The following is a 57,186-nucleotide window of genomic DNA, read 5'->3' as shown; positions in this document are numbered from 1 at the left end:
CGGGCGCCGTGCGGGCCAGGTCCCGGCGATCCACACCGGGATCCGCGGGCGCTGCGGGCTGACCGGCTGGAACGCCTGGTCCGCGACGGTGAACCAGCGGCCCTGGAACGTGAAGGGCCGGCCGGTCCACAGTCCGTCCAGGACCTGGAGGGCCTCGTCGAGCCGGTCGGCGCGCACCCGCGGATCCGGGTCCTCGCCCAGTGCCTCGAACTCCCGCGCGGAGGAGCCGAGACCGGCACCGAAGACCAGGCGGCCGCCGCTGAGCAGATCGAGGGCCACCGTCGCGCGCGCGACCTCGGCCGGGCGCTTCAGGGCGAGCACGCTGACCATGACGCCGAGGCGCAGCCGCGCCGTGTCGGCGGCGACCGCGGCCAGGGTGGTCCAGGCGTCGGTCACGTGCTCGCCGGGGTGTTCCGCGACCTGCCCGTCCCAGAGGAAGAACCCGTCCCAGCCGGACTGTTCGGCCAGTACCGCCAGTTCGCGCAGCAGCCGGGGGTCCGCGTACTCGCGCCGGTTGGGGAGTCCGACCGCGTACCGCAGGGGCGGCTGAGGGGTGGCGTCCATCGGGTGCCGCCTTCCTGGCGTCGGCGGGCGCTTCGGTGGGCGCTTCGACAGGTGTGCCGCCCTGCCCCCGCCGGAGGGGGTGACCCGGCGGTGTTCCGGGGCCGCACGGCCCCGCTCACCCGGGGTGGTCCACGCCCTCATGATGTCCGGCGCCCGACGGCGGGGCAACAGGGGCCGCGCGCCTCGTCGCGCACGGTGACGCGGCGTTCGAAGCGGTCGGTCCGACGTGCCGATGGCCGGACCCGCCGCTACGGTCGGATGGCGGGGTGCCTCCGCCGTAACCGGCTCCGGTGCCCTCGCTCAGGCGCCGCCTCCCACGACGCGGCGCACGTCCGGACGCGAGCGGCCGGCGCCCCCTGGCGGGCGTACGGCGCGAACCGGTGGCTGGCGCCTCGGAGCGCCTCCGGCCCCGCCGCGGGCCGTCGAACCCGCCGGGTGCGCGACCACCGTCCCGGGCGCCGGCCGAACCCCCGAGGTCCCGAGGAGTGGCGATGTCCGACAGCGGCTCGGCCCCGTCCCGGCTTCACCCGAACGGCCCGCCCGGCCTCGGCCCGCCCGGCGGTGAAGTCCTGGTGATCGGCGGCGGGTTCACCGGCCTGGCCGCCGCGCACGAACTCGCCCTGGCCGGCGTGGCCTGCCGGGTGCTGGAGAGCGAGCCCTTCGTCGGCGGCCTGGCCGGGTCGTTCGAGGTCGAGGGGGCCAGACTGGAACGCTTCTACCACCACTGGTTCTCCTCCGATCTGGAGATCCGGCGGCTCTGTGCCGAACTCGGCTGCGCCGAACTGCTGGAGCAGCACCGGACCCGGACCGGGGTGTACTACGCCAACACCGTGTACCGGCTGTCCAGCCCCTGGGACGTGCTGCGCTTCGCCCCGCTGCCGCTGCCCGACCGGGTCCGGCTGGGCTGGTCGGCGGTACGGGCCGGGCGGGTGCGGCACTGGCGGGAGCTGGAGGCGCTCACGGCCCGCGAGTGGCTGCTGGCGCTGAGCGGTCCGCGCGTCTACGAGACGGTCTGGAAACCGTTGCTGGAGGGCAAGTTCGGCCAGTACGCGCCGGAGGTCGGCGCCACCTGGATGTGGACCAAGCTCCATCTTCGCGGCGGCAGCCGGTCGCGTTCCGGCCGGGAGGTCCTCTACTACCTGCGCGGCGGCTGCGCCGCCCTGCTGGACGCCTGGGTCGCGCGCCTCACCGGCCTCGGTGTCCGGATCTCCACCGGCACACCGGTGCGGGAGGTGCTGACCGACGAGTCCGGCGTCCGCGGAGTCCGCACCGAGAGCGAAGTCCTGCCCGCCCGGCGGGTGCTGGCCACCACGGCGCCGGACCTGCTGGCCGGACTCCTCGCCCCGGGCGCCACCCCGGGCCGGGCGGCGGCCCACCCTTCGGTGCCCGCCGTCCGCCGGCAGCTGTCCGCGATCCCGTACCTGGCCAATCTCTGTCTGGTGCTGGAGAACGACCGGGCGCTGTCGGACACTTACTGGCTCAATGTCACCGACCCCTCGTTCCCCTACGTCGGCGTCATCGAGCACACCAACCTGGAGGCCTCCGACGCCTACGCCGGGCGCCACCTGGTCTACCTCTCCGCCTACCTGCCGACCGGCGCGGAGCTGTACCGGATGGACGACGAGGCCGTGTTCCGCGCCAGCCTGCCGCATCTGACCCGGATGTTCCCGGACTTCCACGAGGGGTGGGTACGGCGCCACCACGTCTGGCGCGCCGATCACGCCCAGCCGGTCATCACCCCGCACTACTCCGAGCGCGTCCCCGCGATGGAGACCGAGCTGCCCGGGCTCTACCTGGCCGGCATGGCCCAGGTCTTCCCGCAGGACCGGGGCACCAACTACGCGGTGCGGCAGGGCCGGCACGCCGGCCGGCTGATCGCCGACCGGATCCGCACCGCCCGGCCCGCCGCCCACCACCCAGCCACCGAAGCGCAGTTGACCGATCTCACGGGCACCGCGGGCCCGCGACCCGTACCGCAGGAGGGAACCGAATGAGCGCACTGATCAGTGCCGAGGAGTGCGAGCGGATGCCCATCACGCGGGTGCACGAGCTCTACCGGCGCCATGTCAGCCGCGGGCAGGTGACGCTGCTCGGGGCGTTCGGCTTCGGCCGCGACACCGTGGACAGCGCCTCGGGCTGCTGGATCACCCTGAGCGACGGCCGGCGCGTCCTGGACTTCACCGGCGGCATCGGCGTGCTGAACCACGGCCACAACCACCCCAGGATCCTGGCCGCCCGCCGCCGCTTCCAGGAACGGCGGCGCATGGAGGTGCACAAGAACTACCTCTCGCCCTATGTGGCCGCGCTCGGCCACAACCTGGCCCAACTGCTGCCCGGGGACCTGGACATCAGCTACTTCCCGAACTCGGGCGCGGAGGCCGTCGAGGGCGCCCTCAAGATGGCGTACAAGTACCACCGGGGGCACCGCGGCACCGTTCTGCACAGCGACATCGCCTTCCACGGCAAACTGCTCGGGGCCGGCAGCCTGACCGCCTCGCCCGAGGTGCACTTCGCCTTCCCCCGGATCCCCGGCACGGACCGCTTCGCCTACGACGACCTGGCCTCGTTGCGGCTGGCCCTGGAGCGGCACACCACCCCCGAGGGGACGAGCGACGTCTACGCGCTCGTCCTGGAGCCGTTCAGCGCCTCCAGCCTGCGCGAGTGCTCCGAGGAGTTCCTGCGCGAGGCGCGGCGGCTCTGCACCGAGCACGACATCGTCCTGATCTTCGACGAGGTCTACACCGCCTGGGGCCGGACCGGCTCGCTGTTCCACTTCATGCGCCACCGCGGCCTCGTCCCCGACGTGGTGACCACCTCCAAGTCCTTCGGCGGCGGCAAGGCCTCCATCTCCGGCTATGTGGCCCGGGAACCGGTGTTCCGCCGGGCCTACGACGCACTGCCCGACGCCACCCTGCACAGCACCACCTACTACGGTTTCGGGGAGGAGACCGCGACCGCGCTGGAGGCCGTGGCGATCGCCGTCGAGGACGACTACCCGGGCCGGGCCCGCCGCATCGGCGAGCGGCTGCGCGGGGGCCTCACCGCCCTCGCCCGCGCACACCCCCGGGCCGTCGCCGAGGTCCGGGGGAGCGGCGCCCTGCACGGTGTGGTGCTGCGGCCCGGCCCGAGCTCCCTCGACCACCTGCTGCGGCTGCTGCCGTCCGCGTTCGCCCGCGATCCGCAGGCCCAGGCCAAGCTGGCGACCGCCGCCGTGGTCGCCGCGCTCTACCGCGACCACGGCGTGCTCACCTACTACGGCTCCAGCCGGGACCTGCCACTGATCGCCGCGCCCCCGCTGATCGCCGGGGACGCCGAGATCGACCGTTTCCTCGACGGGCTGGACGCCGTCCTGGCGAAGGGGATGCCCCGGCTGCTGGCCGGCCTGGTCCGGGAGAAGGTCGCCTCGTGAACGGCCTGGTGAGGCGGCTGGTGACCGCCTTCGCGGCCGCCTTCGGGGCCGGCTTCGTGACGGGTCTCGTGAGCCGTCTGATGGGTCGCCCGGTGAACCGTCCGGTGGTTCGTCGCCCACCGCGGCCTTCCGTGGACGGTGACCGCCGCTGGGAGCGGCGGGTGCGGGGCGGCGGCCTCCCGCCGATCTGGGCGGCCCGCTACGCCGTCCTGGCCGAACCGTCCCGGCAGGCCGCGGCGGTGAGGCACACCGCCGCGACGTTGGCCGCGCTCCCCGGGCCGTACCGGACGGTGTTCGCCGCCCTGCTGCGGGTGTTCCCGGCGGCCGTCGCCCTCGCCGCCCTGCCGGCGATCCCGGGCCGCAGCCGGGACCGGGCCCGGCTGCGGCGCGCCGCCGACCGGCTCGCCGCGGTGCCGGGCTGCGCCGAACTGCTCAGGGTGAGCAGCGTGCTGGCCCTGCACGGAGCCCTGGACGGCGCTCTTGACGGCGGCCTGGTCGGCGGCCCGGTCGGACCGGGCGCCGCCGGGTCGCCGACCGCCGGTACGGCCTCCACCGGTGCGGCGGGCCCGGCCGGAGGCCCCCGATGACGGCCGCCGTGCCCGCCACCCACTGCGACGCGCTGGTGATCGGCTCGGGCGCCGGAGGCAGCGCCGCCGCGCTGGAGCTGGCCGGGGCCGGCCGGGAGGTCCTGGTGCTGGAGGAGGGCCCGCGCGTCGCACCGGAGCGGATCGCGCGGGCGTCCCCGGCGGAGAACCTGCGCCTGCTCTACCGCCAGGGCGGACTCGTGCCCATCCACGGCAGGCCCACCATCCCGTTCGGGGAGGGCCGTTGCGTCGGCGGCACCACCGTGGTCAACGGGGGGCTCTTCTGGCGGCCCCCCGACCGCCTGCTCGACCGCTGGGCGGCGGCCGGGGTCGACGGCTACCGGGCGCACCACCTCGCGCCCCAACTCGCCGACATGGAACGGCGGCTGGGCGTGACCGACCAGCCGCCCGGCGCGGGCAACCGCGACTCGCTGCTGCTGGCCCGGGCCGCCGACCGGCTCGGCTGGCACTGGGCCCCGGCCCGCCGGGTGGTGCGCGGCTGCGCGCACGCCAACCGGTGTGTCACCGGCTGTCCCACCGGAGCCAAACAGAGCATGCTGGTCAGCTACCTCCCCGCCGCGGAACGGCTCGCGGCGGTCGTCCAGCCGGACACCAGGGTCGTCCGGCTCGAACACGACGGCGCCCGGGTGACCGCCGTGCACGCCGTGCGGGACGGCCGGCGCCTGCGCTTCCTCCCCCGGACGGTGTTCCTGGCCGCCGGCCCGGTCGGCAGCGCGCTGCTGCTGCGCCGCAGCGGTATCGGTGGCCGGGGCCCGGGCCGGAGCATCGCCTTCCACGTCAACCTCCGGACGGTGGCCCGGTTCCGCGAGCCGGTCCTGGCCGTCGAGGGCACCATCTTCACCGCGCAGCTGCAGGAGTTCGCCGACCGGGGAGTCCTGGTGATGCCCGGGAACCTCACCCCGGGCTCGCTCGCGGCGGCGCTGGCCGCCCACCCGACGGGAACCGTGGACCGGATGCTGGCCCAGCTCGACCGGGTCGCGGTCTACACCACCCAGGTGCGCGTGCGGGCCGCGGCCCGGCTGACCGCCGTCCCCGGCCTCGGCGCCGTCCTGCGCCACCGGCTGGCCGACGAGGACGTCGGTCTGCTGCGGTTCGCGTTCCGCCGGACGGCCGAACTCCTGCTGGCGGCCGGCGCGGTCGAGCTCCTGCCACCCGCGCCCGTCACCCTCACCGGCGCCGGGCCGGCGGCCGACTTCGCCCGCCGGAGCCGGCCCGAGACCTGGGACCTGCTCTCCGTGCACGCCATGGCGTCCTGCCCGATGGGGCCGCCCGCCACGGGCGGGGTGTGCGACGCCGGCGGCCGGCCGTACGGCTTCACCAACCTGCGGCTCTGTGACGCGAGCGTGCTGCCCGGCGCGACCGGTGTCAGCCCGCAGGAGACCGTCATGGGCTTCGCCCACCTGATCGCCGCCCGCTATCTGGAGGGCCCCGCCGCGGGGTGACGGCGGCCTGGGGCGGTCGCGGCCGGTCCGGTCAGTGCCGGTTCTGCACCTGGGAGTCGGTGAATCCGACGGCGAACACCGTGCGCAGGGAGGTGATGGTGGTCGCGGTCCGGTCGGTGCAGACGCCGGTGTCGTCCGCGCCCGCCGTGAAGTGCGGGTGGCCCTTGGGGCGGCAGATGCCTTCGGTGAGGCCCCACAGTTCGTCGACCCGGGTGGTGCCCAGCACGGGCCAGTAGCTCAGGGCCTGGGGCGAACCGGCGCCCCAGTTGCCGGTCCGGGCGTCGCCCGAGCCACAGGTGGTGACGGGGCGGGTGTCGCCGGTCCAGGTGTGGGAGAAGACGGCCGGCTTGGTCCCGCACCCCTTGGAGAAGGCGAAGTTGAGCGCGCCCTGGTCGTCGGTCCAGGTCATGCCGCCCTGGAGGCCGCGGTAGCCGTCGGCGGTGAAGGCGTCCTGGACGACCGTCCGGCCGCCGGACGTCTTCAGCAGCCCCGGCCCGGTCGCCGCACTGGCCGGGTTGAGCTGGTAGCGGACCACCCGGGCACCGGAGGCCTGGCCGTACCACTCGCCGGTGACCAGCTTGAAGGTGGAGCCGCCGCCGGTCTTGTCGAGGGAGAGCCAGGAGAAGCAGAGGGACTGCGCGTCGATCGGCCCGGTGGCGGCGCACGAGGGCGCGGCCTTGGCCTGGAAGTAGCGGTGGACCTCCGGCAGGACGTACGGGTAGCCGCAGGCGCTGGACTTCCCGTTGCTGATGCCGACCGTCGAGACGTCGGACCCGTAGGTGTCCACCTTGGCCAGCTTGTTGATGTCGAAGACGCGGATGCCGTGGGCGGTGTCGGTGACGTAGATGTAGTTGGCGTACCACGCGATGCCGCCGCCGTGGCCCTTGACGAAGGTGAAGTCGGAGGCGGTGGCCGAGGTGCTGGTCGGCTCCGCCAGCAGGACGTGGCGGTACTTGCGGGTGGTGCGGTCGATGAAGGTGAGCTTCAGCAGGTTGTCGGTCTTGCAGCCGGCGGAGGTCTCGTCGCCGTACGCCTTGTAGTGCCAGCTGACGGCGGCGACGCTCTGCCCCTGGATGGCCCCGTCGCCGCCGTCGGCCGTGCCGGTGGTGCTGAGGCCCTGCGGGTACCAGTGCTCGGTGGTGTCGTCCGCGTACGCGCTCGACCAGCACCAGGCGGTCTTCTTCGCCACGTCGGCCGGCGGCAGGCCGGCGGTCTCGGTGCCCGCGCACGCCCCCATCTGCCGGAGGTTCAGCCAACCGTCCGTCCGGCCGGCCGAGTTGGTGGTGAAGTTCGTGCTGATGACGTCGCCCAGGCCGACGGGCTTCCCGAGGTGGTTCTTGAGGAGGCTGTCGGTGGCGGCGGCGTAGCTGGTGTCCGTCAGCTGGAACTGGCCGGCGGTCGGGGACAGCGGGTTCACCACGGGTGCGGCGGCCGGGGCGGTCGGCTCGTCCGCCGCCGCGGCGGACGGCGCCGGGCCCGCCAGGGCGGTCATCCAGACGGCGGCCAGGGCGGCGAGGGTGGACTTCCACCGTAATGTGCGGGACTGTCCCATGCGTCTCTCCTCGGTGCTTGGTGCAGGGTTGGACTGGGCGGATGATCGCAACAGGGTATGACATGTTCAGGATTGCTCCCAGGGGTCGCGGCGCACTCGCCCGGCCGTCCTCGGTGGCGAACCGCGGCGCCGGCCCGCCGGGCGGACCGTGATCTTGACGAGTTGTTAACACCCGGTCGCCGTGGGTAGCTTGTGCACTTCGCCGCCCGGGGGAAGTGGCGTCGGCGTGGCCCGGCGCGACCGCGGTGGCCGAGGAGCTTGTCCGGAAGGCGTGTGCCGTGGACCTGACCGAACTCGCCGAGCAGCTCGACGGCCGCGCCGCCGTGGCGGTGCGCCCGCACCTGTTCCGCGCCGCCGACGACGAGGCCCGCTGGGTCTGCTGGCTGTACGGCTACCGGATAGCGGAGGTCCGGCGCGCCGGACCCGACACCGAGCTGCTGGCCGTCGCCGACCCCGACCCGGGCGCCCGTGCCCGCGGCGCCTGGATGCGCCGGCCCGACCTGGACCCCGGCGGCGATCCGCCGGTGCCGTGGACCCGGGTGACCGCGGCCCGGCCGAACGGGGCCGGGGCGCCCCCGGTGTGGACGCCGCCGGGCTGGCCGCCCGGCCACGCCCCGGTCCGCCCGGCGCCCGGCCGGATGCCCGGGCCCACCCCCGGCCAGGCCGGCGCCGGCCCCGAGCCGTCGCTGCTGCTGCTCCTCGCCGCCCTCTTCGGGGTACTCGCGGCGCTGTTCGCCGCCACCCGCCCCGCCGGCGCCGTCCTCCTGCTGTTCTTCGCGGCCGGGAGCCTGGCCGCCTACCCGTTCGCGCGGCACCGCCGGGAGCGCCTGGTGCGGCGGGCGGTGGCGGAGTGGCCGCCGGGGGAGCGCGCCGGATAGCCGGCCGGTCCGACTTCACCGCCGGCCCCGGTGGCCGCCGGCCTGACGCCTTGCCAAGCCCCTGGGTGCCGTGTGCTGCTGGCGGACGCCGCGATGCTCTACAGTGCTGTAGAACTAAGGGTCGGCGGGGCCGCCGGCCGCGGTCCGGCGTGGGCGCGGGCGGCCGGGGAGGGCGGTGGGGGCCGCCCGCCACGCGGAGGCGGGCCGGGGGGAACCGTGGCCGGCCGGTGAACAGCGAACGGGGAAGACACCATGGACAGGCCGCTTCGACTGCCGCAGCAGGACCGGGCCGACTTCGAGACCGCCCTGAGCCGGGCGCTGGAACTCCCACAGGTCCGCGCCGCCCTCCAGCAGTCCGGCGACGGCGCGCACGGCGCCGAGCGGCTGCGGCGGCAGGCGCGTGAACACGCCGAGTACGTCCTCGCGGCGGCGTCCCCGGAGTACGAGCGGTACGCGGCCCTGCGGGCGGACGCCGACGCGCTGGCCCGCCTGCCCGTGGACGCCCCGGGGCGCGAGCGGCTGTCCGGCTGGCTCGGGGTGCTGGCGCTCATCGTGCCGATCGTCGCGGGCAGCGCCGCCGCCGTCTTCCTCCTCCTCGGCTACGGGCTCCGGCTCACGGACTCCCTGGAGGTGCTCGGCGAGGCGCTGAGCGGCGCCGGGTGGATCGCCGCCGCCGTCGCGCTGGCCAGCGCGCTGGCCGGTGGGCTGGGGCTGCTGAGGGCGGCCGCCCGGCCGCGCCCGGCCGAGAGCCCCGGCGGTGCCGGTGTGGTGGACGGCGGCCTGGAGGAGGCCAGGAGCGCCTGGCGGGCCGCGCTCACCGAGCGCGGCCTGGTGCCCTTCCTCGTCGCCCGGGCCGGAGCCGGGGACGGCGGCGGCGAGGCGGTGTCGGGCTTCCGCCCGCGCTACACCAGCCCGGACTTCGAGACCGACGTGTAGGCCGCGCTGTCCGGATCGCGGTGGGCGCGCGGCGGGGGTGCTGACGCTTCGGCAGGTGACTCCGCGCCACGGCGGGTTTGCCGGCCCTTTACACTTCGATGGGCGCCGAATTCCGGTCCGTACCCGCTCGTTCCGGTCCGTTCCGTCCGTTCCGTCCGTTCCGTCCTGCGGTGTCCCGCCAAGAACCGAACACGAAGGAGAGCACCCGATGGTGTTCAAACGGCTCCTCGGCGCCCTCGGCGTCGGCGGCCCCAGCGTCGACACGGTCCTGTCCACCCCGACCGTCCGCCCCGGCGGTCAGGTCCTCGGCCGGGTCGAGCTGGTCGGCGGCGGCCGTGACGCCGACATCGCCGGTATCACGCTGCACCTGGTGGCGCGGGTCGAGGTCGAGCACGACGACCAGGAGGGCACGGCCCTGGCCCCGTTCGCGACCGCGGTCGTGGCCGGCCCGCTGACGCTGCGGGCCGAGGAGCGGCGATCGGTCGAGTTCTCCCTGCCGGTGCCCTACGAGGCCCCCGTCACCGCCATCGCGGGGCAGCCGCTGCACGGCATGACGGTGGGCGTGCTCACCGAGGTCGACGTCGACGGCGGCCGCGACAAGAGCGACGCCGACGCGCTCACCATCGAGCCGCTGCCGCTCCAGCAGCAGGTGCTGGACGCGTTCACCGCCGCCGGGTTCCGGTTCAGGCGGGCCGACCTGGAGTCCGGGTACATCCGCGGCACCGGTCAGACCCTGCCGTTCTACCAGGAGATCGAGTTCGCCGCGGCCCCGCAGTACGCGCACGCCTGCAGCGAGGTCGAACTCACCTTCCTCAGCAAGCCGTTCCAGACCGAGGTGGTCCTGGAGGTCGACCGGCGGTCCGGCGGCTTCGGCCACGGCGGCGATGTGATCAACCGTCATGTGCTGGACGAGACGGCCGCCCGGAAGGACCTCGCCGCCACCGTCGACGAGTGGATGCGCCAGGCGCTCCAGCGCCACACCGCCCACGACGGCTCCCACCACTACGGCTCCCACCACCAGGACGGCGACCACCGGAGCGGCCCCGGCATGGGCGCCGTGGTCGGCGGAGCCGTCGCCGGTGCCGCGGTGGGCTTCGTCGGCGGCATGATCGTCGACGAGGTGGTGGACGAGGTCGTCGACGAGTTCTTCGACGACGAGGACTGACCCCCGCCCACGGGTCGGTGCGCGCCCGGTGCCCGGCCCGCGACCTCCCGGCGGGCCGGGCACCTCGGGGCCGGGCAGCTCAGGACGATCGCCGGCGCAGCCCCCAGGGGAGGGCGAACCACAGGACGGCGAACAGCATGGTGGTCGCGCCGGCGATCACGGCGGCCGCGGTGCGGTTGAGCACGACGTCCATCAGCAGCAGCACGGCCGCGTTGAGTGCCAGGGCGAGGAAGGCCAGCCCGATCTCGGTGAACCGGGCGGACAGCTCGACGATGCGGCGTTTGGCGCCGCGGTGGAACAGCGCCCGGTGCAGGGCGACGGGCGTGGACAGCACGGCGGCGGACACCACGGTGAGCAGGAACGTGGCGACGTAGAGGGTCTGCTGGGTGTTGTCCAGCGTGCCGAAGCGCTCGGTGAAGGCCATGCCGAGCAGGAACGCGAACAGGATCTGCACACCGGTCTGGACCACCCGCAGCTCCTGCAGGAGCTCGACGAGGTTGCGGTCGGCCCGCTGCTCCGGTGTCTCCGGGCGTGTCCACGCGGGCTCCGGCTCCGGCGGTGTGGGGGGTGTCGGCGGCGTCTGCATGCCCTTACTGTCCACCGGGCCGTCGGCCGCCCGACCGCGCCGCGCCGCCCGCCACCGCCGCTCCCGGCCGCGCCCCACCGGCGCACCCGCCGGCCGTGCCCCGCTGCCCGACGGGTGCGCCGACCGCCGGGTGGGGGCCACAGTGGTAGGGGAGACGGAGCACGATTGGTGGCGAGCCGGGACATGGGACTCACCGGTCACAGGCTGTTGGCACTGATGGTGCTGTTCGCGGTGCTGACGGTGCTCGGCACGCTGTGGGTCTGGCCGAAGCTGGCGGTCCGCAGCTGGCCGGCGATGTTCCTGCGGCTCGGCACCATCGCGCTGACCCAGACCGTGCTGCTCTGCACGCTCGGTCTGGTGGTCAACGACTATTTCGTGTTCTACAGCAGCTGGTCGGACCTGCTGGGCCACAACCGGGGCCAGGGCGTGATCCAGGGCGGCCCGGTGACGCCGGGCATGAGGGAACCGGGTACGAGGGCACCGGGCGCGGGGGCGCCGGCGCCCGGTGTGCAGGTGCTCGGCACGGCCGAGGTCACCGGCGCCGGGGGATTCGGCTCCGGCCCGGCCCGGGCCGGCCGGCTCGACCGGGTGCACATCCCCGGCCCGGCCACCGGCCTGTCCACCGACGGCTACGTCTACCTGCCGCCGCAGTACTTCCAGCCGTCCTTCCAGGACCGGAGATTTCCTGCCGTGATCGTCATGACGGGGTTCCCCGGAGAGGCCGAGAACCTGGTCACCAAGCTGAGGTACCCGGCCACCGAGCTGAAACTGCTCAGGAACGGGACGATGCGGCCCACCGTCCTGATGCTGATGCGGCCCTCCCCGTCGATGCCCCGGGACAGCGAGTGCGAGGACATCCCGAACGGCCCGCAGGCGCAGACGTACTTCACCGCCGACGTGCCGCAGGACCTCAGGGCCTCGTACCGGGTGCTGCCCGGGCCGGGCGGCCTGGGGGTGATGGGCGACTCCACCGGCGGCTACTGCGCGGTCAAGCTCGGCATGGAGCATCCGCAGGTCTTCTCCGCCGCGGTCTCGCTGTCCGGCTACCTCAAGGCGGCGGAGGACATCACCACGGGTGATCTCTTCGGCGGCAGTCAGCAGCGCCGCGACCAGGCCGACCTCGACTGGCGGCTCGCCCACCTGCCCGCCCCCGCGCTGGCGGTGCTGCTCGCCGACAGCAAGGAGGACGGCCGGACCTACGCCGACTCCCGGGCCTTCGCCGCCGCCGCCCATGCCCCGATGACCGTCACCCAGGCCACCGTCGACTCCGGCGGCCACAACTTCACCACCTGGATCCGGCTGCTCCCGCCCTCCCTCGGCTGGCTGAGCACCCACCTCGCCGACCCCGCCTGACGGCCGGCGGACGGGGCCGGCGAGTGGTCACACCGCCGGGGTGGCGACGGCCGGGGCCGCGCCCGCCCGGGCGGTGAGGGCCCGGCCGTAGCGGCGGAGCAGCAGGACCGCGGTGGTGGCGAGGCCGATGAGGAGGCCGAACCAGAGGCCGCGGGTGTCGCCGCCGAGCGGGTAGGCGAGGAGCCAGGCGGCGGGCAGACCGACGAGCCAGTAGCCGACGAGGGTGATGCGGAAGCCGCTCCCGGTGTCGTCGAGGCCGCGCAGCAGCCCGACGCCGATGTTCTGGGCGCAGTCGAAGAACTGCAGCACGGCGACGACGGCGAGCAGTCCGGTGGCGATCTCCAGGCCCTGCCGGTCGGCCGCCGAGCCGGGGTCGAAGTAGGGCCGCAGCACGAGGTCCGGCAGGGTCAGGTAGACCGTGCCGACCACCGCCATCACCACCGCGCCGCAGGCGAGCGCGGTGTTGCGGATGCGGCGCGCGGCGGCGTACGCGCCGAGCGCGAGTTCCCGGCTGACGTTGATGGACGCGGCGTGCGAGAGGCCGACGGCGACCTGGAAGACGATGTAGATCAGCTGGTTGACGGCGGTGTGCGCGGCGAGCGCGGCCGCGCCGAAGCTGCCGGCCAGCAGGGCGGTGACGGAGAAGAAGCCGGCCTCGGAGCCGTAGGTCGCGGCGATCGGCGTGCCGAGGCCCAGCAGCCGTCGCACGGTCGCCGCGTCGGCCCGCCAGAAGTCCAGGCCGAGCAGCGGGGCGAGCTGCGGGTCGCGGCGGGCGGAGCCGTACAGGGCGAGGAAGGAGAGCAGGTGGACACAGCTGGTGGCGACGCCGATGCCGGTGAGGCCGAGTGTCGGCATGCCCCAGGTGCCGTGGATGAACGCCCAGTTGAGCGCCGCGTTGACGGCGACCGAGACGATGGTGATCCGCAGCAGGGCCTGCGGGCGGCGCATGCCGACGGTGAACTGGCGGATCGCCTGGAACCAGAGGCAGGGGAGCAGCCCGGGGGCGAGTGCGAGGAGCATGCCCTGGGCGCGGTCGGCGACGGTGGCGTCCTGGCCGAGGAGGGTGGCGGCCTGGCCGATCAGGACCATCAGGGCGGCTCCGGCGACGCCGGCGAGGGTGGCGACGGCCATCGCCGCGCGGACCAGGCCGCGGACCTCGTCGCCCGGCCCGGCAGCGGTCGCGGCCTCGGTACCGGCCTCGGCAGTGGTCGCGGTGTCGGCACCGGCCTCGGCGTCGGGATTCCCGGTGGACCGTTCGGCCCGGGCGGCGGCCGCCGCGACCTGGTTGCCGACGGAGGTGACCAGACCGACCCCCATGGTGCGGAGCTGGTTGAAGATGACCAGGGCGAGGCCGCCGGCCGCGAGCGCCTCGGTGCCCAGCACGCCCATCATGATGGTGTCGGTGGTGGTGAGGGCGACCTGGGCGAGCTGGGTCAGCGCGAGCGGGACGGCGAGCGCGGCGAGCGCCCGGCCGTCGCGGACCAGCGTGGTCAACTGCTGCATGGTGGTGGTCACGTGTTCCTGCTGTCAGGGCCTGCGGAGCTTGGTCAGGACCTCGTCGATCTCGGCCTCGACGGCGTGGTCGACGAGTTTGCGGGCGTTCATCCAGTCGTCGTCGAAGACGGTGTCCAGGTACTTCTCGCCGCCGTCGTTGACGAATGCGACCATAACGGCGTCCGGCGGGAGGGCGGGCAGCCGGGTCAGGGCCTCGTGGACGACGCCGCCGGCGGAGCCGCCGATCAGAAGCCCGGTGCGGCGGGCGACGACGCGGGCGGTGGCGAAGGCCTCGACGTCGCCGACCTTCACCCCTTCGTCGATGAGGTCGAAGTCGACCAGCAGGCCGATGGTGGCGCCCTCGGGGGTGCCGGTGCCGGACTGGTAGTAGTCGTGGGCGGGCGGCCCGAAGGCGATGGAGCCCTTGGGCTCGACGCCGATGACGGTGAGGCCGGGGACGGCCTTCTTCAGCTCCCGGGCGGTGCCGCAGAGCCCGCCGCCGGTGCCGACGGCGCCGATCAGGACGTCCACCCGGTTGTCGAGGGCCTGGGCGATCTCGCGGCCCACGGCGTAGTAGCCGACCGCGTTGCCGGGGTTGTTGTGCTGCTCGGTGAAGAAGGTGTTGTCCTTCCCCCGGGCGAGCTCCTCGGCGAACTCCTCGCGGGCGGCGGTGTTGAGCTCCTCGCCGCCGTCCTCGGCGACGTAGACCAGCTCGGTGCCCATGGCCCGCATGCCGCGGAGCTTGTCGACGGCGGCGTGGTTGTCGACGACGGCGGTGAAGCGGTAGCCGCGTTCGGCGGCGACGACCGCGAGGCCCAGGCCGGTGTTGCCGGAGGTGGACTCGACGACGTGGCCGCCGGGGCGCAGGTCGCCGCGCTCCTCGGCGTCGAGGATCATCTGACGGGCCATCCGGATCTTCGCGCTGCCGGTGGGGTTGTACATCTCCAGCTTGAGCAGCAGCCGGGCGCCGTGGTCGGCGCGGGCCAGCTCGAACAGCGGGGTGTATCCGATGAGGTCGGAGATCCGGCTGACCACCGGGGGTCGGTGGAGGGCGTCGGTCATGGCAGGGGCTCCTCGGGGCAGAGCGGTGGGGGCGGGTCGGCCGGGTCAGACGGCCGGGCGCTGGTCGAGCCGCCAGCGCAGCCGGCCGCCCCGGCCGTGCAGGACGACCTTGGGCGGGAGCGGCAGGTCGTGGAACGGGGACTCGTTGGAGTCCATCTGGTAGCCGGCGGTGTTGGGGTAGACGAGCAGGTCGCCGATCCGGGGCCGGCGGGGGAAGGCGATCTTGCGCCAGCTGAGCAGATCGGAGTCCAGGCAGCTGGCGCCGCCGACGCAGGCCCGGTAGGGCCCGTCGTCGGCGGTGGGCGGCCCGGTCGGTCCGGCCGGGCTTTCGCCGTCGGCCGGTTCGGCCGGCAGCAGCGCCGGGTCGGGCAGGTACTCGCTGTTGAACCACTGCTCGGACAGGCTCAGGCTGGTGCCGTCCACGGTGACGATGCCGTACCCGGCACGGTCCTTGACGCCCTGGACGCGGAACACCGAGGAGCCGGCCCGGTCCAGCAGGGCGCGGCCGGGCTCCAGCAGGAGCGCCACCCCGGCCTCGCGCAGCCGCTCGGCCAGGGTGGCGCCGGCCCCGCCCGGGCGGGCGGCGAGGACGGCGCGCAGCGCGTCGGCGCCGGCGACGGGGGAGTGGTACGGGTAGAAGTCACCGGGCGTGAAGGACCTGTCGGCGTGGTAGTGGCCGGGGCCCTGTTCGGCGAGGAAGGCGGCCCAGTGTCCGGCGGCGGTGTAGTCCACGGCGAAGCCGCCGCCGATGCTGATCCGGTCGGCCCGCAGACCGAGGGCGCGGGCCCGGCGGCAGAGGTCGACCAGCTCGCCCGCGAGGTCGGCACGCGGCCGCACCTCGTACCCGGAGAGGTGGAAGCTGAAGCCCTCCATCCGGAGCCGGTCCCCGGCCGCCGCGCAGCGCAGCAGGGCCGCGTCCAGTTGTTCGCCGTCCAGGCCGAAGCGGCTGCGGGGCTGGGCCGGCGGGTGGCGGCGCAGCAGGACGCGGACCGGCCGGGGCGCGTCGAGCTCCAGGACGCGCTCCAGTTCGTCGGGCGAGTCGACGGCGATCAGCGAGCCCTGCAGGGCGGCCGTGCGCAGCAGCCGGTCGGCCTTGGCCGGCCCGGTGACCACGAGGTCCTCGCCGCGGACGCCGTGGCCGAGGGCTTCGCGCAGTTCGCCGTGGCTGGCCACGTCCACCCCCGCGCCGGTGCCGGCGCAGCGCTCGGCGAACACGGCGGCCTTGTTGGCCTTCTTCGCGTAGTACACCCGCCCCTCCACCCCGGCCTCGGCGAGGGCGGCGCGGAAGGCGGCGAGGTTGGCGTCGAAGCGCTCGGGCAGCAGGTAGTGGAACGGTCCGCCGAAGGCGTACGAGAGGTCGTGCAGCAGGCCGTCGCGGTGGATGCGGCCGGCGAGCGGGTCGGGGTGGGGCGGGAGGGTCAGCGCCACAGGGCGACCTCGGTGCCGAGGCCCTGTGCGGCGGCGAGCTGGGCGAAGCGGTGGCCGAGGGCGATGTCGGTGACGACCAGTCCGCTGTTGTAGGCGAAGATCCGCTGCCCGGGCGCGGTCCGGCCGGGGGCGGCTCCGGAGAGGACGGCCGGCAGTTCGGCGTCGACGGCGGGCAGCGCGCCGTCGGCGTCCGCCAGGTCGGTGCCGGTGACCCGCATCTGGGCCTCGCTGGTGGCGATCACCCGGTCGGCCCGGTGGAGGGTGGAGGGGGCCAGTCCGTGGCCGACCAGGATGCCGAGCGCGCCGGGCCTGAGCCAGTCGGCCTCGACGGCCGCGGCGGTGTGACCGCCGGCGGTGGCCACGATCAGGTCGGCCTCGCCCGCGGCCCGGCGCAGGTCGGTGACCAACTCCGGTTCCCGGCCCGGGAAGTACCGGGTGAGCCGGGCGCGGACGGCGGCGATGCCGTCCGGGTGGGTGCCGGCGAGGAGCAGGCGCTCCAGCTTCGGCAGGGCGGTGAGCAGGAAGGGCAGGGCGAGGCGTCCCTGGGTGCCGGTGCCGATGACCAGCGCGGTGCGGGCGTCGGGGGAGGCGCACTCGCGGGCCAGCAGGGCGGAGACGGCCGGGGTGCGCAGCGAGCCGATCCGGCCGCAGTCCATCATCGCCACCGGCAGGCCGGTGACGTCGTCGTAGAGGGTGAGCGTCGTGTAGTAGTGCTGCCGGTCGCGGCTCTCGTGCAGGCCGTGCTTGTACGAGGTCTTGACCGCCACGACCTCGCGCACGCCGTCGCGGCCGAGCATGGCGTAGGAGACGGAGTGGCCGTCGGCGGGTTTGACGGTGAGTTTGCGCGGGTTGTCGGAGCGGCCGGCGGCGAGGGTGCGGTAGGCCTGCTCGACGGTGTCGAGGACGTCGGAGAGGCCGATGTCGATGCCGGCGAGGTCGCTGGTGCTCAGTACGCGCAGGGTGGTGTCGTCCCGGTGGTCCACGGGGGGTCCCTTCGATGGCGGAGGCGGGGCGGAGGGTTCAGACGGCCCAGGCGGTGACGGCGGCCTGGCCGTAGCCGTGTTCGTCGTGCTCGGCGAGCGGCCGGGTGGGGCGGCCCTCGACCCGGACCGAGGCGCGCTTGAGCCACCGGTCGGTGCCGTCGTAGCGGGCCCGGAACGGGACCCTGCCGTGGACGACGATGTCGTTGTCGACGACCAGCACGTCACCGGGTTCGAGGCGCACCGCGACCGAGACCCGGGCCAGTTCCTCCCCCAGCCGCCCGTACGCGGCCCGCCAGGGCCGGTCGGCGGTGTCGAGCGGGGTGTAGGCGGGGTCGAAGCGCAGGGTCAGGCCCTCGGGGGAGTCGAAGAGGGTGGGCACCGGCGCGGGGCGGCCGGCGAACCGCTGGGCCCCGGTGTAGGCGTCGTCGGGCAGGATCGGCGCCACGGGCCGCTTCAGCCGGTCGAGGTCCGCCTCGGCGAGTGCGGTCCGGCGGACGCTGGCCGCGGTGGTGGCGACGCGGTCGTGGTTGCGCAGGCAGCACAGCAGCAGCAGGTGGGCGCGGCCGGGGTGGAAGGCGTCCTCGGTGTGCGGGGTGAGCAGGACGCTGCTGGAGGCGCCGGTCTGCTCGTTCTCGTGCCCGGGCGAGGGGAGGATGTCGTGCACGAACCGGCCGTCCTGCTGGCCGTCCCAGGCGATCGGGGTGCCCATCAGCGTGGAGACGAGCAGCAGGACGACGTCCCAGACCGCGCCGGCGCCGCCGACGGTGGACCAGTGACCGGGCGTCGGGCCCAGCCGGTCGTCGTCGACCCGTAGACCGCGCAGGACGAAGAGGCCGTCGTCGGTGTCCACCGGGCGCAGCGCGTGGCGGAGTCCGGCGCCGAGCCGGGCGCCGGCCGTGGGGAGTGCGGCGAGCAGGCCGGGGCTGGTGGCGGAGCCGTGGCGGGTCAGCAGTTCGGCCGCGGCGGCGGTGAGTTCGTCGACGTGGGCGGCGTCGAGTGGGCGTACCGGGGCGGGGGTGGTGGACACGGGGGCACCTTCCATGGCGCGGGCAGGCGGCGGGGCGGGGCCGGCTCGGGTACGGCGCGGGGCATGGCTCGGGCAGGGCGGGGAGCGTGGCTCGGGTACGGCTCGGTGCGGCCCGGGGGCGGCGGGAGCCGGGGACTCGGCCCGGCGCGGCGACGGCGGCCGGGCGACGACCGAAACGTAGCAACCGATCTTAGGTAAGGCAATCCTTACTTGAAACTCTGGCGCAGTTCCGCAGGGCCTGATCGGGCGAGGGGGTGCACGAAGGGCCCCTCGGGTGCTGCGGCTTCGCGCGGTGGGGTGAGTTGACCTGCCGTCGGCGCGGGGGTTGCCCTTGCGTCAATTGTTCGATGCCGGGTTGCGCGATGGGCAGTTTTTAGGATAGGCAACCCTAAGAAAATCCTGCTTGACCCGGAAACGAGGAACAACGACGTGAGCGTCACCAGACGAGAGCTGCTGTGGGCCACCGCCGGTATCGGCGCGGCCGGGGCGCTCGCCGCCTGCGCCGGCAGCAAGGGCGGGTCCGGGTCCGCGGCGGGTGTGGCGTCCGGCTCCGCGAACGAGCAGCCCCGCACCGGCGGCACCCTGAAGGTCGGTGCGCTCGGCCGTGCCTCCGCGATCACCCGCGACCCGCACGGCACCCAGGCCAACGAGAGCGACTACCTGATCATCAGTCTGCTCTATGACACCCTGACCGTCCCCGGCGACAAGACCAACACCGCCGCCCGGCTGGCTGCCTCCTGGAAGCCGTCCGAGGACCTCAGGACCTGGCGCTTCACCCTCGCCGACGGCGCCACGTTCCACGACGGCACCCCGGTCACCGCCGAGGACGTCGTCTGGTCGCTCAAGCGCCTGCGCGCCACCCCCTCCGGCAAGAGCCGCCTGCCCGGCATCCAGCCCGAGGGCATCCAGGCCGAGGACGCCCGGACCGTCGTCCTGGTCTCCGACTACGCCAACGCCGACCTGCCGCTGCTCACCCGGCTGACCACCTTCGTCCTGAAGAAGGACACCAAGGACGACGCGCTCGCCGGCGCCCCCGGCACCGGACCGTTCACCCTCGACTGGTACCGCGACGGCAACGCCCGCCTGGTGCGCAACGACAACTGGTACGGCGGCAAGGTCCTGCTCGACGCCGTCGAGGTACGGATCTTCGAGAGCCCGCAGGCGATGGCCAACGCCCTGCTCGCCGGCCAGATCGACGTCGCGTCCAACGTCGGCGCCGTCGCGGCCCGCACCGCCGAGACCCGCAAGGACATCCAGATCCTGCGCCGGCCCAACGACATGGCGATGCCCATCGTGATGCGCGCCGCCGACGGGCCGTTCGCCGACGCGAAGGTCCGCGAGGCCCTGCGGCTCTCGGTGGACCGCGACGCCATGGTCAAGCAGGTGCTCTCCGGCTACGGCACCGTCGGCAACGACATCCTGGGCACCGGCGACCCGGCCTACGCCAAGGACATCCCCCAGCGCAAGCGGGACCTCGACCGGGCCAGGCAGCTGCTCGCCGAGGCCGGCTTCGACACCGCCAGGACGTACGACCTCATCACCACCGAGGACATCGCCGGCCTCGCCGAGTCCGCGACGCTCTTCGCCACCCAGGTCCGCGAGGCCGGGGTGAAGATCAACGTGGTCAAGCAGGACTCCAAGGTCTTCTGGGACGCCACCTGGCTCAAGGCCCCCCTCTACACGAGCTACTGGGGCACCAACGACTCGGTCGTCTTCTTCGCCTCGAAGACGATGCTCTCCGACGCCGGCCAGAACGAGGCCGGCTGGCAGGAGCCCTCCTTCGACGAGGCCTACCGCACCGCCATGGCCACCGCCGACGAGGCCGCCCGGACCACGCTGCTGCACCAGCTCCAGGAGATCGAGTACGCCAGGTCCGGCTACCTGCTCTGGGGCATGGCGGACGGCATCGACCTGGCCGGCTCCGCCGTGCGCGACCTGCCCAGGCTCCCCGGCTACGGACGCGTCCAGCTCGAGAAGACCTGGCTGGCCCGTTGACCCCGGCCCCGACCGCCGGGGGCGCCGCCGCGCCCCCGGCACCGCCCCGGGCCGCCGGGCCGCTGCCCGGGCTGGGCCGGGCCGCCTGGCTCGCCGCCCGGCGGCTCGCCATGCTCGCGGTGCTGCTCGCCGCGGTCTTCGCCGCGATCGAACTCCTGCCGGGGGACGCGGCCAACGCCACCTCCGAACGCGGTGAGACCGCCGCCGACATGGCCGCCCGCCGCGCCGCCCTGGGCCTCGACCGGCCGGTCGTCGAACGGTTCTGGGACTGGATGACCGGCCTGCCCGCCGGCGACCTCGGCACCACCGCCCACGGACAGCCCGTCACCTCCGTCCTGGCCGGCCCGTTCCCCAACACCCTGCTGCTCGGCACCCTCGCCCTGACCGCCAGCATCCTCGGCGCCCTCGCCCTCGGCAGCTGGGCCGCCCTGCGCCCCGGCGGCCGGACCGACCGGACCATCGCCGTCCTCTCGACGGCCGCCTTCGCGCTGCCCGAGTTCGTCCTCTCCGTCGCCCTGCTGCTGGTCTTCTCGCTCTGGACGGGCTGGCTGCCCGCCGTCACCCTCACCGGTGCCGACGGCACGCCCGCCTCCTGGGACATGCTGCTGCTGCCCGCGCTGGCCCTGGCCGTCCCGCAGATCGGCTGGAACACCAGGATCGTCCGGGGCGCCCTCGCCGACCAGGCCGCCCTGCCCCACGTCCGGGCGGCCGTCCTCGACGGCCTGCCGCGCCACCGGATCCTCACCCACCACATGCTGCCCGGCGCCCTGCCCGCCATCGCGGTGAGCACCGCGACCTCCGCCGGGATGCTGCTCGGCGGCGCCGTCGTCGTCGAGACGCTCTTCAACTACCCCGGCATCGGCGCCGTCCTGTCCGGTGCCATCGCCGACCGTGACACCCCCCTCGTCGCCGGAGTCGTCGCGGCGACCGGAGCCGCCATCAGCATCCTGCTGCTGCTCGCCGACCTCGTCCGCGAGCGCGTCCTGCGAGAGCGCCCATGACCGTCGAGACCTCGTCACCCCTCCGGCCCCGTCGGATCCGCCGGGCCCCGAAGACCGTGCGGGCCCCCGGGGCCCCGCCGGCCCCGAAGCGCCGCGGCCGGCGCTCGCACGCCCTGGTCAGGGCGCTGCCCGCCCTGCTGCTGACCGCCCTGGCGCTCACCGGCCCGCTGTGGGCCCCGCACCGCATCGACGCGCCGGTGACCGCCCCCTACGCCGCCCCCGACGGCGCCGCCGCGCTCGGCGGCGACCAGCTCGGCCGGGACGTCCTCAGCCGGCTGCTGCACGGCGGCGCGCCGCTGATCGCCACCGCGCTCGCCGTCGCCGTCCTGGTCACCGGCGCCGCCACGGTGATCGGCATCCTGGCCGTCCTGCGCCCCCGGCTCGGCCGGTGGGTGGAGCGCGCCGCCGACCTCGCCATCCTGCTGCCCGCCGTCCTCGGCATCATGCTCATCGGCCTCGCCTGGCCGGCCGGCGGGCGCCTTCCCGTCGCCGCCGCGGCCACCGTCCTCGGCATCCCCTACGCGGTGCGGGTGGTGGCCGCCGCGGCCGCGCCCGTCGCCGCCAGCGGCTATGTCGAGGCGGCCGCCGTCGGGGGCGAACGCCTCTGGTACCTGATGGTCCGCGAGGTGCTGCCCAACCTGCGCGCGACCGTCCTCGCCCTGTTCGGCCTGCGCTTCGTCGAGGGCGTCTACGTGGTCTCCGTCGCCGCCTTCCTCCAGCTCGGCCCCCAGCCACCCGAAGCCGACTGGGCGCTGATGATCCGTGAGAACGCCCCCGGCATCATGCTCAACCCCTGGGCCGTCGGCGCCCCCTGCCTCGCCATCGGCCTGCTCGCCGTCAGCGTCAACCTCGCGGCCGACGCCCTCGCCCCCGCCCGGACCACCCCGGAGACCGCCCTGTGACCGCGACCGACCCCACGGACCGGGTCACCGCCCGGGTCGCCGCACTGTCCATCGCCCTCGACGACGGCACCCCGCTGCTCGCCCCCACCAGCCTCACCCTCGGCCCCGGCCGCGTCCACGCCGTCACCGGGCCCTCCGGCGCCGGCAAGACCACCCTGCTCCGGGCCCTGGCCGGCGCTCTGCCACCCGGCGCCGCCCCGCCCGGCGGCACGCTCACCGTCCTCGGCCACGACATCCTCGCCCTCCCGGCCGAGGAGTTGCGCCGGCTGCGCCGCCACCGCCTCGCCTACCTCGGGCAGGACCCGGGCTCCGGGCTCAACCCCCGGATGCGCGTGGCCCGTCTGATCACCGAGACCGCCGTCGACCGCAGCGCCGAGGCGCTGCGCGAACTGCTCACCCAGGTCCGGCTGCCCACCGACCAGCAGCTCGAACGCCGCCGCCCCACCGCCCTCTCCGGCGGACAGCAGCGCCGCGTCGCCCTCGCCCGCGCGCTCGCCCGCCGACCCGAACTCCTGCTCCTGGACGAGCCCACCGCGGGCCTCGACCCGGCCCTGCGCGACGAGATCGCCGACCTGCTGCGCGAACTCGCCCGCCGCCACGGCATCGCGGTCGCCCTCTCCAGCCACGACGCCGCCTTCGTGGCCCGCTGCGCCGACGAGGTCCTCGTCCTCCGTCCGGCGGGCCGGGCCCCCGTGGGCGCGGCCTCCGTGCTGTCGGCCGTCGGCGGGACCGTCAAGCCTGGCCCTGGGGCCGCGGTTCCGGTCGGCGCGGTTCCGGTCGGCGCGGGTTCGAACGGTGCAGGCCCGGACCGTGCCGGCCCGGACCGTGGTCTCGGCGCTCACCGGATCGACGCCCATGTCGGCGACGGCCGCGGGCGCCGCCGGATCCTGGCCGGCCTCGACCTCCACCTCGCGCCGGGTACCTGCACCGGCATCACCGGGCCCTCCGGCGCCGGGAAGACCACCCTGGTCCGCGTCCTCGCCGGCCTGCACCCGCCCACCGCGGGCACCCTCACCCTCGACCGCGCCCCGCTGTCCGGCTCCCACCACACCCGCACCCGCGACCAGCGCCGCCGGATCCAGCTGGTGCCGCAGAACCCGCTCGGCGCCCTCAACCCGGCCCGCACCGTCGGCGCCACCCTCACCCGCCCGCTGCGCCTGCACCACACCACCCCGCACGAGCAGTGCGCGGACCGGGTCGCCGAACTCCTCGCCGCCGTCGACCTCCCCGCCGAGCTGGCCGCCCGTCACCCGCACGAGCTCTCCGGCGGCCAGCGCCAGCGCGTCGCGATCGCCCGTGCCCTCGCCGCCGAGCCCGACGTCCTGCTCTGCGACGAGGTCACCTCCGCCCTCGACGAGGCCACCGCGGAGGGCATCATGGCCCTCCTCGGCCGCCTGCGTGCCGACCGCGGCCTCACCCTCGCCCTGATCAGCCACGACCTGCCCCTCGTCCGGCGGCACGCCGACGCCGTGGTCATGCTGGGCGACGGGCGGCCCGAACCGGTCGGCGCCGGCCGGTGAGCCCGGCCCGCCCCGGGCCGGCGGGCCCGGCACTCAGCCGGTGGCGGCGGCGGGCGCGGCGGTCCTGGCCGGCCGGTGGCCGGCGGCGAGGGGGAGCGGGGCGCCGCTGCGGGCGGTGAACTCCAGCCGCTCCAGCAGCTCCGACGGTGGGACCGCGACGACCCGGCAGGCCGCGTGGCCGCGGCAGTGGCGGGTGACCGAGCCGTGCAGCAGACGGTCGAGCCGGCCGTGGCCGCCGGTGCCGACCACGAGCAGGTCGTCCGGGCCGGTGACGGCCGCCACCAGGGCCGGGCCCGCGTCGCCCCGGACCACCAGCGGGCGGATCACCAGGTCGGCCGGGTAGCCGCCGAAGGTCTGCTCGAAGGCGGTGTCCAGGCGCCTGCGGGCCGCGTGTTCCAGCTCGGAGAGCGGCCGCAGACCGTCGCCGTCGGCCGGCGTCCAGGCGGCGACCGGGACGAGGGCGGCCCCGCGCCTGGCCGCCTCGCCGACCGCGCGGTACAGGGCCGCGAGGCTGCTCAGCGACCCGTTCAGTCCGACGATCACTCGGGTGGGGTCGGCCATGGCCGCTCGCCTCCGTCTCGATGGTCCGGTGCTTCCGGTGCTTCCGGTGACTCCAGTGAACCCGGGGCCGGGCGCGCGGGCGCCGCCGCTGACGGCACCATGACGCCGGGCACCGGGTTCTTGACGGGCCGTTGACAGGGGTTCGGCGTGGACGCGGGCCCGGCGTGTCCGGCCCGGGTACGAACCGGGCCGGCAGGTCGATGGCCTTGATGCCGAGGGGCGGCAGGACCGGCGCCGTCCTTGAGGGCACCCCGGTGGGCGGGCTCCGGGCCGGGCGGCTCCCCGGGGACCGCGCCGGGTGGACTCAGACCGGGTGGGCGGCGCGGCGCGTGGCGGCCGGTGCGGGCGTGGAGGGCGTGGGGCGCTCGTCGGCGACGGGCGCGGCGTACGGCAGCGGCACCGGTTTCGGGGCGGCGGCGGCCAGTTGGGGGTCGACGGTCAGGATGGTGACGCCCAGCGGTTCGGCGAGGGCGCGCAGGGCGGGCTCGGCGAGCGCGATCCAGGGCTGGTCGGGACCGAGGACGGCGGTGAGCCGTTGCTCGGTGGTGAAGGCGACGGCGGTGCGATCACCGAGCGGCGTGCGGAAGAGCCGGGCGGTGTGGCCGAGCCGACCCGGCCGGACGGGGACCAGGAGCCGTCCGGCCGGGCCGGGTCGGGAGGGTTCGGGATCGTCGGGGAGCTGGCGGTACATGGCGGCCTCCGGTCGGAAGGGGCGGTCTGGGCGAGATACTGCGGGCGGGCCGCGGCGGCGGGCTCCGCCCGCCACCGTGGATCGCACGACGACCGTATGCCCGCCCGGCCGGGGGCCGCGCCAGGCCTGACACGTTCTTGATCCCCACGGACCGGGCCCTGACGGGGCGCTGACACCGGAGAGCATCGCGCACCACCCGCTCGGGCCGGGCCGGGGCGGGAAAGCCGCCGCCGTGTCAGGAATCCGTCAAGGACGGCCGCCGACGCGTAGGTCACGCGTCAAGGCCGGGTGCGGTTGGTGTGCGCAGGGTCTCCACTGGAACCGCGGGTCCGGGACCGGGTCCGCGCCCCCGTGGAAGGAACCGTTCGCCATGAGTGACACCCAGGTCGTCGTCGCCGTCGAGAAGCCGCAGCTCCGGACCGTGCGGGAGACCGTCCCGCCGCGCCGCCGGATGCCGGTGGCCGCCTTCGCCGGGCGGTCGGAGGAGCCGGACGAGCCGGCCGAGCCGAGCCCGGCCCTGGCCTGGTCCGAGGCCGACCGGCGCCGGACCAGGGCGGCACACTGCCGGATCGCGATGCGGTACGAGGACTGACCGCGTCCTTCCCGTCCCCGCCGCGTGGGGCGGCCGGTGCCGTCCGGTTCCGCGACCGCCCCTTCCGTTCCCAGCAGGAGCACCCGCCATGCCGCAGCTTTCCGCCCGCCCGACCGCCGTTCCGGCCGCCGTTCCGGCCGCCGTCTCGGCCACTGTTTCGACCCCGGCTTCGACCCCGACCGCCGCCTCCGCCCTGGTACCCGTACCCGCTCCCGTACCCGTCGCCTCCCGACCGGACGGCCCCGGCCTCCCCGGCGGCTCCACCGGTCTGCTCGGCGGCCCCTGGCCGGCCTCGGCACGGGACGGCTCCGACGGGGAAGTGCTGGTCGGCGGCGTCGGCCTCGCTGAGGCCGCCGAACGCTTCGGCACCCCGCTGTACGTGCTGGACGAGGGCGAGGTACGGGCCCGCGCCCGGGCCTACCGGCGGGCCCTGCCGCACGCCGACGTGCTCTACGCCGCCAAGGCGTTCCTCTGCAGCGCGATGGCCGACTGGGTGGCCGAGGAGGGCCTCGGCCTGGACGTCTGCTCGTCGGGTGAACTATGGCTGGCCACCGCGGCCGGGTTCCCGGCGCAGCGGATCGTGCTGCACGGCAACGCCAAGTCCCCGGAGGAGCTGCGGCTGGCCCGCCGGATGCGGGTCGGCCGGATCGTCATCGACGGCCCGGCGGAGATCGCGCGGCTGGCGGCCCTGGTCGCCGGGGACACGCCCCAGCGGGTGCTGGTCCGGGTCGTGCCGGGCATCGCGGCCGGGCACCACGCGGCGGTCCGTACGGGCGTCGGCGGCCAGAAGTTCGGCTTCCCGGTCGACGGCGGCGACGCGGCCGACGCGATCGCCCGCGTGCTGGCCCAGCCCGGGCTCGAACTCGCCGGCCTCCACTGTCACCTGGGCTCCCAGATCACCGAGGTCGAGCCGTACCTCACCGCCGTGGACGCCCTGGTGCGGCTGCTGGCCGAGGTCCGTGAGCGGCACGGTGTCGAGCTGCCCGAGCTGGACCTCGGCGGCGGCCACGGCATCCGTTACCTGCCGGAGGACCGCGAACTCGACCTGGCGGACTTCGCCGCCCGGGTGACCGACCGGCTCTCCGCCCGCTGCGCCCGGGCCGGTCTCGCCGTGCCGCGCCTGGTGGTCGAGCCGGGCCGGGCCGTCGCCGGCCCGGCGGCGGTCGCCGTCTACCGGGTGCTCTCGGTGAAGCACACAGCCGACGGCCGGTACTTCGCCGCCGTCGACGGCGGGATGAGCGACAATCCGCGGCCCGCCCTGTACGGCGCGCCGTACACCGTCCGGCTGGTCGGGCGCCGCTCCGCCGCCGAGCCGACCCGGATGGACGTGGTCGGCCGGCACTGCGAGGCCGGTGACGTACTGGTCCGCGACGCCGGGCTCCCCGCCGACCTGCGGGCCGGCGACCTGCTGGCCGTCCCGGCCGCCGGCGCCTACCAGCTCTCCATGGCCTCCGGCTACAACCTGGTCGGCCGCCCGGCCGTGGCCGCCGTCCGTGACGGCCGGGCCAGGCTGCTCATCCGCCGGGAGACGGTGGAGGACTTCCGGGCCCGTGAGGTCGGCCGCTGACCGGCGCGCGGGCCCGGCCGGATCCGTCGCTCCCGCCGGGCTACCCCCGGAACGCCGCCGGCCGCTCCGGGGACGCCTCGGCCAGGGCCTTGGTGACGCCCCCGACGTCGGCACGCAGGCCGTAGACGGGCGTGTCGGGCTGCTGGCGCCAGGACTCGTCGATGCCGCCCGCGTCCACGGTGTCGAAGCCGAGCTCGTCGATCAGCGCGCGGACCACCCGCTTGGCGGCCTCGTCGTCGCCGGCCACCGGCAGCGCGATGCGCTCCGGGTCGCCCTGGGGGCGGGGCCGGTCGAGGATGTCCTGGGCGTAGGTGCCGTTGAAGGCCTTGACGACGGCGTGGCCGATCTGCCGCTCCGTCCAGCGGCTCTCGGTCAGGCCCTCCTCGATGGCGGCGATCCGGCCGTCGCGCTGCTGCGGGTAGTAGTTGCCGGTGTCGATCACGGCGACGTGCTCCGCGGCCTCGTCGAACAGCCCGGACGGCAGGTCGGGCACGTTCTTCAGGGGCACGGTGACCACCACGACCTGGGCGCCGCGCGCCGCCTCGGCCGCGGTGACCGCCGTCGCGCCGGTCTCCTCGACGAGCGCGGCCAGGGTCTGCGGCCCGCGCGAGTTGGCCACCGAGACCTCGTGTCCGAGGGCGCTCAGCCGCCGGGTGAGGTTGCCACCGATGTTGCCCGCGCCGATGATGCCGATCTTCATGGGACGTCCTCCGGGAGATGGGTGTGATCCGGTCTCGCCTCAGGCCCAACCACACGGGCGGCCCGTCCATTTCCGCCCGGCACGATTCGTTCGGGAGCCCGTCGGTGAGCCCGGGCCGCCGCGCCGGGGCGGCGGCCGGCACTCCCACCCGGCGTCCGCGGCCGGCCACCGTGGACCGATCCACCCACACCGCAACCGACTTCCCTTGAACCGGTGGAATCCGGCCGGGTGATCCGGAACGATGGCGCGATGGACCACGATCTCGGCCGCCTGGGCCACCGGGAGTTCGAGCACCTCGTCCAGGCGCTCGCGAAGCAGGTGCTCGGGCCCGGGGTCAGGGTGTTCGGCGACGGGAAGGACGGCGGCCGGGACGCCGCGTTCCACGGCCCGGTGGCGTACACGTCCCACGGCGGCGCCTGGGACGGTTACGGGGTCGTGCAGGCCAAGTACCGCGGGCGTTCGGGCGGCAGGTCCTCGGACGCGGCGTGGCTGGAGGGCGAGATCCGCAAGGAGCTCCGCGACTGGACGGCGCCCGGGTCCGCACGGGGCGCGCTCCCGGAGTACCTCCTGTTCGCCACGAACGTCCTCCTCTCGGGGGTGCCCGGCAGCGGCGGCATCGACCGCATCGACCGCTTCGTCGGAACGGAGGCCGCGCGGAGGGGCATCCGGCTGACCGGCTGGGCGGTCTGGCACCACGACGAGATCTGCCGTTTCCTCGACATGTATCCCGGAATCCGCCAGAGCTTGGGCGGATTCGTCGTCCCGGGTGATGTCCTCGCCCACCATCTGATGAATCGACAGAAAGTCGACAGAGAATCAGAGTTGACTGAGCTGATGAGAACTCAGGTGGCTGCGGGACTGGTGGCCGACCGATGGGTCCAGCTGGGGCAGGCCGGAGCCGGGCCCGACCGGGGCAAGATCGGCCTGGGCCCGGTGGCGGTCGATCTGCGGGCAGACCGGGTGGGCATCGTCGACGGCGACCGGACCGTCCTGGCCGCCGGGCATGTGATCGGGCGGGGCGACGCGCCCCTGCGGCCCTCCGTGCGGACCACCGGGGAGGCGCGGCATGTCCTGCTGGTCGGCGGCCCCGGCCAGGGCAAGAGCACGCTGGGCCAGTTGATCTGCCAGGCCTATCGGGTCGCGCTCCTGGACGGGGACGACGACCTGCTGCCGGCGCCGGCCTGCGAAGTGCTGCAGTCCCTGCGCCAGGACCTCGCACGGATCGGCCTCCCCGTGCCGCGTACCCGCCGCTGGCCGTTGCGGATCGCTCTGCGCGACTACGCGGAGGCCCTGCTGCGCGATGCGCGTCTCGGTCTGCTGGAGTTCCTGGTGCGGCAGTTGAAGCAGCACTCACCGGATGTTACGGAGGCGGTACTCGTTCGTTCGCTGCGCGCCGTGCCCTGGATCCTGGTTCTCGACGGTCTCGACGAGGTGGCGCCGCGGCGGACGCGCGAGACCGTTATGGACCGCGTCCTCGAATTCCTCGTCATGGCCTGCTCCTTGGACGCGGACCTCCTGGTGGTGGGAACCACGCGGCCGCAGGGGTACAACGGTGAGTTCCACCAGGGCGACTTCGAGACCCTTGAACTACGGGAACTCACGAGAGAGGAGTCGCTGCACTACGCGGGCGGACTCGCCCGGGTGCGTCACCACGACGATCCCGACATGTACGACACTGTGGTGAAGCGCATCGAGTCAGCCGCGAGTGATCAGGACACCGTGCGGCTCATGCGGTCGCCGCTCCAGGTGACGATCATGTCCTTGCTGGTCGAGAAACGCGCCAGGATGCCCCAGAACCGCTACGAGCTCTTCGACGCCTACTACCAGACCATCTACGACCGGGAGGCCGGGAAACCCGGGCCGACCGGTCGATTGCTCGCCGAGAACAGACTTCATGTGGATTGGCTGCACCAACACGTCGGTCTGGTCCTGCGGTCAAGGGTGGCGGTCACGGAGCCCGGGGAGTCGCTGACGCTGCCGGAGGCGGAGCTGCAAGTCCGTGTTCGGCAGCGACTCCTGGAGGAGACCTGCGATCCCGACCGGTCGCGGTCGCTGGCGACGGAGCTGATCGAGGCGGCCACCGATCGGCTCGTCCTGCTGGTCGCCCCCCAGCCCGGTGTCGTCGGCTTCGAGGTCACGAGCCTTCAGGAGTACTGTGCTGCCCGCGCGCTCCTCTTCGGTCCGGACGCGGAGATCGTCCCACGTCTCGGCGATCTCGCCACGGACCAAACCTGGCGCGACGCTTGGCTGTTGGCCGTAGCGGGTCTCTTCACCCACCGGCAGCACCTGCGTGCCGACCTCATCACCGCCCTGCGTGAGCTGGACGCGCGCGACCAGGTGACCATGGCCCTGCGTCCGGGAGCCTGCCTCGCGCTGGACCTCCTCGACGAGGACCTTGCCCGCCAGCACCCCCGTCACCAGAATCTGCTGGCGCAACACGCAGCCGAACTCATCGGCGGCCCAGCCGGCTTCACGTCCTCCTTCAGGAACGTGTCGCGCAGCCTGGCGAAGGCCGCGGCCCGCAGCGAGCAGGCTCGGCTCTACCTGGAGAACGCCGCCAGGATCGCACTCGTCGGGCGGGGCGTCCACACGATCTTCGCCTTCCGTACTGTCGCCCTGTGGGCGCACCTGACCGGCCCGCTGCGGCCGGTGGCGCGGAGTCTGCTGTCGGAAGCGGTCCTGAGGATGGCCCCTGAGCAACTGGCGGCGGCCAGGACCCTCGTCGCGCGGGAACTGCCATGGCTGTCCCTGCCGGGGCTCTCCGGGTACACCCCGTCCGGTGCCGATGGCCGCACCAGCCTCGCCGCCTTTCTGGTGGATGCCCCGTCGTCTGCCGCGCGGGGCGATGCCGAAGCCGGGAAGATCCGTGAGTGGATCACCAACTGGCTGGCGGGGGAGTGGTTGTCCGTCGAGGTCGTCGACGGCGTTCCTGTGCCGCTCGTTTGCGACGAGTACGGCCTGGGGCTGGAGTACTACGGGGACCGGCGGTGGCTTCCCGACGTACAGCAGGCCTGTGTCGATGCCGCCGCCGCGCTGTCGGAGGCGGGGTGGAGCGTGGTGGCGGCGTTTCACGAGGTCCTGGAGATGACCTTCTCGTTCGAGGTCGCCCTGGAGCCCGTTGTTGACGGCATCAGCTGAGCGCGTCCGAGTTCCTGCTCTCCCCGCGCTCCTCGTACATCACCGCCCAGGACTTCGTGGTGGACGGTGGCCTGGTGACGGCCGTCCCGGCAGCCTGACCGGCGACCGGCCCGACCGCCGGGGCCGTGGGGTGCAGCCTGGTCCTGACAGGGCCAGGCTGCACCGGCGGCCGGCGGGGACAATCGTCGTATGAGTACCGCGATCAGCCTGAGCGAGTTCCTCCGGACACGCCGCGCCCGGCTCCGGCCCGAGGACGTCGCCCTGCCGGACTTCGGCGGCCGCCGCCGGGTGGCCGGACTGCGCCGGGAGGAGCTCGCCCAGCTCGCCGGGGTGAGCGTCGACTACTACACCCGGCTGGAACAGGGCCGGGTGGGCAACCCGTCGGACGCCGTGCTCGACGCGCTGGCCCGCGCGCTGCTCCTCGAACCGGACGAGGCCCGCCATCTGCACCGGCTCGCCCGCCCCCGGCCCGCCCGCCGGGCGGGCCGTACGCCGTCCGCCCCGCAGCGGGTCCGGCCGATGCTGGCGCGGCTGCTGGCCGAGCTGTCCGACGTGCCGGCCATGGTGATGGGCCGCCGGATGGACGTCCTGGCCTGGAACCAGGCCGCCGTCTCCCTGTTCGGGGACTACGGCGCGCTCGCCCCGGCCGAGCGGAACATCCCCCGGATCACCTTCCTGGACCCGGCCTCGCGGGAGCTGTACGCGGACTGGACGGCCTGCGCCCGCGAGAACGTCGCCTTCCTCCACCTGGAGGCCGGCCGCCGCCCCGACGACCCCCGGCTGGCCGAGCTGATCGGCGAACTGTCCATGCGCAGCGCGGACTTCCGCCGCTGGTGGGCGGAGCATCCGGTGCAGGACAAGACCTCGGGCCGCAAGCGCTTCCGGCACCCGCTGGTCGGCGAGCTGGACCTGGTCTACGACACGCTGCGCCCGGCCGACGACCCGGACCAGGCCCTGATCACCTACGCCGCCGAGCCGGGAACCCCGTCCGACGACGCTCTGCGGCTGCTCCTCTCCTGGGCCGCCGCACCGGAGGTCCCGGGCCCGGTGAGCGGGGCGGGGGCCGATCCGCGCCGACGCTGACCGGCTGACCGGCTGACCGGCTGCCCGGCTGCCCGGCTGCCCGGCCGCCCGGGCGGCCAGGGCGTGGCGGGTCGGCGTCGGCGGGTCAGCGCGCGGAGCCGGAGCGCTCCGCGCTGCGAAGGAGGACGGGGAGGGCGGCGGCCAGGTTGCCGTGCTGGTCGGCGAAGGGGAGCCGGAGGTGGTGGCGGAATCCGTCGACGGCCGAGAAGGCGGGGCCGGGGACGATCAGGACGCCTGCGCGGCGGGCGAGTTGGGCGGTGGCCTCGGCGTCGGCTCCGGGGAGTTCGACCCAGAGGGCGGAGCCCCCGGCGGGGTGTTCCCAGCGCCAGTGCGGTGCCTCGGCGGTGAGCAGCCGCTCGGTCGCGGCGAGGCGTTCGCGCAGTTGGGCGCGGCGCCGGGCGCGGGCCTCGGGCAGCCCTTGGAGCAGCCGGACGGCGAGCAACTGCTCCACCACCGGGCAGGAGAGGTCGACGGACTTCCGGATCTCGGCCAGGCGGTGGATGACGGTGGTGGAGGCGCGGATCCAGCCGAGCCGGAGGCCGCCCCAGAACAGCTTCGAGAGGGTGCCGATGGTCGCGGTCGCGGCGGTCGGCAACTGGGCGGCGAGCGGGACCGGTGCGCTGTCGTCGCGCAGGGACAGCTCCGCGTAGGCGTTGTCCTCGACGGTGTAGAGGCCGTGTTCGGCGAGGACGGCGGCCCAGGCCCGGCGGGTCCGCGCGCTCATGCCGAGGCCGGTGGGGTTGTGGACGGACGGCTGCAGGTAGACCAGGCGCGGGCGGATGTGGCCGGCCAGCCGGGCCAGGGCGGCGGGGCCGTCGCCCTGCGGGCCGGGCGCGCCGTGCGGGGGCAGCGGGACCAGGCGGGCGCCCCGGGCGCGCAGCGCTTCGAGGGCGCCGCGGTAGGTCGGGTCCTCGACGACCACGGTGTCGCCGGGCTCGACCAGCCCCTGGGTGATCAGCCAGAGGGCCTGCTGGGATCCGGCGGTGACCAGGATCTGCTCCGGTGAGGTCGGCAGGCCGGCCGCGCGGTGGTACTCGGCGAGCTGTTCGCGCAACTGCGGCAGCCCGTAGGGGAGGTAGCCGTCGTCGGCGAGCGCGGCGGTGAGGTCGCGGCCGGACAGCGCGTCCAGGGCGTCCGCGACGGCGGGCAGGCCGTCCAGCGCGCCGCTGGAGAGGTCGAGGGTGCCGTCCCGGCTGCCGAAGCTGGCGAGCCGCCCCTCGCTGGCGGGCTCGCCGACCGCCCCGGAGGCGCGCAGCCGGGAGCCGCTGCCGTGCCGGCTCTCCAGCCGCCCCTCGGCCTCCAGCAGTCCGTACGCGGCGGTGACCGTGGAGCGGCTGACGCCCAGCGCGGTGGCGAGGGCGCGCTGGGAGGGCAGTACGGTGCCGGGCCCGACGTCGCCGCGCTCGGCCAGCTCGCGCAGGGCGTCCGCCAGCAGTCGCGGCAGCGCGTCCGAACCGCCGCCGGCCCAGCCGGTGAGCAGGCGCGACAGGCGGGTGGGGGGAATCCGGTCCATGCCACCCATCATGCCCCGCAGCTGCGGCGGAGCCGGGCCGGGCCGGGCGCTGCGGGGCCGGGCCGGACACCGTCCGACGGCGCAGGCCACTTGGCCCCAAGTGGTCTTTGCCGCCCTCCGGGCCCGGCCCGATGATCGGGGCATCGTCCGTTCAAAGGAGCAGGGACATGGCGACCGTCGTGCTGGTCGGGACACTGGACACCAAGGGCGCGGAGTACGCGTGGCTCGCCGGGCGGTTGCGCGAGGCCGGCTGCGAGGTGGTGGTCGTCGACGCCGGTGTGCTGCCGCCGCCGGCCGGTACGCCCGCCGGTGACATCGGCGCAGAGGCCGTCGCCCGGGCGGCCGGGCACGACCTGGCGGCGCTGCGCGCCGGCGGGGACCGCGGTGCGGCGGTGGCGGCGATGGCCGAGGGCGTCGAGCGGGTCGTCGGCGACCTGCACCGGGAGGGCCGGCTGCACGCGGTGCTGGCGGTGGCCGGCAGCGGGGGCTCGTTCATCGCGGCCCGGGCGATGCGGGCACTGCCCGTCGGTGTGCCCAAGCTGCTGGTCTCCACCATGGCGGGCGGGGACGTCGCGCCCTACGTGGGCAGCAGTGACATCACCATGATGTACAGCGTGGTGGACGTCGCGGGCATCAACTCGGTCTCTTCCCTGATCCTCGGGAACGCGGTGGCGGCGGTCGCGGGCATGGCCGCCCACCACGAGCGGGGCCTTGCCGGCCCACAGTCGCAGGGGCGCCGGCTGGTCGGCGCCAGCATGTTCGGGGTGACCACGCCCGCGGTCGACGCCGCCCGCGCGCGGCTGGACGAACTCGGTTACGAGGTCCTGGTGTTCCACGCCACCGGGGCCGGCGGGCGGGCACTGGAGAAGCTCGCCGCCGGCGGCTTCCTGGCCGGAGTCCTGGACCTCACCACCACCGAACTCGCGGACGAACTGGTCGGCGGCGTGCTGAGCGCCGGGCCCGACCGGCTCACCGCCGCCGGGCGGGCGGGCGTTCCGCAGGTGGTCGCGCCGGGGGCGCTGGACATGGTCAACTTCGGCCCCCGGGAGAGCGTTCCGGAGCGTTTCGCCGAGCGGCACCTGCTCGTCCACAACCCCACCGTGACGCTGATGCGCACCACGGCCGAGGAGATGGCGGTGCTCGGCACCACCATCGGGCAGAAGCTGGCCGCCGCCCGCGGCCCGGCGGCGGTTCTCTGGCCGCTCGGCGGGGTGTCCGCGGTGGACGCGCCGGGCGGGCCGTTCCACGACCCGGACGCCGACCGGGCCGGGCTCGCGTCGCTGCGTACCGCGCTGGCGGGCGGCGCCGTCGAGCTGCGGGAGGTGGACGCGCATGTGAACGACCCGGCCTTCGCCGTCGCGGCCGCTGACCATCTGCACCGGCTGATCACCGCTCAGGACCGTGCACAGGGCCGTTCGCCCGCCCTGGCCTGAGCCGTGGCCCGGCCTGAGGCGCGCGCCGACTTGAGGTGCGCCGGCCTGAAGCGCGCGCCGGCCCGAAACGCCGTCGCGCCGATGCCTGAGCCGTCGAACCGCCGAACCGTCGAAACCACTGGGCCCGGCCCGTTCCGCGCAGCCCGGATCCACCCGACCGAAGAGGAGCCCCACCCGTGAACCGCACCGAAGCCCTGGCCCGACTGACCGCGCAGGTCACCGCCGGACGGCCCGTCATCGGGGCCGGCGCCGGTACCGGCCTCTCCGCCAAGTGCGCGGAGGCCGGCGGCGTCGACCTGCTGATCATCTACAACTCCGGCCGTTACCGGATGGCCGGCCGCGGTTCGCTGGCGGGCCTGCTGCCGTACGGCGACGCCAACGCCATCGTGCTGGAGATGGCGGGGGAGGTGCTGCCGGTGGTCCGGGAGGTGCCGGTGCTCGCCGGGGTGTGCGGGACCGACCCCTTCCGGATCATGGGCAACTTCCTCGACCAGCTGAAGGCCGTCGGCTTCACCGGCGTGCAGAACTTCCCCACGGTCGGGCTGTTCGACGGCAAGTTCCGGGAGAACCTGGAGGAGACCGGGATGGGCTTCGGCCTGGAGATCGACATGATCCGCCAGGCCCACGAGCGTGACCTGCTCACCGCCCCGTACGTGTTCGACCCGGAGCAGGCCGCCGAGATGGCCCGGGTCGGCGCGGACGTCCTCGTGCCGCACGTCGGGCTCACCACCAAGGGCTCCATCGGTGCGGCCACCGCGCTCACCCTCGACCAGGCCGCCGCCGCGGTGCAGGAGATGCACGACGCCGCGAAGCGGGTCAACCCGGACATCATCGTGCTCTGCCACGGCGGGCCGATCGCCGAACCCGAGGACGCCCGCTACGTCCTGGAGCACACCTCGGGGATCGCCGGCTTCTTCGGGGCCTCCTCCATGGAGCGCCTCCCCACCGAACGCGCCATCACCGAGCAGGCCCGCGCGTTCAAGTCCCTCCCGCTGGGCTGAGCCCGGGGCCGGGCCGGGGCCGGGCACCAGGTGCGGCGAGTGCCGTGCGTGGTGCGCTGGCCCGCTTCAGCCGGCGGCGGCCGGAGCCGCCGCCGGCCAGGCGCGGTACCAGGCGAGGGTGTCGTCGAGGCTGCGCCCGAGCGGGGTGGGCCGGACGCCGAAGGCCTGCTCGAACGCGGTCGAGTCCAGTATCTGGGCCTCGGTGTGCTGGTAGAACATCTCCGCGTACTCGGCCACGAACTGCTCGTCGAAGGGGCGCGCCCAGCTGGAACTGCTGGCGGACGCCTACGGGCTGCACTGACGGGTCCGGTCCGCCCCGCCCTGGTCCGGGCGGCGGGCGCCCGTGGTGGTTCGGCCGCTCAGCGGTCGGCGGCACCCGGTTCGCCGGGCGTGCCCGGTGCCTCCGATGCCCCCGCGTCCTCCCGGTCCTCCCCGGTGTTCCGGTCCTCCCCGTCCTCCTCGGCCCGCCGTTCGGCCGCACGGACCTGCTCGTCGAACGCGTCCGCGCCGATCCGCTCGACCGTGGCCCCGTACCGGGCGGCGAGTTCGTCGGCCGGAGCCGGGGACGCCTCCCTGAGTTCCAGGACCAGCAGCGCCGCGCCGGCCGGGACGCGGGGGGAGAGCATGATCAGGCCGGCGCCGGTGGTCGTGGCGCGGCCCTCCTCGGCGGCGTTGCCGAGCGCGGCGCCGGCGGCGAACCCCAGCAGCGCGCCGATCGGGCCGCCCAGCATCCCGACCAGGCCGCCGACCAGTCCGGAGCCCACGGTCGCCACGCCCGCCCCGCGGGTGAAGCCGTCCCTGGGCTCCAGCAGGCCGTCGGCGCCGCGCTCCAGCACCGCGGCCTGACGGAGCCCGGGCAGCTGCTGGGCCTCCTCGAAGGCCGGGTGGCACGCGGCGCTGTCCCGGAAGGTGAGAAGGACGACGTTGTGCAGGTCGGTCATCGTGCTCCGATCGGGTCGGCGCAGGGTCTTCCACGGACCTCCATCGTGACCGGAGCCGCCGAGCGGTGCCACAGGAAGGCGGCGTCGCAGGAAAGGCACCGATCTCCCCAGGGCGCGCGGGTTCAAACGTCATGCCCGGTTCAACCGCTCGTCATCGTTCGGAATTCGGTCAGGTACATGGCGACTCCGGCAGGGCCGGGCCAGCGAAGGTGCGCCGTCGGCGTGCGGAAGACGGGGCCGGGGCGGGGGCGGAACGGTTCGGCGATCCTGGCCGGAACTCGAACGGGTGAATTCCTGAGACCTGGTGTGACGGGTGGGGCGCTGGGAGGATCCGGAGCTCAGCGAGTCCGTACCGGACTCGAACTCCTGTAGGAGGCATCATGCAGCCCACGGCGGAGCAGGTTCGCGCGCTCAAGGACGAGGACTTCCGACTGACCCTCGGCCAGGGCCACCAGGCCCACCCGGCCGGCGACCCGGCGGGCGAGGTGTACGTCACCGCGGCGGTGCAGTCCAGCACCTGCGGCTCGCCCTCCAGTTGTGCGCGCATCTGTAGCTTCTGAGCCACCGGCTCACGAGGCGTCCCCGGTGCCTGCGCCGGGGGCGCCCCGCCCCGCTGCCGAGGGGCCCCCGACCCGACTCCGGCCGAGCAGAACCGAGCAGAACCGAACAGAGAGGCGGCCCAGCCCGTGGTCGACGCGTCCGAACTCCGACGGGCTGCGGCCCTAGCCGTACCGCTGGCCCGGCGTGGCCGGGCGGGGAGCGGTGCCGCGTCCGGGCCGGAGCCCGAGGACGCGGGCGGGCGGGTGGAGCGGGCCGCGCGGATCCTCGACCGCTGGCGGGCCCAGCCGCCGTTCGACCGGGACGGCTGGTTCGAGCGCCGGCTCGCCGCCGACGGGCTCGACGCCGACGCGCTGCGCGCCCTGCTCGCCGAGACCCCCGAAGCCCTGGCCGCCCGCCTCGGCCGGACCGGGGCGGGCCCCACGGCGGGCCCAGAAGCCGACCCCGAACCGTGGGTCGAACACCTCGCCGCCGCCTTCGAGGCGTCCCCGGCCCCCGAGCCGCTGGAGATCCCCGAAGACCACGCCTTCGCCGCGCTCGCCGCACCCCTGCTGGCCGCCGCCCGCGATCGCCTGTGCGCGGGCATCGCCGCCCTCGCCGCCGAGTCCCCCGAAACGGCCGCGCTCGGCGCCCCCGAGAGGCTCACCGCGCTGGTCACGCCCGCACTCACGGCCTCCGCCCACACGACGGCCGTCCGCACCGTGATCACCGAACTCCACGTCGCCCGGATCACCGGCGGGCTGACCGGTGACACCCCCGAAGCGCGGTACCGCGGCTTCCTGGACCGGATCACCGCGCCCGAGCAGGCGCTCCTGCTCCTCGCCGAATACCCCGTCCTGGCCCGCCGCCTCACCGTGGCCGCCGAGCAGTGGACGGAGACCGGCCTCGCCCTGTTCCGCCGCCTCGCCGCCGACCTCCCCGCGATCTCCCGCACCTTCGCCGACGGCCGCCCGCTCGGCCGGCTCACCGAACTCACCACCGGCCTCGGCGACCCCCACCGGGGCGGCGCCACCGTCTGCGGGCTGCGGTTCGAGCACGAGGGGCACACCACCCGGATCATCTACAAACCACGCCCGCTCGGCGCCGAACTGCACTTCCAGCAACTGCTGCGGTGGATCAACCCGCGTCTTCGGCTGCCCCTCCTCGACCTGGCCTACCTGGCCGGGGACGGCTACGGCTGGACGGCCCACGTCACCGCCGAACCAGCCCGCGACCAGGCCGAGTTGAGCGCCTTCTACCACCGGGCCGGCGTCCTCGCCGCGCTGCTCCACCTCCTCGACGCGGTGGACTGCCACGCCCAGAACCTGCTCGCCGTCCGCGACCAGCCGGTACTGATCGACCTGGAGGCACTGCTCCACCCCGACCTGCACGAGCCCACCAAGGACCTCTCCGAGTCCGAACGCCTCGCCCGCCACGACGCCCTGCACTCGGTGCTCCGCTCCGGCCTGCTGCCCGAACGGATGTGGGACGAGAACGGCAACGGCGGCACCGACCTCTCGGCGCTCGGCTGGGACCCGGGCACGCTGCCGCCGCGCGCGGTGCCCGTCCTGGCCGGCGAGGGCACCGACGAACTGCGCCTCGAATACCGGCGGATGCCCGTCGAGGCGGCCGGCAGCCGCCCGGTCCCGCCCGGGCAGCCGCTGCGGCCCGCCGACTTCGCCGCCGAGCTGGAGGCCGGCTTCACCGAGGCGTACCAGGTGCTGGCGGGGGAGAAGGAGCTGGTCCGTGGGCTGCTGCGGGCCTTCGCGGCGGACGAGACCCGGCTGCTGCGCCGCGACACCCTGGAGTACCGCAGCCTGCTGACCACCGGCTGCCACCCCGACCTGCTGCGCGACGCGCTGGACCAGGACCGTCACTTCGACCGGCTCTGGGCACTCGCCGCCTGGGAGGGCCACGCGCTCGCCTTCGTCGAGCACGAGCGCGCCGACCTCTGGCGTGGCGACGTGCCGGTCTTCACCATCCGCCCGGACGGCGTGGACGCCCGCGCCGCGAGCGGGGCCGTCATCCCCGGGGTCGCGGCCCGGCCCGCACTGGAGCTGGCCCTCGCCAAGGTGGACCGGCTCGGCCCCGAGGACCTCGCGCGCCAGGTGCAGCTGCTGCGGCTCTCCGTGACCACGGCCGACGGAGCCCGCGAACCGCGCCGCCCGGCCGCCGCACCGCGGCATGCCGCGCCCCGGCACACCGCACCACAGAACGCCGCACCACAGGACCCCGCAGCGCTCGACCGGCTGCGAACCCGCGCCCTGGCCAAGGCGGTCGAGGCCGGTGAGCAGCTGCTGCGCGAGGCGTACCGGGGGCGCGCGGACCTCGCCTGGGCCGGTCCGAACTGGGCCCCGCCCGGCCGCTGGGCCCCGGCCGAACTCGGCCCGGACCTCTACAGCGGAACGGCCGGCGTCGCGCTCTTCCTCCACCAACTCGCCCTGGCCGGAGGCGATCCGGCGCACCGGGCCGCCGCCCGCGCGGCCGGGACGACGCTCCGCCAGCAGATCCGGCGACGGGCCGACCGGCTCGGCGGCGGCCTGGCCGGCACCGGCGGCCTGCTCTACACCCTGGCCCAGCTCGCCGCCGACCACCCCGACGCCGAACTCGACGCCCTCGGCGAGCTGTTGGTCGCCCGGGCCGCCGCCACCGCGGGCGAGGACACCTGCTACGACCTGATCGCGGGCAGCGCGGGCACCATCGGCGGCCTCGCCGCCTGGGGCGCGGTGCGCCCCGGCCCGGCGGTGACCGACGCACTGGCCCGCTGCGCGGAGCGGCTGGTCGTGCAGGCCCGGCCGCACCCCGAAGGCGGGACCGGCTGGCTGCCCGCCACCCTGGTCGACGCCGTGGACCGCCCGCTCGCCGGGTTCGCCCACGGCGGCTCCGGCATCGCCTGGGCGCTGGCCCGGGCCGGACACCTGCTCGGTGACGCCCGGCTGCCCGAACTCGCCCTCGGCGCCCTGGAGTACGAGCGCACGCTGTTCGACCCGGCCGCCGCCAACTGGCGTGACGTACGGGAGGACGGCACGCCGGAAGCGCCGTCCCACCCCGTTCTCTGGTGCCATGGCGCGGCCGGCATCGCCCTGGCCCGGGTCGAGCTGGCCGGGCTGCTCACCGGTCTGCCGGACGGCGAGGGCGAGGTGCTCCGCAAGGAGCGCGACACCGCCCTGGATACCGTGGTCCGACACGGTTTCGGCCTCAACTTCTCCCTCTGCCACGGCGATTTCGGCAACCTGGAACCCCTGCTGCTGGCCGGCGGCCACTGGCGCGCGGCCGGCCTGCGGCAGGCCGGCGCCACCCTGGACGCCCTCGACCGGCGCGGCTGGGTCTGCGGCCTCCCGCACGGCGTCCACAGCCCGTCCCTGCTGGTCGGCCTGGCCGGCATCGGCCACGGCCTGCTCCGCCTCGCCGCCCCGGACACCGTCCCCGCCGTGCTCGCCCTCCACCCGCCGGCCCGTTGAGGCGTATCTGAGGCCCGCCGCTCGTCGAGTGGTCGGCGGGAGCCGAACGCCGAGGAGGGCCCTGCGGTAACCGCAGGGCCCTCCAACCACTATGACGTCATGTCAGCTGGTCTTGTACTGCGTGGTGACGGTCGCCCCGCTGAAGCCCTGCTGGGCGTAGAGGCTGAAGTACACCCAGCCGGACGGCGGGTTGGCGATGGTGAGGCTCTCGCCGTTGCCGGGGTTGGCGGACTTCTTCAGGTAGGAGCCGGTGGTGGCCCAGCTGCCGCCGTTGTAGTAGAGGTCGGCGTTGCCGGTGCCGCCGCTGCTGGTGATGGTCAGCTCCTTCACCCCGGCCGGCAGGTTCAGGAACATGTAGCTGTAGTTGCCGGTGGTGGCCGCGACGCCGTCCCGGCGGCAGTTCTGGTCGAACTGGCGGGGGTCGGCGATGGTGCAGAGCGGGGCCTGGACGGGCGGCACGGTGCCGCACTTGTCGGCCGCGCAAGCGGTCAGCCAGGTGGCGAAGTCGGCGTCGTACCGGGTGCCGATGGTGCTGGTGAGCAGCGTGCGGGCACCGGCCCAGTCGCCGGCCCGGTACTTGGCGAGCACCGCGTCCACGTCCTGCGGGTGCGACTGGAGCATGTAGCGCACCGCCAGGTAGCCCCACTGGTAGATCCGGGTGGAGTCGGCGTTGTCATAGGTGGTGTCGAAGAGCTGGCTCAGCTTGTAGGTGCCCTTGCCGGCCTCGGCGACCGCCTTGTCGTAGTGCTCGTTGCGGTAGCTGTACGAGACGTACTCGGCGAGCCCCTCGACCCACCAGATGGTCGGGGTCACCATGCCGGCCTCGAAGTCGCCGTACATGTCGTAGCGGCCGTCGAGGTAGTGGGTGTACTCGTGGTTGAGGTTCCAGATCTGGAAGTCGGGGCGCAGCCAGTCGGCCTCGTGGGCGATGAAGCGGGCCTGGTTGCCGGCCTTGGCCGGGTCGCCCTCCTCGTACATGCCGCCGTTGTCGACGGCGATGTTGTACATGTTCCAGGCGTAGAGGGTGTACTCGTAGTAGTCGTGGAAGACGACGACCTCAAGGCTGGTGTTGACGTCGTTGGCGACCGGGCCGTTGTCCTTGACCACCTTGTGGAAGAACGCGTCCTGGTTGATCAGGCTGGTGCAGGTGTCGGCGAGCTGGGCCGGGGTCATCTGCTGCGCGCGGATGCGCAGGTTGGGGTTGCAGGTGTGGTCGACGGTCAGCACCAGCGGGACGAGCCGGGTGGGCAGGTCGCAGATGCCGTAGTAGGAGCAGTTGCCGGTGTCGCGCTTCTCGGCGTACCAGACCAGGTTCATGGTGAGCGGGCCGGTGGCGCCGACCAGCGGGTAGCGGTTGATCAGGTCCTTGACCAGCGGCCGGGCCTGGGGCTTGAGCGGGGCGGAGTTGAGCAGGTTGCCGACCTGGATGCCGATGTCGGTGGCGAGGTCGCTGCCGGTGAGCATCGAGCTGTTGCGGGTGACGAAGGAGGTCATCGTGGTGGCGAAGCCCGGGTCGGCCTGCAGGGCGGCGGTGAACTCGGGCAGCTCGACGCCGCGTTCGATGACGGTCTTGGTGTTGGCGACGGCGTCGTACATCGCGCCGGTCCAGGAGCCGGTGTAGTCGGTCAGCAGGCGCTTGACGACGCCGGTGTAGCGGGCGTTCTCCTGGGCGCTGTCGATCAGGGTGACGGCCTCGGCCAGCGTGGCACCGTTGGCCTGGCTGACGTCCTTGCTGTGCGGGGCGGCGAAGAAGGCGTCCAGCGCGCCGCGGATGGAGGTCTGGAGCGCGGTGCCGTACGGGCCGACGACGTCGCCGTGGTACCACTGCACGTAGTAGCCGGCGCGCAGGAAGAGCACCAACTGCCCGGCGGAGGTGGAGTTGTCGCCGGGGTAGCCGGCGGCGGTGTCGCGCAGGGCGTCGGCGACGGAGACCATCTGGGCCTCGCGGAAGACGTTCTTGGCGTCGTCGCCGGTGAGGTTGAACAGCGTGTTGACGCAGTCCAGTCCGGCGGCCTTGACCTGCTGGACCAGCGCGCTGCCGGACTTGCCGGTGAAGGCGGAGACGTCGCAGGCCGCGGCGGTCGCGGAGGGGGAGGCCGCGAGGTTCCTGGGGGCCTTGGCGGCCGGGGTGGTGGCCGGCTGCGGGGCGGCGGGCCTGTCGGCGTCGGCCGAGGCGAGCGGCCGTCCGTCCGGCTTCGCGTCGGGGGACTTGGGGACCGGGATCGCGCGCGGGGCGGCCGGGCGGTCGGCGTCGCTCGTGCCGGCGGTGCTGCCGGGGCCGGCCGTCGGGACGGGGGCGGCCTGGCTCCGCGGGGCGAAGAGGCCGAGGGCGAGGAAGAGTGCGACGGCCAGCGCCAGCACTCGGCCCGCCTGGGCCGTACATATCCGGAAGGGGCGCATCTGTGGGGGCCTCCGGGGCCGTTGAGGTCGCGAGTTGGGGGGTGCGACCAATTGATGTGTGACATGTAAAATGGCACATGTCGCCGTGTGGCGGGAAGGCCTGGGAGGGGATTGCCCTCCGGCGAAACCGAAACGTTGTCAGATGCGGCCCGCGGTGGCCGGGGAATGGTCGAGCACGACCCGAGCGGGGTCAAGTGGGGCTCAGGCCACGGAGGTTCGGGCCACCGGGGTCAGCGCGGCGTACTCCAGCGGGGCGGACGGGTCGATCGACAGGTTCGCGGGGGCGGGCGCGGCGCCGGCGCGGACCAGCAGGTCGCCGATGGCGGCGACCATGGCGCCGTTGTCGGTGCAGAGCCGCAGCGGCGGCACCCGCAGGGCGACACCGGCGGCGGCGCAGCGCTGCTCGGCGAGCGCCCGGACCCGTGAGTTGGCCGCGACGCCGCCGACCACCACCAGGGTGGAGATGCCGTGGTCGGTGCAGGCGCGGACGGCCTTGCGGGTGAGCACGTCGGCGATCGCCTCCTGGAGGGCGGCGGCCGCGTCGGGGACGTGCGGCTCGGTGCCGGCCGCGCGATGGCCCTCCACCCAGCGGGCGGCGGCGGTCTTGAGGCCGGAGAAGGAGAACGCGTACGGGTCGTCGCGCGGCCCGGTGAGCGGGCGCGGGAGCCGGACGGCGCCCGGGTCGCCGTCGCGGGCCGCGCGGTCGATGGCGGGCCCGCCGGGGTAGGGCAGGCGCAGGATCCGCGCGACCTTGTCGAAGCACTCGCCGGCCGCGTCGTCCAGGGTGTCGCCGAGGTGGACGATCGGGTCCCGGGCCAGGTCGCGGACCAGCAGCAGCGAGGTGTGCCCGCCGGAGACGATCAGTACCACGCAGGGGTCGGGCAGCGGTCCGCCGTCCAGCGTCGCGGCGGCGACGTGCCCGGCCAGGTGGTGCACCCCGTACAGCGGGACGCCGAGCGAGAAGGCGTAGCTCTTGGCGGCGGCCACCCCGACCTGGAGTGCCCCGGAGAGCCCGGGGCCGGTGGTGACCGCGACGGCGCCGACGTCGGCCAGGGCGAGCCCGGCCCGGTCCAGCGCCTCGCGGACCACCGGCGCCATCGCGTGCACATGGGCGCGGGCGGCGATCTCGGGCACCACCCCGCCGAAGCGGGCGTGCTCGTCCATGCTGGAGGCCACCGCCTGCCCGAGCAGCCGGCCGTCCCGGACGAGACCGGCGCCGGTCTCGTCGCAGGAGGACTCGATCCCCAGCACCACCGGCGATCCCGCCACCGAAGCTCACCCGACCCATACAGCTCGTACTGCTCAGCAAAAGTAGTTGCACATATTGTGCAATAAGGTGGGCAGGGTCCGGGGCGGGGGTGCGAGGAGACGTGATGGGCGGCGCGGTGGCGGGCGAAGTCGGGTCGACGGTCGGGTCGGGGAGCGTGCCGCCGGCGCGGACCGAACGGGCCGGTACGGCGCGGGCCTGCCGGAGCGGCCCGGACGTCGCGGAGGCCTGCCGGGAGCTGCTGCGCTCCGGCGGCGGCCGCTGCACCGGGCCCCGGCTGCTGGTGCTCGCCGCCCTGCGCGAGCACGGCGGCCATCTCACGGTGGCCGGGATCCACCGCCGGATCGCCGAGAGCGGCGCCTGCGTCAGCGTCTCCACCGTCTACCGCGCGGTCGAGCGGCTGGCCGAGCTGGACCTGGTGCACGGCGTCCGCGGCCTCGGCGGCGAGCTCAGCTACGGCCTGGTCGGCGAGCCGCACCACCACGCGCTCTGCGCGGTCTGCGGGGCGGTCTCCGAGTTCCCCTACGAGCTGCTGGCCGGCGCGGTGGCGGACACCGCCCGGCGGACCGGCTTCCGGCTGGAGTCACTGGTCGTCAACGGGGTCTGCCCGGACTGCCAGTGACGCGCCGCCCGCCGGGCCCCGGGGTGATGGCCGCGATCGGTTCGCTGAGGCATATGCTTCGTTATTGCAAGTGATACGCAATAGTGTTGTTCCGGCACGATCGCCATCGTTGAACTCGCCGAAAGGGGCCGTGTCCTGATGGGCACCTACTCGCTTCCCGACCTTCCGTACGACTACTCCGCGCTCGAGCGGGCGATGTCCGCCGAGATCCTGGAGCTGCACCACTCCAAGCACCACGCCGCCTACGTCAAGGGCGCCAACGACACCCTGGAGCAGCTGGCCGAGGCCCGCGACAAGGAGCAGTTCGGCGGCCTGGTGGGTCTGCAGAAGACCTTCGCCTTCCACCTGTCCGGCCACGTGCTGCACTCCCTCTTCTGGGAGAACCTCTCCCCGGAGGGCGGCGACCGCCCCGAGGGCGAGCTGGCCGACGCGATCACCGAGCACTTCGGCAGCTTCGAGGCGTTCAAGAAGCAGCTCACCAGCGCCACCACCGGCGTCCAGGGCTCCGGCTGGGGCATCCTGTCCTGGGAGCCGCTCGGCCGGCGCCTGATCGTCGAGCAGGTCTACGACCACCACGGCAACGTCGGCCAGGGCACCACCCCGCTGCTGGCCTTCGACGCCTGGGAGCACGCCTACTACCTGCAGTACCGCAACGTCCGCCCCGACTACGTCACCCGCCTGTGGGACGTCGTCAACTGGCAGGACGTCTCGTCCCGCTTCGCGGCCGCCAAGACCGTCTGACCTGATTCAGGCGGCAGGAAGGTCCCGGACCGGTCGGGCGGTCCGGGACCTTCCCTGCGTCAGGGGAGCCGCAACAGCGTCGTCCGGTGCTTCCAGGCAAGCCGCAGGAGTGCCGCACCGGCGGGCTGCATCGGCTCCGTGCCGGTGAGGCGGTCCACCTGCTCAGCCGTGAACGGGATGCCCGCCGACCGCCCTGTCGCATCGTCCAGTCCGACGCGACGACCTTCCTCGTTGCCGGAGACGATGCGCCGGAACGTCTCGTCGAACAGGTCGGCGTCGAACACGGCCACGGTGAGCATGTCGGTGACGAAGGTCAGTGGGTCCATCCCGAGGCCCAGCCGGAACACCCGCAGGCTGCCGTCCTCACGCGCTGCGGTGAGCGTCTTGTCGAGCGGCCAGGCGGCGTAGTCGATGGGTGCCTTGTCGCTCCCGTAGTCCTCGGTGTTGCCGAGCAGTTCCTCGCTCAGCTCCCTGAGGATGGCCCGCCAGAGATCGAAGTCGTTCTCCTCGTTCCACGGTGCGTCGTGCGAGGCCTGGAACATCCCGACCGGCATCACCTGGTAGAGGCCGCCGCCACTGGCGACCTTCCCGGGGTCACGCCAGTGCAGCACGAACTCCGCGTCGCCGGTTTGACGATCGTGCCGGATCGTCAACGTGCTGGTGGCCGCCATGACGGGGCGGCGCGTGAGGTCGGTCGGATCGGCGATGGCGGCCCGGAAGGGCGTGGCGGCAAGGCTCACTGGCCCATCCGGACCCGCCAGGACGGCTGCGGCGTACTCGTGCGCAACGGCCTCACAGATGTTGATGACGTCGAAGTACTGGCCGCGCCCGAAGGTCAGCACCGGTCCGGCGACGGACGTCTCGACATCAAGCAGGCGGTAGCAGCTTCGGTTCTCGAACAGCCTGGGTTTGGCAAGATCCCGAACCGCGTCGGCGTAGCGGCGACAGGTCGTTCCGTCCTGCTGGCGCGGGCGGATGTGATCCAGCTCGGGTCCGCCACCGTCCACAGGTGCTGCGGGCGTGTCCGGCTGCCAGCGCAGTCGGACACGCTCCAGTGGCACCGGCTGCTCCGGAATCCAGTGCCGGCGGGCAAGCAGAGGTGTTCCAGGGACCAGGTGGTCGGGAGGGCTCTCGGCCAGGAGTCGGCTGGTCAAGGCGAAGCGGTGATCATTCAGGAAGGCTCGAACCCGCTGCCACTGTTCCCTGCTGTCCAACGAGTTCGGCCGGTCATCTGCCACGGGCGCGCTGGGCACGACGCTCCTTCTTTGTATACAAGTGCGACGACTCGTGCCCGGTTACGGACTGAGCAACCGGTCGCGGTACTTCCAGGTCAGAGCCAAGCATGCTGCGCCAGGCGGCGCCATGGGTTCGTCTCTGATGAACTGTGAGACGTTCTGTTCGGTGAAAGGGATACCACTTGAGATGTCCCGGCCGTTCCACTCGGTGCGCGTCCCAGACGTCCACCGTCACACGGTGGGCGTGGACTGTGCTGGTGGAGGCGATGGCGCATGCCTGGGGGTGGCATCCGGCGGGGGCGGGCAAGGTCGGGTGGTTCGAGTACCTGGAAACCTGCGAGGCGCCGTGCCCCCACGTGTGGGGGCACGGCGCGTGACCTGCACTCTCTGCGCGAGGTGGCGAAACACCTCGCCGCTCTTCCGGGTGCGCGGTCGTGCCGCCTGCCACCGGACGGCAGCCGTCCGGTGGCGAGGGTCAGGTGGCGGCCGCCGCCTCGCGTCCCCGGCGGGTGCGGCGGTGGAAGATCTCGGTGAACGTTTGGCGCCAGCCGTGGGGGTCGACGTAGTGCATGGCGATCACGGACGCGATGACGGCGCCGGTCAGGTCGTTCTGCACCTCGGCCCACGAGTGGATGTCGGTGCAGGTAGTGAGTCCCTTCAAGCCGTGCAGGGCGTGCATGGCTTCGCCGGCTTCCTCGCCGACCTTTCCGATCTGAAGGGCTCTCAGTTCCTCCAGGGGCAGCTCGGCGCCGGCGACGCGGCACACGGCGGACAGCTTCTCGATCGCGTCGAAGAGATCTTCCATTGCCGTGACCCTTTCCTGGTTACCGGGTGGGTTGGGGTCGGCCAAGCTGGTGGACGGCCCATCCGTGGGTGCGCCACAGGTCGGCGTCCAGGACGTTCCGCAGGTCGATGACCAGCGGGTTTTGCACCAGCGACCGGAGCTCGGTGGGGTTGGCGTCGCGGAACTGCGGCCACTCGGTGCCGATCACGACCGCGTCCGCGTCGCGGGAGGCTTCGGCGGTGGTGTCGGCGTAGTCGAGTTCGGGGTGCCGGACGATTGCGGTCGCGTTCGCGTGCGGGTCGTGGACGGTGACCTGCGCGCCTCGGGTGTGCAGCAGTGAGGCCAGAGCGAGTGCGGGGGATTCGCGGACGTCGTTGGTGCCGGCCTTGAAGGACGCGCCCCACATGGCGATCCGAGCGCCGTTCAGGGGCCGCGCCAGGTGGGCTTCGACCAGGGCGGCGGCGGAGTGCGGCCGGTTCTCGTTGATGCGCTCGGCCGCCCTCAGCAACTCGGCGGCGTCGTTCGCGCCGAGGTGAGCGGCGGAGGCGGTGAACGCCCGGACGTCCTTGGGCAGGCAGCCACCGCCGTAGCCGATGCCGGGCTGCATTCCGCCGGCGCCGATACGCGGGTCCATGCCGAGGGCCCGCACCAGGGTGATCACGTCGGCACCGGCGGCGGTGCACATGTCCGCGACGGCGTTGACGAACGACACCTTGAGGCCGAGAAAGGTGTTCGCGGCGCCCTTGATCAGCTCGGCCGTCTCCGGGGTGGTGACGAACAGCGGGCAGCCGTCCGCCAGAATCGGCGCGAACACCTCACGCACGACGGCTTCGGCGTCAGGGCTGGTGAGCCCGGCCACCAGCCGATCCGGGCGAAGGGTGTCCTCGACGGCGTGGCCTTCGCGCAGGAACTCGGGGTTCCACACGACGTGGACGGCTTCGCCGGCCGGGGCGAGCCGCTGCACAAGCCGCGTCAGGTGGGCGGTGGTGCCGACGGTGACGGTCGACTTCCCGATGATCGTGCACGGCCGCGTCAGGTGCGTCGCGAGCGTCCGAGCGGCCCCGAAGACCTGTCCCGGGTCGTAGGACCGGCCGTCGGCGTCGATCGGGGTTCCGACCGCGAGGAAGTGCACGTCAGCGAACGCGGCGGCCTCGGCGATGCTGGTCGTGAACCGCAGTTGCCCGGAGCCGGTGTGTTTGGCGAGCAGTTCGGGCAGCCCGGCTTCGAAGATCGGGGCTTCGCCCTGGTTGAGCTGGTCGATCTTGGCTGCGTCGAGATCGACGCCCAGGACTTCGTGGCCGAGGTGGGCCATTCCGGCGGCGTGGGGGATGCCGAGGTGGCCGCAGCCGATCACGGAAACGCGCATCGTGGTCCTTGTCGGATGGAGTGGTCGCGGGGCGCGCGGGCGTGCGCGCTCCCGCGACGCTACCGGCCCGGCGGGGCCCAACTGACCGACATGTGATGGACCGTCACGCGGAGACGTTCGGCAACTCGCACAGCCGGCGCAGGGCAGGGATCGCGGCCTGCCGCACGACCACGTCGCCGGTATGGGCTCCCTCGATCGGGCAGGGCTTGAAGGTGCCGTTCTCCACCAGCCCTTCGGGGTCGACGTAAAAGATGCGCATATCCATCTCGCGGGCGCGCTGCTGGACCGCGCGCCGGTCTGCGTGCAAGCCGACGACCAGCAGGGCCCGGGCCTCGGGCAGCAGCGGCACCGGTGGGATCTTCTGGTCATAGCGGCGGACGAAGACCTCGGGCAGCCCGGCCCGCGCCGAGAGGCTGTCGAAGTTGTGCGTGATCACCGGGCCGACACCAAATGGCCGGTGGTGTGGAGGGCCTTGAGCGCGCGGTGCGCGGCCGTCGGCTCGGCCAGGAAGTATGCGCGGAACATCGCGACCAGGTCGGGTGCCTTGGTGTCGGCGCTGAGCAGCATCTCTGGGATCAGCGTGTCAGCCTCGGGGCTGAGGGTGAAAGCGTGGGACTGCGTCAGGGTGTTGTCGCGGCGGTCGGTGACCCGGTACACCTCGTGCAGGTAGTGCAGCGGCGGGATACCGGCTTCGATCGACGTGCCGCAGCCGACCTCGACCTGAAACGGCAGGAAGTCCAGGATCGGCGTCAGGTCGGGCGCGATCGTCGGCTCTCCACGTCGGTCCTTGATCCGCATGCCGCCCGCGAGAACGTCCCACGGCAGGTTCCGCACGGTGCGCGGAACCTTGAAGTCCTCCGAGATGAAGCACAGGTCGACGGACCGGAAGCCGGTCGGCGTGGGGCGCCCGGCACGCTCGTCCTGTGGGTGGTCGTCGTACTCGGCAACGGCGACCCGCAGGTCACCCTTCGCCCACACACCGTCGCCCTTCGAGCGCCACGCGCCCTGGTCGAGCCACATGCCGATCTGCCGCAGGTGTGTGGCGATCTCGTCGGCCGGGGCGGTGAAGGAGTGGAACAGGTACAGGTCCGAGAGGACCAGGCGCGTGACGGGGAACGTGTAGTCCAGCCCGTACTGGTAACGGTAGGCCCAACCGGGGGCGGTCGAGCAGACCTCCAGCAGGGTGTCCAGCGCGGTGTCCGACTGTCGGGTGTCCGCCTGTGCAAGGGCGATGTCGAGCAGCAGGCGGTTCCGCGCGGACGGCGTGAGGCTGGAGGTGTCGTCGATCGATTCGAACAGGCCGAGCGCCTTGCCGGGGCGGCCGGTCGATACGGCAGTGCCGACGGCCTGCGCGGTGACCGTGGCCGGCCCGAACGCCGTGCCGCTCACGGTCACGTCCCGGTCCATCCGGGCGGCGACCGCGTGGCCTTGGGACAGCAAGTCGTCGGCCCCGTCGACGTTGCCCTGACGGGCCGCGACGACGGCGGCGAACGTGACGTGTCACCCGTAGGTGGCGAGCAGGCCGAGCTCCCGGTGCCCGTAGTGGGGTTCGATCGACTCGTACGACGCCCGTGCGGTCTCCTCCGCCTGGTCGAGCCGGGCATCCCGCATGTAGATCCACGACCGGCCGGACGCGACCATGGCCGAGCGGACGGTGTCGCCGGAGCGGTAGGTCTCCCATGCGGCGGTGAGCCCGGCCGCGAGCTCGGCCGGGGGCGGCGGCTGCACGTCGACGCCGACATCGGCGGCGGTGTCGTGGACGGCGCGGGACAGTTCGCGCGGCCGTGCCGCCTGACCGTACGACGAAGCGCCTCGACATCGCGTGCGAGTCGAGGCGCTTCGTGGACCTAGGAGGCGCCGAAGAAGCTGTCCAGGATCTGCTGGGCGGCCAGGCCGGCCGGGAGGGAGCCGGCGCGGACCTGGGCCTCCAGTTCGGGGGCCAAGCGCCGTACTTCGGGGTGTTCGTGGAGGCGGGCGTAGAGCTGGTCGTGGACCATGGCCCAGGTCCACTCGACCTGCTGGTCGCGCCGCTTCGTCGCCAGCGCGCCGGTGGCGTCGAGGACCTTGCGGTGCTGCTGGAGCCGTTCCCACAGCACGTCGAGTCCGGCGCCGTCCCGGCCGCTGCAGGTGAGGACCGGGGGTGTCCAGGGCGCGTCCGGGGCCTGCAACAGCCGCAGCGCGCCGGCGAGTTCGCGCGCGGCGGCGCGGGCATCGGTCTCGTGCGGGCCGTCCGCCTTGTTGACCGCGATGACGTCGGCGAGCTCCAGTACGCCCTTCTTGATGCCCTGCAGCTGGTCCCCGGTGCGGGCCAGGCTGAGCAACAGGAAGGTGTCCACCATCCCGGCCACCGCCGTCTCGGACTGGCCGACTCCCACCGTCTCGATCAGCACGACGTCGTAGCCGGCCGCCTCCATCACCACCATCGACTCCCGGGTGGCCTTGGCGACGCCGCCGAGGGTGCCGGAGGTGGGGGAGGGGCGGACGAAGGCGTGCGGGTCGACGGCGAGGCGTTCCATCCGGGTCTTGTCGCCCAGGATGGAGCCGCCGGTGCGGGAGGACGTCGGGTCCACGGCGAGCACCGCGACCCGGTGTCCCGACGAAGTGAGCATCGTGCCGAAGGAGTCGATGAAGGTCGACTTGCCGACACCGGGCACACCGGTGATGCCCACCCGGACCGCCCCGCCCGCGTGCGGCAGCAGCCGCTGGAGCAACTGCTGGGCCAGCACGCGGTGGTCGGGCCGGGTGGACTCGACGAGGGTGACGGCGCGCGCGATGTGGGCGCGCGAGCCGTCCAGGACACCCGTCACGTAGCTGTCGAGGTCGATCGTCCGTGGAGGCATGCGATCAAAATCTCACAGCTCGTGGCCGAGGTCGGCGGCGAGCGTCCCCAGCAGGTCGTAGGCGGCGTCCGGGATCACCGTGCCGGGCGGGAAGACGGCCGTCGCCCCCGCCTCGTACAGGGCGTCGAAGTCCTGCGGGGGGATCACCCCGCCGACCACGATGGTGATGTCCTCGCGCCCGGCCTCGGCGAGTTCGGCGCGCAGCGCGGGCACCAGGGTGAGGTGTCCGGCGGCCAGCGAGGAGACGCCGACGATGTGCACGTCCGCCTCGACGGCCTGGCGGGCGACCTCGGCCGGGGTCTGGAACAGCGGTCCGACGTCGACGGTGAAGCCGAGGTCGGCGAAGGCCGTGGCGATCACCTTCTGGCCGCGGTCGTGGCCGTCCTGGCCCATCTTGGCGACCAGGATGCGCGGTCGGCGGCCCTCGGCCCGCTCGAACCGCTCGACCAGGTCACGGGTGCGCTGTACGGAGGCCGACGGCCCCGCTTCGTCACGGTACACGCCGGAGATGGTACGGATCTGGCCGGAGTGCCGGCCGTACACCTTCTCCAGGGCGTCCGAGATCTCGCCGACGGTGGCCTTGGCCCGGGCCGCGTTGACGGCCAGGTGCAGCAGGTTGCCGTCCAGCGAGCCGCCGCGCTGCGGGCCCGCCTCGGCGGCCCGGGTCAGCGCGTGCAGCGCGCCCCGGCAGGCGGCCTCGTCGCGCTCGTCGCGCAGCCGGCGCAGCTTCTCGATCTGGCGGGCGCGCACCGAGGAGTTGTCGACCTTGAGCACCTCGATCTGCTCGTCGCTCTCCACCCGGTACTTGTTGACGCCGATCACCGGCTGGCGGCCCGAGTCGATCCGGGCCTGGGTGCGGGCCGCGGCCTCCTCCACGCGCAGCTTGGGGATGCCCGCGTCGATGGCCTTGGCCATGCCGCCGGCCGCCTCCACCTCCTGGATGTGCTGCCAGGCACGGCGGGCCAGGTCGTGGGTGAGCTTCTCGACGTACGCGGAGCCGCCCCACGGGTCGATGACGCGGCAGGTGCCGGACTCCTGCTGGAGCAGCAGCTGGGTGTTGCGGGCGATCCGGGCGGAGAAGTCGGTGGGCAGGGCCAGCGCCTCGTCCAGCGCGTTGGTGTGCAGCGACTGGGTGTGGCCCTGGGTGGCGGCCATCGCCTCCACACAGGTGCGGGTGACGTTGTTGAACACGTCCTGCGCGGTGAGCGACCAGCCCGAGGTCTGCGAATGCGTGCGCAGCGAAAGGGACTTGGGGTTCTTCGGGCCGAACTCCTTGACCAGTCTGGCCCAGAGCAGCCGGGCCGCGCGCAGCTTGGCGATCTCCATGAAGAAGTTCATGCCGATCGCCCAGAAGAACGACAGCCGGGGCGCGAAGGCGTCCACGTCCAGTCCGACGTCCAGGCCCGCCCGCAGGTACTCCACGCCGTCGGCCAGGGTGTAGGCCAGCTCCAGGTCGGCGGTGGCCCCGGCCTCCTGGATGTGGTAGCCGGAGATGGAGATCGAGTTGTACCGCGGCATCTTCTGCGAGGTGTACGCGAAGATGTCCGAGATGATCCGCATCGACGGCTGCGGCGGGTAGATGTAGGTGTTGCGGACCATGAACTCCTTGAGGATGTCGTTCTGGATGGTCCCCGCCAGCTTCTCGGGCGCCACCCCCTGCTCCTCGGCGGCCACGATGTACAGCGCCAGGACGGGCAGCACCGCGCCGTTCATGGTCATCGACACCGACATCCGGTCCAGCGGGATGCCGTCGAAGAGCTGGCGCATGTCGTAGATGGAGTCGATCGCCACGCCCGCCATGCCGACGTCACCGGTGACCCGCGGGTGGTCGCTGTCGTAGCCGCGGTGGGTCGGCAGGTCGAAGGCGACCGAGAGGCCCTTCTGACCGGCCGCCAGGTTGCGGCGGTAGAAGGCGTTGGACTCCTCGGCGGTGGAGAACCCGGCGTACTGCCGGACCGTCCACGGCTGGTTGACGTACATGGTCGGGTACGGGCCGCGCAGGTACGGGGCGATGCCGGGGTAGGTGCCCAGGAAGTCCAGGCCGGCCAGGTCGTCCGCGGTGTACAGCGGTTTGACGCCGATGCCCTCGGGGGTGTCCCAGAGCAGTTCCTCGACGTCCTTGCCGGTGGCCTGCCGCCAGGCGGACCGCCACTGCCCGTCGGTGACGTCCGGGCCGGTGTCCCCGTCCAGCCCGATCTCGGTGAAGTCGGGGATCATCGCGCCACTCCGATCTCGGTGGTCTCGTCCAGGATCTCGTCCCGGGCCCCGCTCAGGATCTCGTCCTGGAGGGCGGTCAGCACGGCGACGGCGTCGCCGCCCGCGAAGACGAACTCGTCCACGCCCGCCCGCCGGTAGGCCTCCCGCTGTTCGCCCGGCCGCCCGGCCAGCAGCACCCGCCGGGCCCCGGCGGCCTTCAGCGCCGCGGCGACGGTCTCGGCGTGCTCGCCGTACAGCCGGTCGCTGGAGCAGAGGCAGGCCACCCGGGCACCGCTGGCGGTGAACGCCTCGGCCAGCGCGGCGGCGTCGGTGCCTTCGGCGGCGGTGGTCGCGATGCCGCCGGCCTGGAACAGGTTGGCGGCGAAGGTGGTGCGCGCGGTGTGCGCCGACGCGGTGCCGATCGAGGCCAGGAAGAGCCGCGGCCGTTCCCCGGTGGCGGCCAGCCGCGCGTCCGAGCGGTCGCGCAGTGCCTCGTAGGCCTCGGCGCGCCGCACCCGGGGCAGTCCGCCGGCGGGCCCGGCCGGGGCCGGCTCGCGGACCAGCGGCTGCTCGTCCAGGTTCGGGAACTCGCTGACCCCGGTGACGGGTTCGCGCCGCCTGGCCAGCGCGACCGAGCGCTCCGCCCAGGTCGCGGCGATCCGCTCGCCGACCAGTCCGGAGCCCAGCGCGGCCTGCTGGCCACCGGCCCGTTCGATCTCCTGGAACCAGGCCCAGGCGGCCCGGGCCAGCTCGTCGGTCAGCCGCTCCACGTACCAGGAGCCGCCGGCCGGGTCGATCACCCGCGCCAGGTGGGACTCCTCCAGCAGGATCGCCTGGGTGTTGCGGGCGATCCGGCGGGCGAACGCGTCCGGCAGGCCGAGCGCGCTGTCGAACGGCAGCACGCTCACCGCGTCCGCCCCGCCGACCCCGGCCGCCAGGCAGGCGACGGTGGTGCGCAGCATGTTCACCCACGGGTCGCGCGCGGTCGTCATCACCGTGGAGGTGACGGCGTGCTGGCGCTGCGCCGAGGCCTCGGGTGCGGCCCCCGACACCTGGGCCACCCGGGCCCAGAGCCGGCGCGCCGCACGGAACTTGGCGATCGTCAGGAACTGGTCGGCGTCGGCCGCGTAGCGGAACTCCAGCTGCCCGAAGGCGGCGTCGACGGAGAGCCCGGCGGCACCGAGCGCACGCAGGTAGGCGACGGCGCTGGCGAGCGAGCAGCCGAGCTCCTGCGCGGGGGAGGCGCCGGCCTCGTGGTAGGGGAGGGCGTCGACGGTCAGTGCCCGGACGCCCGGGTACCCGTCGGCGCAGCGGGCCGCGAGCGCGCCGGCCTCGGCGAGCAGCGCGTCGGTGCGTTCGGCCCGGCCGGTCCTGGCCTGGAGGCCCAGCGGGTCGGCGCCGAGGCTGCCCGCGGCGGCGCCGGGGGAGACCTCGCGCTCCCGGTAGAGCGTGAACAACCGCTCGGCGGCGTCGGTGAATTCGGCGCCGGCGTCGAGCACCACGGCGGCCAGGTCCGGATAGACGCCGGACAGCACCTCGGGCAGCGCCGCGACCGGCAGGCCCGCGCCGCCCAGCTCCAGCCAGAGCGAGCCGACGCCGTTCTCCAGGTCCGCGAGCACCGCCTCGTTGGTGCGGCGCGGGTCCGGGTCGGCGTGCCGCTGGCGGACGTCCCAGCCGGAGACGGCGGAGCCCTGCGGCCGGCCGCCCCGGACGAACGGTGGGAAGCCGGGGTGACCGGGCGTGGCCGGGGCGTCCTCGGCGGTGTACAGCGGGCGGGCGCGCAGCCCGTCCTGGAGCGCGGTGGTGAGCGCCTCCTCGGCCGCCGCGCCGTCCGCGGGCTGGGCACCCGACTTGCGCAGCACACCCTCGACGAGGTGCTGCCACTGCTCACGGTGTGCTGCCGGGAACTCGGCGGCCAGGGGAAGCCCTTCGGGCGGGACCGTCATGTCCGGCAGGTTAGCGTCCGGCGGCGGGCGTGCAGGAGAGGCGGGGAGTGTGACCTTTCCCTCGCTCTGCCGCGTCGGTCCACTCCGGACCGGGTGGAGTGCACCGGAACCGGCGTGCGCGAGCCTGCTGGACGGGCGGTTCGGGGGCGCTGTCCGGCCCGGACGGCGAAACGCGTTCCGCCCGGGGCCTTGGCCGGCCGCGTCCAGGGGTGACAGGCCCGGCCCGGACGGCCGGGTGGCCCGCCTCCGGACCGGAGACGGGCCACCCGCGGTGAGCCCGCGTCAGGAGACGCGCCGGGTCAGCCGGATCCGCGAGCGGGTGAACGCCGCCGTGATCAGCCCGGCCACCACCGGCAGGACGAGCGCGGTGAGGGCGATCAGCACCCAGGGCGCGGTGACCGGTGCCGAGCCGCCGTCGAGGCCGCCGGCGGTGCGGACCTTGAGCAGGCTCATCGCCGGGACGAATCCGTTGACCGTGCCCAGGACGGCCCCGAGAGCCGCGATCAGCGCGCACTGCAGTCCGGCCAGGGTGCGGCGGATCCGGGGCGGGGCGCCGACGGCCGCCAGGGTGGCCTGGTCGTGCCTGGAGTCGGCGGCCGCGAGGCCGGTGGCGATGCCGGCCGCGCCGAGGACGACGAGGGCGGCGAACCCGCTGAGCGACAGGGTGAC

Annotated in this window: 47 protein-coding genes and 1 pseudogene (2 of these 48 only partly in view); 22 read left to right on the top strand and 26 right to left on the bottom strand. The window is 74.2% G+C overall.

The features are described 5' to 3' along the window. Window positions 1-564, bottom strand: partial view of an LLM class flavin-dependent oxidoreductase gene (locus ACIP82_RS04330; protein WP_400650698.1) — the 5' portion only. 354 nt of this gene lie to the left of the window's left edge; only the first 564 of its 918 coding nucleotides appear in the window; it begins with the start codon at window positions 562-564; the stop codon falls past the left edge of the window. Between the two features lie 491 nt (window positions 565-1,055). On the opposite strand from ACIP82_RS04330, the gene ACIP82_RS04325 reads away from it, so the two are divergent. From ACIP82_RS04325 to ACIP82_RS04310, 4 genes are all read left to right on the top strand, one after another. Then, on the top strand, window positions 1,056-2,558 hold the full coding sequence (locus ACIP82_RS04325; RefSeq protein WP_400650695.1) for an NAD(P)/FAD-dependent oxidoreductase: 1,503 nt from the start codon (window positions 1,056-1,058) through the stop codon (window positions 2,556-2,558). After that, window positions 2,555-3,973 carry an aminotransferase class III-fold pyridoxal phosphate-dependent enzyme gene (locus ACIP82_RS04320; RefSeq protein ID WP_363605137.1) on the top strand — a complete coding sequence of 473 codons (1,419 nt, stop codon included), beginning with the start codon at window positions 2,555-2,557 and terminating at the stop codon, window positions 3,971-3,973. The genes ACIP82_RS04325 and ACIP82_RS04320 overlap by 4 nt, the downstream gene beginning before the upstream one ends. A 131-nt stretch (window positions 3,974-4,104) precedes the next feature. Beyond that, window positions 4,105-4,560: a hypothetical protein gene (locus ACIP82_RS04315; protein WP_400650691.1), complete on the top strand. Its 456-nt coding sequence runs from the start codon at window positions 4,105-4,107 to the stop codon at window positions 4,558-4,560. Next, on the top strand, window positions 4,557-6,020 hold the full coding sequence (locus ACIP82_RS04310) for a GMC family oxidoreductase (protein WP_363605135.1): 1,464 nt from the start codon (window positions 4,557-4,559) through the stop codon (window positions 6,018-6,020). The genes ACIP82_RS04315 and ACIP82_RS04310 overlap by 4 nt, the downstream gene beginning before the upstream one ends. A 31-nt stretch (window positions 6,021-6,051) precedes the next feature. Here the strand turns inward: ACIP82_RS04310 and ACIP82_RS04305 are convergent, their stop codons facing one another. Next, the gene (locus tag ACIP82_RS04305) at window positions 6,052-7,572 is read right to left on the bottom strand and encodes a hypothetical protein (RefSeq protein ID WP_400650687.1); all 1,521 of its coding nucleotides are present in this window, start codon (window positions 7,570-7,572) and stop codon (window positions 6,052-6,054) included. Window positions 7,573-7,850: 278 nt separating this feature from the next. Here ACIP82_RS04305 and ACIP82_RS04300 point away from each other — a divergent pair, with 278 nt between their 5' ends. From ACIP82_RS04300 to ACIP82_RS04290, 3 genes are all read left to right on the top strand, one after another. Next, on the top strand, window positions 7,851-8,450 hold the full coding sequence (locus ACIP82_RS04300; protein WP_400650684.1) for a hypothetical protein: 600 nt from the start codon (window positions 7,851-7,853) through the stop codon (window positions 8,448-8,450). A 252-nt stretch (window positions 8,451-8,702) separates the two neighbouring features. Beyond that, on the top strand, window positions 8,703-9,386 hold the full coding sequence (locus ACIP82_RS04295; protein ID WP_400650682.1) for a hypothetical protein: 684 nt from the start codon (window positions 8,703-8,705) through the stop codon (window positions 9,384-9,386). A gap of 208 nt (window positions 9,387-9,594) precedes the next feature. After that, a complete protein-coding gene (locus ACIP82_RS04290; RefSeq protein WP_400650679.1) occupies window positions 9,595-10,551 on the top strand; it encodes a sporulation protein in 957 nt (318 codons plus the stop codon). Window positions 10,552-10,630: 79 nt separating this feature from the next. Here the strand turns inward: ACIP82_RS04290 and ACIP82_RS04285 are convergent, their stop codons facing one another. Continuing rightward, complete coding sequence (locus ACIP82_RS04285) at window positions 10,631-11,137, bottom strand: DUF6328 family protein (protein ID WP_400650678.1); 507 nt, start codon at window positions 11,135-11,137, stop codon at window positions 10,631-10,633. Between the two features lie 168 nt (window positions 11,138-11,305). Between ACIP82_RS04285 and ACIP82_RS04280 the strand changes: the two genes are divergently transcribed. Next, complete coding sequence (locus tag ACIP82_RS04280; RefSeq protein WP_400650676.1) at window positions 11,306-12,490, top strand: alpha/beta hydrolase; 1,185 nt, start codon at window positions 11,306-11,308, stop codon at window positions 12,488-12,490. Between the two features lie 27 nt (window positions 12,491-12,517). On the opposite strand, the gene ACIP82_RS04275 is transcribed toward ACIP82_RS04280, so the two are convergent. The 5 genes from ACIP82_RS04275 to ACIP82_RS04255 are packed head-to-tail and all read right to left on the bottom strand — an operon-like array spanning window position 12,518 to window position 18,484. After that, window positions 12,518-13,993: an MATE family efflux transporter gene (locus ACIP82_RS04275; protein WP_400651144.1), complete on the bottom strand. Its 1,476-nt coding sequence runs from the start codon at window positions 13,991-13,993 to the stop codon at window positions 12,518-12,520. A gap of 24 nt (window positions 13,994-14,017) precedes the next feature. After that, complete coding sequence (locus tag ACIP82_RS04270) at window positions 14,018-15,046, bottom strand: cysteine synthase family protein (RefSeq protein ID WP_400650674.1); 1,029 nt, start codon at window positions 15,044-15,046, stop codon at window positions 14,018-14,020. Between the two features lie 45 nt (window positions 15,047-15,091). Next, a complete protein-coding gene (locus ACIP82_RS04265; protein WP_400650672.1) occupies window positions 15,092-16,474 on the bottom strand; it encodes a Y4yA family PLP-dependent enzyme in 1,383 nt (460 codons plus the stop codon). Further along, window positions 16,465-17,457 (bottom strand): ornithine cyclodeaminase family protein, encoded by a 993-nt coding sequence (locus tag ACIP82_RS04260; RefSeq protein ID WP_363605126.1) that lies wholly within the window; start codon window positions 17,455-17,457, stop codon window positions 16,465-16,467. The genes ACIP82_RS04265 and ACIP82_RS04260 overlap by 10 nt, the downstream gene beginning before the upstream one ends. Before the next feature lie 37 nt (window positions 17,458-17,494). Further along, a complete protein-coding gene (locus ACIP82_RS04255; RefSeq protein WP_400650670.1) occupies window positions 17,495-18,484 on the bottom strand; it encodes a TauD/TfdA family dioxygenase in 990 nt (329 codons plus the stop codon). A gap of 429 nt (window positions 18,485-18,913) precedes the next feature. On the opposite strand from ACIP82_RS04255, the gene ACIP82_RS04250 reads away from it, so the two are divergent. From ACIP82_RS04250 to ACIP82_RS04235, 4 genes are read left to right on the top strand one after another with little or no spacing between them, the layout of a single operon-like run. Further along, window positions 18,914-20,479, top strand: coding sequence for an ABC transporter substrate-binding protein (locus tag ACIP82_RS04250; protein WP_400650668.1), 1,566 nt, complete (start codon window positions 18,914-18,916; stop codon window positions 20,477-20,479). Continuing rightward, the gene (locus ACIP82_RS04245; RefSeq protein WP_400651141.1) at window positions 20,464-21,480 is read left to right on the top strand and encodes an ABC transporter permease; all 1,017 of its coding nucleotides are present in this window, start codon (window positions 20,464-20,466) and stop codon (window positions 21,478-21,480) included. Before ACIP82_RS04250 ends, ACIP82_RS04245 begins: the two co-directional genes overlap by 16 nt. Continuing rightward, window positions 21,477-22,382 carry an ABC transporter permease gene (locus tag ACIP82_RS04240; protein ID WP_400650665.1) on the top strand — a complete coding sequence of 302 codons (906 nt, stop codon included), beginning with the start codon at window positions 21,477-21,479 and terminating at the stop codon, window positions 22,380-22,382. The genes ACIP82_RS04245 and ACIP82_RS04240 overlap by 4 nt, the downstream gene beginning before the upstream one ends. Next, window positions 22,379-23,902, top strand: a complete 1,524-nt coding sequence (locus tag ACIP82_RS04235) for an ABC transporter ATP-binding protein (RefSeq protein ID WP_400650664.1) — start codon at window positions 22,379-22,381, stop codon at window positions 23,900-23,902. The genes ACIP82_RS04240 and ACIP82_RS04235 overlap by 4 nt, the downstream gene beginning before the upstream one ends. A 33-nt stretch (window positions 23,903-23,935) precedes the next feature. Here ACIP82_RS04235 and ACIP82_RS04230 read toward each other — a convergent pair whose 3' ends face one another. Further along, on the bottom strand, window positions 23,936-24,463 hold the full coding sequence (locus ACIP82_RS04230; RefSeq protein WP_400650661.1) for a universal stress protein: 528 nt from the start codon (window positions 24,461-24,463) through the stop codon (window positions 23,936-23,938). Window positions 24,464-24,767: 304 nt separating this feature from the next. Further along, window positions 24,768-25,154 carry an SAV_915 family protein gene (locus ACIP82_RS04225; protein ID WP_363605120.1) on the bottom strand — a complete coding sequence of 129 codons (387 nt, stop codon included), beginning with the start codon at window positions 25,152-25,154 and terminating at the stop codon, window positions 24,768-24,770. A gap of 370 nt (window positions 25,155-25,524) precedes the next feature. Here ACIP82_RS04225 and ACIP82_RS04220 point away from each other — a divergent pair, with 370 nt between their 5' ends. Next, complete coding sequence (locus ACIP82_RS04220; protein WP_400650658.1) at window positions 25,525-25,746, top strand: hypothetical protein; 222 nt, start codon at window positions 25,525-25,527, stop codon at window positions 25,744-25,746. Window positions 25,747-25,834: 88 nt separating this feature from the next. Then, window positions 25,835-27,313 carry a diaminopimelate decarboxylase gene (lysA, locus tag ACIP82_RS04215; protein WP_400650655.1) on the top strand — a complete coding sequence of 493 codons (1,479 nt, stop codon included), beginning with the start codon at window positions 25,835-25,837 and terminating at the stop codon, window positions 27,311-27,313. Between the two features lie 40 nt (window positions 27,314-27,353). Here lysA and ACIP82_RS04210 read toward each other — a convergent pair whose 3' ends face one another. After that, window positions 27,354-28,013 (bottom strand): NAD(P)-binding domain-containing protein, encoded by a 660-nt coding sequence (locus tag ACIP82_RS04210; protein ID WP_363605117.1) that lies wholly within the window; start codon window positions 28,011-28,013, stop codon window positions 27,354-27,356. A gap of 390 nt (window positions 28,014-28,403) precedes the next feature. Between ACIP82_RS04210 and ACIP82_RS04205 the strand changes: the two genes are divergently transcribed. Together ACIP82_RS04205 and ACIP82_RS04200 are read left to right on the top strand one after the other, a co-directional pair. Further along, window positions 28,404-31,151: an NACHT domain-containing protein gene (locus ACIP82_RS04205; protein WP_400650652.1), complete on the top strand. Its 2,748-nt coding sequence runs from the start codon at window positions 28,404-28,406 to the stop codon at window positions 31,149-31,151. Window positions 31,152-31,340: 189 nt separating this feature from the next. Further along, window positions 31,341-32,234, top strand: a complete 894-nt coding sequence (locus tag ACIP82_RS04200) for a helix-turn-helix transcriptional regulator (RefSeq protein WP_363605113.1) — start codon at window positions 31,341-31,343, stop codon at window positions 32,232-32,234. A gap of 85 nt (window positions 32,235-32,319) precedes the next feature. On the opposite strand, the gene ACIP82_RS04195 is transcribed toward ACIP82_RS04200, so the two are convergent. Further along, the gene (locus ACIP82_RS04195; protein ID WP_363605112.1) at window positions 32,320-33,747 is read right to left on the bottom strand and encodes a PLP-dependent aminotransferase family protein; all 1,428 of its coding nucleotides are present in this window, start codon (window positions 33,745-33,747) and stop codon (window positions 32,320-32,322) included. A gap of 167 nt (window positions 33,748-33,914) precedes the next feature. On the opposite strand from ACIP82_RS04195, the gene ACIP82_RS04190 reads away from it, so the two are divergent. Together ACIP82_RS04190 and ACIP82_RS04185 are read left to right on the top strand one after the other, a co-directional pair. Then, window positions 33,915-35,180: a Tm-1-like ATP-binding domain-containing protein gene (locus tag ACIP82_RS04190; protein ID WP_363605111.1), complete on the top strand. Its 1,266-nt coding sequence runs from the start codon at window positions 33,915-33,917 to the stop codon at window positions 35,178-35,180. A gap of 176 nt (window positions 35,181-35,356) precedes the next feature. Further along, entirely contained in the window at window positions 35,357-36,181 is an 825-nt protein-coding gene (locus tag ACIP82_RS04185; protein WP_400650647.1) for a phosphoenolpyruvate hydrolase family protein, read from the top strand. A gap of 66 nt (window positions 36,182-36,247) precedes the next feature. Here ACIP82_RS04185 and ACIP82_RS04180 read toward each other — a convergent pair. Further along, window positions 36,248-36,436, bottom strand: a pseudogene (locus tag ACIP82_RS04180) (epimerase); the annotation flags it as partial. A gap of 104 nt (window positions 36,437-36,540) precedes the next feature. Next, on the bottom strand, window positions 36,541-37,122 hold the full coding sequence (locus ACIP82_RS04175) for a histidine kinase (protein ID WP_400650644.1): 582 nt from the start codon (window positions 37,120-37,122) through the stop codon (window positions 36,541-36,543). A 380-nt stretch (window positions 37,123-37,502) separates the two neighbouring features. On the opposite strand from ACIP82_RS04175, the gene ACIP82_RS04170 reads away from it, so the two are divergent. Both ACIP82_RS04170 and ACIP82_RS04165 read left to right on the top strand, forming a co-directional pair. Beyond that, window positions 37,503-37,682: a hypothetical protein gene (locus ACIP82_RS04170; protein ID WP_363605107.1), complete on the top strand. Its 180-nt coding sequence runs from the start codon at window positions 37,503-37,505 to the stop codon at window positions 37,680-37,682. 126 nt (window positions 37,683-37,808) lie between these two features. Next, window positions 37,809-41,120, top strand: a complete 3,312-nt coding sequence (locus tag ACIP82_RS04165; protein WP_400650641.1) for a type 2 lanthipeptide synthetase LanM family protein — start codon at window positions 37,809-37,811, stop codon at window positions 41,118-41,120. 102 nt (window positions 41,121-41,222) lie between these two features. Here the strand turns inward: ACIP82_RS04165 and ACIP82_RS04160 are convergent, their stop codons facing one another. Then, window positions 41,223-43,520 carry a collagenase gene (locus ACIP82_RS04160; protein WP_400650638.1) on the bottom strand — a complete coding sequence of 766 codons (2,298 nt, stop codon included), beginning with the start codon at window positions 43,518-43,520 and terminating at the stop codon, window positions 41,223-41,225. Window positions 43,521-43,721: 201 nt separating this feature from the next. Further along, window positions 43,722-44,789, bottom strand: a complete 1,068-nt coding sequence (gene tsaD, locus ACIP82_RS04155; RefSeq protein WP_400650635.1) for a tRNA (adenosine(37)-N6)-threonylcarbamoyltransferase complex transferase subunit TsaD — start codon at window positions 44,787-44,789, stop codon at window positions 43,722-43,724. A gap of 104 nt (window positions 44,790-44,893) precedes the next feature. On the opposite strand from tsaD, the gene ACIP82_RS04150 reads away from it, so the two are divergent. After that, the gene (locus ACIP82_RS04150; protein WP_400650633.1) at window positions 44,894-45,409 is read left to right on the top strand and encodes a Fur family transcriptional regulator; all 516 of its coding nucleotides are present in this window, start codon (window positions 44,894-44,896) and stop codon (window positions 45,407-45,409) included. A 138-nt stretch (window positions 45,410-45,547) separates the two neighbouring features. Beyond that, entirely contained in the window at window positions 45,548-46,150 is a 603-nt protein-coding gene (locus tag ACIP82_RS04145) for a superoxide dismutase (protein ID WP_400650630.1), read from the top strand. A 59-nt stretch (window positions 46,151-46,209) separates the two neighbouring features. Here the strand turns inward: ACIP82_RS04145 and ACIP82_RS04140 are convergent, their stop codons facing one another. The 10 genes from ACIP82_RS04140 to ACIP82_RS04095 all read right to left on the bottom strand — a co-directional run. Beyond that, window positions 46,210-47,403, bottom strand: a complete 1,194-nt coding sequence (locus ACIP82_RS04140) for an XRE family transcriptional regulator (protein ID WP_400650627.1) — start codon at window positions 47,401-47,403, stop codon at window positions 46,210-46,212. A 457-nt stretch (window positions 47,404-47,860) separates the two neighbouring features. After that, window positions 47,861-48,190, bottom strand: a complete 330-nt coding sequence (locus ACIP82_RS04135; RefSeq protein WP_363605099.1) for a MazG-like family protein — start codon at window positions 48,188-48,190, stop codon at window positions 47,861-47,863. 19 nt (window positions 48,191-48,209) lie between these two features. After that, complete coding sequence (locus ACIP82_RS04130) at window positions 48,210-49,535, bottom strand: UDP-glucose/GDP-mannose dehydrogenase family protein (RefSeq protein ID WP_363605098.1); 1,326 nt, start codon at window positions 49,533-49,535, stop codon at window positions 48,210-48,212. Between the two features lie 103 nt (window positions 49,536-49,638). After that, window positions 49,639-49,971: a hypothetical protein gene (locus ACIP82_RS04125; protein WP_363605096.1), complete on the bottom strand. Its 333-nt coding sequence runs from the start codon at window positions 49,969-49,971 to the stop codon at window positions 49,639-49,641. Continuing rightward, the gene (locus ACIP82_RS04120; RefSeq protein ID WP_400650622.1) at window positions 49,968-50,975 is read right to left on the bottom strand and encodes a hypothetical protein; all 1,008 of its coding nucleotides are present in this window, start codon (window positions 50,973-50,975) and stop codon (window positions 49,968-49,970) included. Before ACIP82_RS04120 ends, ACIP82_RS04125 begins: the two co-directional genes overlap by 4 nt. Before the next feature lie 60 nt (window positions 50,976-51,035). After that, on the bottom strand, window positions 51,036-51,263 hold the full coding sequence (locus ACIP82_RS04115; RefSeq protein WP_363605093.1) for a hypothetical protein: 228 nt from the start codon (window positions 51,261-51,263) through the stop codon (window positions 51,036-51,038). A 119-nt stretch (window positions 51,264-51,382) separates the two neighbouring features. Then, the gene (meaB, locus tag ACIP82_RS04110) at window positions 51,383-52,375 is read right to left on the bottom strand and encodes a methylmalonyl Co-A mutase-associated GTPase MeaB (protein WP_363605091.1); all 993 of its coding nucleotides are present in this window, start codon (window positions 52,373-52,375) and stop codon (window positions 51,383-51,385) included. A 12-nt stretch (window positions 52,376-52,387) separates the two neighbouring features. Then, window positions 52,388-54,592, bottom strand: coding sequence for a methylmalonyl-CoA mutase (scpA, locus tag ACIP82_RS04105; protein WP_400650618.1), 2,205 nt, complete (start codon window positions 54,590-54,592; stop codon window positions 52,388-52,390). Continuing rightward, window positions 54,589-56,517, bottom strand: a complete 1,929-nt coding sequence (locus ACIP82_RS04100) for a methylmalonyl-CoA mutase family protein (RefSeq protein WP_400650615.1) — start codon at window positions 56,515-56,517, stop codon at window positions 54,589-54,591. Before ACIP82_RS04100 ends, scpA begins: the two co-directional genes overlap by 4 nt. Window positions 56,518-56,799: 282 nt before the next feature. Continuing rightward, on the bottom strand, window positions 56,800-57,186 hold the 3' end of the coding sequence (locus ACIP82_RS04095) for an FtsX-like permease family protein (protein ID WP_400650613.1). Its footprint extends 2,373 nt past the window's final position; only the last 387 of its 2,760 coding nucleotides appear in the window; its start codon lies beyond the right edge, outside the window — the gene reads right to left on this strand; its stop codon occupies window positions 56,800-56,802.

Origin of the sequence: Kitasatospora sp. NPDC088548 (genome assembly GCF_044753005.1) — a bacterium.
Classification (GTDB): Bacteria; Actinomycetota; Actinomycetes; order Streptomycetales; family Streptomycetaceae; genus Kitasatospora.
Note: the sequence above shows the minus strand (reverse complement) of the source record. Positions and strands in the feature narration are given on the sequence as shown.

Coding starts and splice junctions, on each gene's coding strand:
- ACIP82_RS04200 (WP_363605113.1), top strand. CDS start 31,341: ATGAGTACCGCGATCAGCCTGAGCGAGTTCCTCCGGACACGCCGCGCC.
- ACIP82_RS04295 (WP_400650682.1), top strand. CDS start 8,703: ATGGACAGGCCGCTTCGACTGCCGCAGCAGGACCGGGCCGACTTCGAG.
- ACIP82_RS04270 (WP_400650674.1), bottom strand. CDS start 15,046: ATGACCGACGCCCTCCACCGACCCCCGGTGGTCAGCCGGATCTCCGAC.
- ACIP82_RS04290 (WP_400650679.1), top strand. CDS start 9,595: ATGGTGTTCAAACGGCTCCTCGGCGCCCTCGGCGTCGGCGGCCCCAGC.
- ACIP82_RS04160 (WP_400650638.1), bottom strand. CDS start 43,520: ATGCGCCCCTTCCGGATATGTACGGCCCAGGCGGGCCGAGTGCTGGCG.
- ACIP82_RS04220 (WP_400650658.1), top strand. CDS start 25,525: ATGAGTGACACCCAGGTCGTCGTCGCCGTCGAGAAGCCGCAGCTCCGG.
- lysA (WP_400650655.1), top strand. CDS start 25,835: ATGCCGCAGCTTTCCGCCCGCCCGACCGCCGTTCCGGCCGCCGTTCCG.
- scpA (WP_400650618.1), bottom strand. CDS start 54,592: ATGATCCCCGACTTCACCGAGATCGGGCTGGACGGGGACACCGGCCCG.
- ACIP82_RS04320 (WP_363605137.1), top strand. CDS start 2,555: ATGAGCGCACTGATCAGTGCCGAGGAGTGCGAGCGGATGCCCATCACG.
- ACIP82_RS04325 (WP_400650695.1), top strand. CDS start 1,056: ATGTCCGACAGCGGCTCGGCCCCGTCCCGGCTTCACCCGAACGGCCCG.
- ACIP82_RS04225 (WP_363605120.1), bottom strand. CDS start 25,154: ATGTACCGCCAGCTCCCCGACGATCCCGAACCCTCCCGACCCGGCCCG.
- ACIP82_RS04285 (WP_400650678.1), bottom strand. CDS start 11,137: ATGCAGACGCCGCCGACACCCCCCACACCGCCGGAGCCGGAGCCCGCG.
- ACIP82_RS04135 (WP_363605099.1), bottom strand. CDS start 48,190: ATGGAAGATCTCTTCGACGCGATCGAGAAGCTGTCCGCCGTGTGCCGC.
- ACIP82_RS04195 (WP_363605112.1), bottom strand. CDS start 33,747: ATGGACCGGATTCCCCCCACCCGCCTGTCGCGCCTGCTCACCGGCTGG.
- ACIP82_RS04175 (WP_400650644.1), bottom strand. CDS start 37,122: ATGACCGACCTGCACAACGTCGTCCTTCTCACCTTCCGGGACAGCGCC.
- ACIP82_RS04130 (WP_363605098.1), bottom strand. CDS start 49,535: ATGCGCGTTTCCGTGATCGGCTGCGGCCACCTCGGCATCCCCCACGCC.
- ACIP82_RS04275 (WP_400651144.1), bottom strand. CDS start 13,993: ATGCAGCAGTTGACCACGCTGGTCCGCGACGGCCGGGCGCTCGCCGCG.
- ACIP82_RS04210 (WP_363605117.1), bottom strand. CDS start 28,013: ATGAAGATCGGCATCATCGGCGCGGGCAACATCGGTGGCAACCTCACC.
- ACIP82_RS04145 (WP_400650630.1), top strand. CDS start 45,548: ATGGGCACCTACTCGCTTCCCGACCTTCCGTACGACTACTCCGCGCTC.
- ACIP82_RS04190 (WP_363605111.1), top strand. CDS start 33,915: ATGGCGACCGTCGTGCTGGTCGGGACACTGGACACCAAGGGCGCGGAG.
- meaB (WP_363605091.1), bottom strand. CDS start 52,375: ATGCCTCCACGGACGATCGACCTCGACAGCTACGTGACGGGTGTCCTG.
- ACIP82_RS04310 (WP_363605135.1), top strand. CDS start 4,557: ATGACGGCCGCCGTGCCCGCCACCCACTGCGACGCGCTGGTGATCGGC.
- ACIP82_RS04230 (WP_400650661.1), bottom strand. CDS start 24,463: ATGGCCGACCCCACCCGAGTGATCGTCGGACTGAACGGGTCGCTGAGC.
- ACIP82_RS04305 (WP_400650687.1), bottom strand. CDS start 7,572: ATGGGACAGTCCCGCACATTACGGTGGAAGTCCACCCTCGCCGCCCTG.
- ACIP82_RS04150 (WP_400650633.1), top strand. CDS start 44,894: ATGGGCGGCGCGGTGGCGGGCGAAGTCGGGTCGACGGTCGGGTCGGGG.
- ACIP82_RS04240 (WP_400650665.1), top strand. CDS start 21,477: ATGACCGTCGAGACCTCGTCACCCCTCCGGCCCCGTCGGATCCGCCGG.
- ACIP82_RS04170 (WP_363605107.1), top strand. CDS start 37,503: ATGCAGCCCACGGCGGAGCAGGTTCGCGCGCTCAAGGACGAGGACTTC.
- ACIP82_RS04100 (WP_400650615.1), bottom strand. CDS start 56,517: ATGACGGTCCCGCCCGAAGGGCTTCCCCTGGCCGCCGAGTTCCCGGCA.